We start from the raw sequence: 57671 nt of genomic DNA, 5'->3' as shown, positions 1-57671 counted from the left end.
GAACCGCAGCTCGTACGGCTTCGCGACGGCCGAGCCGCCGTCGCTGCGCCCCACGGTCGCGTGCCCGATGGTCACCGGCTCGGCGGTGAACCCGTTGGTCAGCCGAATCCGTACGCTCGACCCGCCCGCGCTCACCCGCACCGGTATCCGAACCGTCACCTCCGAGGTGCCCGGGTCGTACGAGGCGTGCTGCGCGGTGGCCCAAGTCCCTGTCCACTCCCCCGGCTTGGTCTCGGCCTCGGCCGGATTCGCCGGGAGCAGGGCCGCCAGGACGGCCGCGACGGCCGCGGTCAGGGCTGCGAATCTTCGGCGTTCACGCAGGTGTCCACGTAGATGTCCACGTAGATGTCCAAGCACGGGTTCTCCTCAGGAACAGCCGCGGCCGAGCCCGAGCGCGGCGAGGTCGATGGAGTCGGCGAAGGCCCTCATCCCGGCGTCATTGGGATGCAGATGGTCACCGGAGTCGTACGCCGCGCCCAGCCGCCGCGGATCCGCCGGGTCCCGTACCGCCCTGTCGAAATCGGCGTAGCCGTCGAAGACCCCGCCGGAGCCCCGGACGAACGCGTTGACCTGCTGCCGCCTGGCCTCCGTCGCCTCGCTCCAGCCGCCCCAGGTGAAGTCCTTGTACGGCGTGATCGTGGCGGCGACCACCCGCATCCCGCGCTGGTGCGCCCGGTCGGCGATCTCCGTCATCCCGGCGATGATCTGCTCGGCACTCGCCCCGTCGAGATCGTTGATGCCCTCGAAGAGGATCAGGGTCCTGGCCCCCGGCTGGGAGAGCACGTCCCGTTCGAGGCGGTCCAGGGCCGAGGGATTGGTCGCGGTCCCGGCGGTGATCCGGTTGCTGGTGATACCCGCGTTGAGCACCCCTGTGCCGGGCCGGCAGGCGTTGAGGCGGGCGGACAGCAGGTCGGGCCAGCGCTGGTTGGTGTCGGGCGTCGAGAAGGAACCGTCGGTGATCGAGTCGCCGAGCGCCACCACCGACCGGGCCCTCGGCGCGGTCACATCGACGCCACTGAGGAAGGGCCAGCTGGTGGTGGTCCAGGTGAAGGCGTCACCGGCGGTGTCGGCCGCGTGGTCGCCCGCCCCGTAGTCCGTCCAGTACACGGTCTGCTGCGCCCACCAGTGATCGGTGATGTGCGTGACCTCGCCGGGCAGATGGAGACTGACCACCAGGTCGGCAAGGGCCGGGACGGAGAGGCGGAGGGGATCGCTGACCGCCTCGCCGCCTGCCGGGACGGTCACCTCACGCTTCCCGCCGAACCGCAGGTCGTACGGGCGCGCCACGGCGGAACCGCCGTCGCGCAGGCCCACGGTCGCGTGCCCGATCGTCACGGGGACTGTGGCGTAGGCGTTGGTCAGCCGAATCCGTACGGATGAACCGCCGACGCTGGTGCGCACCGGCATCCGCACCGTCACCTCGGACATGCCCGAGACCTCGTAGTGCTCGCTCGGTGCCGTGGCCCACGTCCCCGCCCAGCCGCGCTGACCAACCTGCTGTCCTGCCCCGGCCGACGCCGCCGGCCCCACCAGGACAGCCACGACTACCAGCGCCAACGCCGCGAACCCGCGCCCTGCGGAACGCATCCCGCCCCCTACCGTTCCGCGCCGGTGCGCGCGAGCGCCTGGTACGCCTTGGCGGCGCCCTCGGCCTTGAGGTTCACGAACGCCGGGGTCACCCCGAGCGGGGCCGCGTACCCCTTGAGCGTCACGGGACCGCGGACGACCTTGCCGTTGGTGACGTCGCGCCACGTTCCGGACGGCAGGAAGACGTCCCGGGTGGTCCCTTCGTCGAGCTTGGGCGCGGCCAGCACGGCCGGGCCGAGCATCCACTCGTCGGTGACCGTGTAACTCGCCTCGTCCTTCGGGAAGTCGAAGAACAGCGGCCGCATGATCGGATCGCCGGTCTTCAGGGTGCTCTGCACCTGATCCCAGATGTACCGGGCCAGCCGCTCGTGCGTCGCGATGGCCGACCGGTAGAGCTCGACCGTCTCCTGGTCGTAGCCGACCCACTCGCCGGTCGTCGCGTCCTGTACACCGGTGGGCGAGGTCGAGGCGTACATCAGTGGCATCAGGGAAGCCGCCTGCGCCCAGCGGGCCAGGACCTCCTTGGTGGGCGGCGGATAGCTGAGCGAGCCGCCGATCATGTCGGTCTCGACGAAGGGGTAACCGATGGTGGAGACCGCCATGTTGGCCGAGACCGCGGCGCGCAGCCCGGCGAAGGTGGTCGGTTTGTCGGCCGTGCGGGTGGCGAAGCCCTTGTCCTGCGCGGCGTTCCACGCGACCCGCAGCCCCGCCCCCTGCTGGTCGAACTCGTCGGCCAGCTCGGTGCCGTACTTGACGTAGTCGGCGCGGCTGGCTCCCGGATAGGGGGCGCACCGGTCGTCGAAGAAGACGGTGTCGAACTTGAACCCGGAGACCCCCAACTCGCTTGTCTGTGCCTTGAGATCGTCGGTGTACCACTGCCGGGCGGCGGGGTTCGCCAGGTCGATCAGGCCGGTCTGCCGGCCGTTCCACCAGGTGAAGAGGCACGGCTTGGACGGGGCGGACGGGTCCTTCAGCAGATACCCGTTGTCGACGGCTTCGGAGAAGTTGGCAGCGGTCTCGGGCATGTACAGGCCCGTCCACATGCCGAGGTCGAAGCCGAGGCGGTCGAGTTGCCCGGACAGGGCGGGCAGTTCGGGGAAGCGTTCGCCGAAGTCGGCGGCGATCACGCTCTCCTCGATCTGCACCGTGTGCCCGCCGAGCCCGGCGCCGGCCAGCGAACGGGCCCAGGCGAGGACGTTCTCCTGGTTCTGCTCGCCGTAGAGCTGGGCCCAGGAGTTCCACAGCGGAGTCGCGTACTGCTCGTAGGAGGTGTCGGAGCGCTCGGGCTTGCCGACCAGCGCGATGTGGTCGCGGTACACCTCGGCGGGGGTGTCCTCGACGAACACCGTGGAAGCGGCGGGCCGGTCCCCGGTGACGGTGAACTCGCCGAGCCCGTTGCCACCGGAGTTGATCCGCACGTCCATCGGGTCGTTCGTGTCCGCCCGCAGCCCGGTGGCGCTGGAGGTGTACCAGAAGGGGGCGACCACCTGGTACGACGCCGGACTGAACCCGGGGTCCACCAGCTGTCCGGAGTCCAGGGGCCACGGCTGGACTGTCTGGTCGCTGTTCTCGCCGTGCCCGTACCAGTGCCCGGCGCTGCTCAGGTCGTACGCCGTGCTGAGCGCGTCGGCCCGGGCGCCCGACAGGGACCACTTCATGTCGTACCGGTCGGAGCGCAGGGTGATCCGCAGATCGACGGTGACGCCCTGCAGATCGGTGGCGGCGGCGACGCGCAGGGTGTTGCCGTCACGGGTACTGCCGGTGACCTCCCGGACGAGGTGCCAGTCGGCGCCGATCCGGAACCGGAACGCCGTCGGCGCGGTGGCCAGGACGGTCCTGCCCGCCCGTACCGTGGTGAGGGCCAACCGGTCGGTCGCGACGCGCAGTGCGTAGCGCGGTGTCGTCAAGGTGATCGGCCCGGTTTCGGCGGCGGTCGCCGGGGCCGCCGTGCCGAGCAGCGGGGCGGCCAGGAGCAGCGCCGCCGCGCCGTTTCGGAAGGTTCGTCTCAGCACGGGCATCAGACACCGCCGCCGCACGTCAGCTTGGCGTCCGCCCAGTCGGCGTGGTCCGTGGACACATCGCCGTCGCCGTCGACCAGCAGGTCCAGCCAGCGGGCGCCGGTCACGTCCACGTCGATCGCGGCGCCGCCGTCGGAGCCGTACAGCACCGGGGTGGTGGCAAGGGTGCGGCCGTCGGCGATCACCTCGAAGGAGACGCTGCCGTTGTCGCCTACCTCGTCGTCCACCCCGGCGGTGGCGGTGAACCGGGTGCAGCCGCCGCCGAGATAGACCCGGACCTGGCTGTTCGCGTGCACGCCGAGACCCTTGTCGTACGAGGTGCCGCCGACCGAGAGCGTCCGCCCGTCGCCGGCCGCGGACTCGCCGTTGGAGGCGTCCTTCTCCACCGGGCCCCAGCCGTTGACCGCCTTGACCAGGGTCAGGTCGCTGACATGAGCGTCGGCGGACAGCCCCGGCGGCGGCACCTGCACGGCCCGTACACCCGTGACGGTGCCCGGACGGCCGGGCTGTGTGAGCGTGGCGGTCGCGGACAGGACGGCGTAGTGGACCGGGTCGCCGGGCGGGGTCACGGTGTAGGTCGCGGTCACCGTGTCGCCGGGCCGCACCCGGTCGAAGCGTGTGGTGTCGTCGGTGGTCGAGGTCCAGCCGTCCGGGGCCTTCAGCGCCAGCTTGACGTTCCGGGCGGTCGGCGCGTCCTTCGGCACGCTCAGGGTGACGGGGACCTTGGCGGCGGTACCGGTGCCCAGGAACGGCTCGGCGTCGACGGTGACCTGGGCGCCCGAGTCCGGCATGGCGTACGTCTTGGCGTTGCACGAAGGCGCGGCGACGGTGCGTACGTCGACACCGCCGGCGGAGGCACCGAGGTCCACGAGCTTCGCCGAACCCGGGCCCGCGTCAGCCTTGGTGGACCAGACGGCCAGAGCGATGGAGTTGGTGCCCTGCTCGCGCAGGATGCCCTTGGGGATGACGAACCGCGTCTGGGGCCCGGTGTCCGGCAGGTAGCGGCCGATCAGCCAGCCGTTGACGAAGATCTGGGCGCGGTAGCCGGTACCGCCGTCGGCTTCGGCGAGATCGAGTGCGATCGCGTTGTCCTGGCCCTGCGGCAGGTCGAGCCGGGCGGACGTGCGGTACCAGCGCACGCCGGGCCCGGTCTTCCCGGACTGCCCGGACAGGGTGGTGCTCTTCCAGCCGCCGTCGGGGAAGCCCGGCAGCGACCAGCCGGCCCGCTCCCCGTACAGCCCGCCGTTGTTGTACGGGCCCCGGGCAGTGTCGACCGGGTCCTCGCCGCCCCGGCTGCCCTGGATCCTCCAGGTGAGCGTAGAGGCCCCGCCGATCACCTCGGCGCCGAGCAGGCCACGCGGCTCCTTGGAGTAGTCGTGGCCCCATTCCTCGTTGTGGCCCGCGTTCTCCACGAGGACGGAGAGCACGTTGTCCCCATTGTCTTTGCTGTCCTTACTGTCCTTCAGCGTGCCCGCCGGGATGTCGAAGGTGTGCGCGCCGTCGCGGGAGCTGCCGAGGTAGCGTCCGTTGAGCCAGACCGCGTACTGGCCGGTCGGCCCCGTGTTGGCGTCGAGTGCGAGCGCGGTCGCCGCCCCGGTGGTCCTGAACCGGCCGCGGTACCAGACGTTGCCGTGGTGGTAGCCGTACTCGTCCATCGCGAGGACGGGCAGCGACCCTTCCAGTGCGGGGTTGTTGGCGGTGAGGTGTTCGGCGGTGGTCCAGGTGGAATCGTCGAAGCCGGGAGCGGACTCCGGTGCCTCCTCCTTGTGCTTCCACCTGGTCAGCTCGGGCAGCTCGACGGGGCGGGGTGCCTGGGTGACGGCGACCGTGCGGCCGTTCCAGGTCATCCTCTTGGCCTTCTTGGTGTCCGCGATGACCTCGATCTTCGCGGCCTTGGTGGAGTCACCGGTCAACTTCAGGGTCGAGCCCGCCAGTTCGGCCGTACGGACGAGGGACGGGCCTCGTACGAGAACCGGGCCTGCGGCGGTGTCCTGTTGCCACCAGTGGGCGGTCTCGGCGGTGTCGGCGATCAGCAGTTCCATGCCGTTCACCAGCACGCGGGCCAAGCCCTTGTGGGTGTAGTTCAGGCGCAGGTCGCCGCGTTCGGCGTCCCAGGTGGTGGTGACATCGCCGTCGAGGACGGTGACCTCGGGCCGCTCGGCGTACCGCAGCACGGTTTCGCCGGCCTCCCCCTCACGCCCGTACAGCAGCGCAACGTCCCGGTCACCGATCCGGGCATGCGTCATGATCTCCGAGGTGGAGTAGACGAGCCGCTGACTCTCGCTCAAGTCGTAGCCCGCGACGAGCAGTTTGGCGTCCCGGCCGTCGACGGTGATCTCGCCCTGCTGCGGTACGCGCGGGTAGTCGCCGTCCGCGCCTTTCAGCGACAGAGTCGTCTCGTCCTTGTCCTTCACGCGGGTGTCGGCGTGCCGGACGGTGAAGAACTGGGTGCCGTCGTCCGGATTGACGCGCCGGTCGATGCGCAGGGCGTCGTCGGACGGGGCCGGGGCCTCGGCCTTGTCGGTGCGCGCCAGCGAGGTCACGGAGTTGACCATGTACCCCAGGCGCTTGAACTCCTGGTACTTGTCCGTCAGTTGGCGGGACTCGTTGATCGGGGCCCCGTAGTCGTACGACGTGTAGACCGCGTTGGGGTCGGCGAGCCAGCCCCAGTTGGTGCCGCCGTACGTCATGTAGAAGGACTGACCGCTGACGCCGGCGGCGATGTTCATCTTGCTGAACACCCGGGTGAAGTCGGTGCCGGTGAGTTTCGCGCAGTCCTGGTATCCGGTGCCGCCCCAGGGGTCGAAGGCGCCGCCCTGCGCCTCCGGAATGATCAACGGGGACTCGGGCTTCCACTCGTTGACGTAGGAATAGTCCGGCAGGTTCTTCCAGGCGTCGGGGTCCTTGCAGTCGAAGCCCTGCGGGTAGGCGTCGAACCCGTAGATGTCGGGGGCGCCCTTGCCGCTCACCCAGTTCTGGTTGGCGCCGCCGTCGTTGACGAAGGTCGGCACGTCGATGCCGTCCTGCTTCGCCCAGTCGATCAGCGTCTGCATGTAGTCGGCGTCCTGGCGGCCGCCCTGGTACTCGTTCTCGACTTGATAGAGGATCACATTGCCGGTGCCACGCGTGAGCTGGTGCCGCGCGATGATCGGGTTGATCCGGCTCATCCACTCCCTGGCCGCCTTCATGTACTCCGGCTCGGAAGTACGGTTCACGCCGGCCTGCGTCTTCCGCCATGCGGGCATGCCGCCACCGGATACCTCCGCGTTGATGTACGGGCCCGGCCGGGCGATCACATACAGGCCCGCGCGCTCGGCCTCGTCCAGCAGCCGCTCCACGTCACGGGTGCCGGTGAAGTCGTACGAGCCCGGCTTGGCCGAGTGGTAGCCCCAGTCGAAGTAGAGCGAGACGGCGTTGAATCCGCCCGCCTTGATCTTCTGCAGCACGTCGCGCCACGCGTCGGGGCTGGGCAGCCGGAAGTAGTGGAACTCGGCGCCCCAGATGTACAGGGGTTTGCCGTCGACCCGCACGGAGTACTGGTCGTAGGTGACGGTGTGCGGTGCCTGGGCCTCGGCCCGCGGCTGCGCCTGGGCCGGTGTCGCGATCCCCGTGCTGGTCAGGGGCATGACAGACAGAGCTCCGGCAAGCAGCAGAGCTCTCCACTTACCCCTCATGTCGTCAGCCCCTTCACAACGGCCGCCCGCGCGGTCTGCATGTCGCTGACGTCCTTCGTCCGGCCGTCGAGGTCCCGCGTCGCGGTGGTGAGTGCCTCGGTCAGGGCGTCGCTGTCGGCGCCGCCGTCCTTCTTCCGCAGCTGAGCGACGAGTTCGTAGTCCTCGATGCCCTCCTTCAGCTGCTCCCAGCGGATGCTGGACATCGGGCCGTCCTTGCCCGGGTAGACCAGATACTCGTCGCCCTGGGTGAAGATGTGCACCGGCTGTTTGAAGGGGTCGCTGGTCCAGCTGTTGTACGACCAGCGCAGGAAACCGTCCAGATTCCGCTGGGCGGAGATCCACGGCAGCATCCGCGACTCGACGGCGGGCGAGTACGACAGCGTGTTGGGGTGGGCCGGCGCTCCGTACACGTAGAAGGTCGTGGTCTTGCCGGCCTTGCGCCGCTCCGCCACCTTCTCCTTCGTCATCGCGTCGATGCCGCCCCAGTCGACGGACAGGTTGGACGCGACGCCTTCGGTACTGATCGAACCGGCCACGGAAATACGGTCGTCGAAGACCGGCGCGACCTCGTGGACGAAGTCCTTGACGACCGTCATGGTGTCGATGGGCCGCTCGTCGAAGGACAGCCACGTGTCCTCCAGCCAGCCCTTCTTCTTCAGATGGGCCTCGAAGGCGGGCAGGTACGCTCCCCACGCCTCCCGCCAGCGCTCCCCGCCCAGATCAACGTTCTCGTAGACGGTCTTGCCGGTGCGTGTGTCGGTGTAGGTGAGGTGCTCCTGATCCTGGAACGCCAGCATGGAGAAGGCGCCGATGTCGGGCCCGAGCCCGGACCGTCTCGCCGTCTGGACGTACTTGTCCCAGCGGGAGAAGTCGAAGGCGAACTCGTCACCGTCCCACGTCCAGCCCACCATGCTGGTGTACGGCGTGGCCGTCTGCGACTCCCGGGTTCCGAGCGACCACTGATGGTGCCACGGGTTGTCGACGATGGTGGTGTTGATGACCTTCTGGCCGCGCGACGCCAGATCGCGGTTGTACTTCTCGATCAGCTTCCAGTGCTGGGCGGACCAGAGTTTGACGCCGTGATTCTTGGCGATCGTCTCCGGCTGCGCCCATACGTCGAGGAAGAAGTCGTAGTCCCCCGGGTCGGGCACGCTCGCGTCCGCGACCTCGATCGTCAGCGGGTAGCCGGCCTGGGTACGGCCGTCGGCGTCGACCTTCACCGTGCCGGTGTAGGTGCCGGGCCTGGCCTTCTCGGGGATCTGGAAGGTGAACCACAGCGGCTGCGCCGCGTACGCGGGCACGTCCACGGAGGAACGCTCCTCGAGCGCGTCGCCGACCACATCGGGGTTGCGGTCGCCGGAGACCTCTTTGCCGGAGCTGACCTGGTCGATGGTGGCGGACCAGTCGACCTCACTCTTGGAGCGCTGCACAGGCACGTACTTGACGAACCGGACCTGCGTGTCGTCGCCGGAGAGCTTCGCACCGCCGGGCCCGGTGAGGTCGCCGACCACGGCCTTGACGTTGTCGAGATCCTTGCCGGACGCGATCGCCAACTGCGCCGAGACCTGCTCGTTGCGCACGGCGGAGAGCTTCAGCTCCTTGGTGTCCTTGCCCTTGATGGCGGTCATCGGGTAGCGCGGGACACGTTCCTCCGCGGAGCCGGCGAAGGAGCCGGTGGGAACCCAGGTGATGGTGTCCCTGGTGCCCATGGCGTCGGCGACCTTGACGGTCAGCCAGGTGGTGGTGGCCTTGGAATTGAGGTCGGAGCCGGTGGTCGCCGTGCCGGTGGTCGCCGTGCCGGTGACGGCGATCGCGGTGGTGCTCGCGGCCACGACGACGCCCGCGACGAAGCCGGCGACAACTGAGGACGTACGTGCCATGGGGGTGGGTTCCCTCTCTCATGGACGTGCAGGGAGTGGTCCCCGGCAGGCCCCACGGGGGGTGGAGGCCTGCCGGGAAGCGGGAGCGGGCGCCAGTGATGCCAGTGGTGCAACTGGCGCCCGGTGATCAGGAGGTGACGGAGAATCCGCTGAAGACGGCTTCGATGTTCTCGCCCGGATGGTTGGCGTTGGCCGCGCTGGCGACCATCCCGGCGTCACCGGTGCCGGTGGCCGACGGCACCTGGGCGGTGCCGACCTGCGACCAGGTCTCGCCGTCCTTGCTGGCGTACGCGGTGTAGGTGGCGCCGTCCCGGGTCAGCCTGAGATAGGCCGGGTGGTAGGTGGAGCCACCGCCCGCCCAGGTGTCGAGCTTCCCGTCGCCGTCGCTGTCGGTCATGAACTCCAGTCCGTACTGCTCGGTCATGACCAGCACCGCGTAACCGCCCTTTTCCGGCGCCGTGAGGTCGTTGGCGAGGGCGACGCCGGCCTTGCCGACCGGTGATGCGCTGTCCTGGGAGACCAACTGGGCCTGCACGGTGGCCTTCTCCCCGGCGGCGTCGTCGCGGTAGATGACGCCCTTCTCGTCCTTCCAGCCGGACAGGTCCTGGCCGCCGGCCCAGATGGCGAACTGGTCGCCGCCCTGGGCGTATTGGGCGCCCCCGGAGGTCGTGTCGGCCGTCAGGTACGGCTCCTGCACGCTGCCCGGGGCGGCCTTCACCTGCGCAGGCACGGTGTCGGACACCTTCTGCGAGCCGTTGTGACCGGTGTAGGTGACGGTGCCGGTGAGATCGTGGCTGCCCCATCGGGCGTCGTCGGCCGGGGTCACCGTCCAGGTGGTGGTGAGTGTGGCGCCGTTCTTGAGGTACCGCGCGGTGGTCGGGCCGGTCGCCTGGGCGGTCCATCCCTCGGGCAGGTCCAGGGCCGCCTTGGCGTTCCTGAGGGTCCCGGTGCCCCAGTTGGTCACCCCGGTGGTCACCTCGAACGGCTTACCTGCGTCGGTGGAGGGGGCGTCCGGGGTGATCAGGACGGAGGCCGCTGGTGCGTCGTCGCGCTTGAGCGCCTTGACGGCCTTGGCGGCACCCTGGGCCTTGAGGTTGACGAAGGCCGGGGTGACGCCGAGCGGCGCCGCATACCCCTTGAGGGTCTTGGGGCCGCGGATCACGGTGCCCTGGTTCACGTCGTACCAGGTGCCGGAGGGCAGGTAGACGCTCCGGGTGGAGCCGGTGCTCAGCTTGGGCGCGGCCAGCACGGCCGGGCCGAGCATCCACTGGTCGGTGACCGTGTAACTCGGCTTGTCCTTCGGGAAGTCGAAGAACAAGGGCCGCATGATCGGATCGCCGGTCTTCAGGGTGCTCTGCACCTGGTCCCAGATGTAGGGGGCGAGCTTCTCGTGGGTCTCGATCGCCTCCCGGTAGAGGTCGACCGTCTCCTGGTCGTAGTCCACCTTCTGCCCGGTGGTGGTGTCGTTCGTGTCCACCGGGGATGTCGAGGCGTACATCAGCGGCATCAGCGAAGCGGACTGCGCCCACCGCACCAGCACGTTCTTCGACGGTGCGGGCTGGCCGCCGGAGCCGCCGATCATGTCGGACTCGACGAACGGATAGCCGATGGTGGAGATGGCCAGGTTCTGGGTGGCGGAGGCACGCAGGGAGTCCCAGCCGGTGCCCTTGTCGACCTGGCGGGTGACGAAGCCCGCCTCATGGGCCGTCTTGTTCCAGTGCACCCGGATGCCCGCGCCCTGGAGGTCGAACTCGTCGGCGAGCTCCGTGCCGAGCTTCTGGTAGTCCGTGGCCTGGTGTCCCTCGCGCGGTGCGCACTTCTCGTCGAAGAAGCGGGTGTCGAACTTCAGCCCGTCGATGTCGTACTTGTCCATCAGGGTCTTGAGGTTGCCCTCGTACCAGGCCTTGGCGTCGGGGTTCGCCAGGTCGATGATCCCGGCCTGGCCGTTCCACCAGGTCACTTCACACGGCTTGCTCGTGTCCTCGGCGTCCATGAGCAGATAGCCCTTGTCGACCGCGTACTGGTAGTTGTCGGAGTCCAGGTTGATCCACAGGGTGACCCAGATACCGAAGTCGAACCCCATGTCGTGGATCTTGTCGGACAGGCCCTTGGGATCGGGGAAGGTCTTGGGATCCCAGGTCAGATTGCCGTAGTTCGACTCCCACTTGTCGTCGAGCTGGATGGTGTGCCCGTCCAGACCGTTGTCGGAGAGGTCGGTGGCGTAGTCGAGCAGTTTCTCCTGGTCGATCTTGGTGTAGAACTGCGCCCAGGAATTCCACAGCGGCTTGGCGTACTGCTCGTAGGGGGCGTCGCTCTTGGTCGGCTTGCCGACTATGCCGACGTAGTCGCGGTAGACCTCCAGCGGGGTCGACTCGACGAACACGGTGGCCTTGTAGGTGTCCGATGACTCGACCGTGAAGCGGCCGAGGCCGTCCTTGCCCTTGTTGATTGCCACGTCCATGACATCCCCGGTGTCGACGCGGAGGCCGGTCGCCGTGGAGGTGTACCAGAACGGGTCGATCATGTCGTACGACGCCGGGCCGAAGGCCTTGTGGTCGACCTCGCCGGTGTCGAGCGGCCAGGGCTGGTTGACACCGGGGCCGCCCTGCGGGGTCTCCGCCTCGCCGTGGCCGTACCAGTGGCCGGCCGACGACAGGTCGTAGGCGAGACCTAACTGGTCGGGGCTGCCGCCCTCGACGTCCCAGCTCAGGTCGTAGCGGTCGGCTTCGGGTGTGAGCCGGGCCTCGATGGTGGCGCCGTCGAGGGTGGTGTCGGTGGTGAGGGTGAGGACGCCGCTCCGCCAAGTCCAGTCGGTGACCGCGGTGGCGTGCTGCCACTTGCCGGCGGAGCGGAACCGGAGTCCTCCGGTGTCGCCGCCCGCGGTGCCGAGCACGGTTGTTCCGGCGCGTTCGGTGGTGAGGGCGAGTTCGTCGGTGGCGATGTCGACGGTGTAGCCGGGTGCCTTTCCGGTGCCCGGCACGGACAGGGTGAGGCCGTCCGCGCTCTCGGACACCTTCGGCTGGGCTGCGGCGTCTGCCCGGGCTGCGGTGTCCGCGCGGGCCGGTGCGGTGAGGGGTTCGGCGACGGGCGGGATGAGCGTCAGGGCCAGGGCGGCTGCCACAAGTGTGCCGAGGCTGCGCGGTCTGAGCGGTTGTGTGCGCACTCACGTCCTCCTGCGGGGCGGGGCATGGCGTGATGAAGCTGCACTGCAAGATCATGCGTATTTCTGTTCATGTTCTGGCGATAAACGTCAGCTGTCAACACTCACCTCCATGATTTATCAGCAGCATCACTGGCCACTGTCGGCCCTGGTGACGGTTGGTTTCCCGGGTCCGCCCCCTGCCTCGGGAGGCCGCGGACCCGGGGAAAACGGCTGTAAATTCCGTGTGAACCGCGCCCGATTCGAGCGGTTCCGATTCCTGTGCGCGGATCTGGTGGCCGGCGGTGCGGCCAAGGGCTGCCGAGGCCCGGCCGGGGTCAGGTCAGGATCACCGAGCGGGTCAGATGGCGAGGGTTGTCCGGGTCGAGCCCGCGCGCCCCGCCGAGGGCCGTGGCCAGCCGTTGCACCACGATGAGATCGGCCACCGGGTCGCGCCCGAGGGCGACCAACTGGCCGCCGGTGCGCGCGATTTGCTCCGGCAGACCGCCGGGAACGGCCGCCGGATCGCCGAACCACCAGGCCACCCGGCCCGGCCCGGTGATGCTGATCGGCCCGTGCCGGTACTCCATCACCGGGTACGCCTCCGTCCATGCGCCCGCCGCCTCGCGCATCTTCAGTGCCGCTTCCTGGGCGATCCCGTATGCCCAGCCCCGCCCGAGGAAGGTGAACTGCTCGGCGCCGAGGAGCTCTTCGGGCAGTGGCTCGACCAGCGCCGAGGCGGCCTGTGCCTCCAGATGGCCGAGGTCCTCACCGAGCAGGGCGCGCAACAGCACCAGTTCGGTGGTGGCGAACCGGGTCTGCACCACCGACGTCTCGTCGGCGAAGTCGAGCACGACGGCCGCGTCGGCGATGTCCATGACCGGGGTCGCCGGGTCCGCGGTGACCACGACGGTGGGCGTCCGGCCGCGGAGCCGGCCGAGTAGTTCCAGCACCTCAGAGGTGGTGCCGGACCGGGTCAGCGCGACCACCCGGTCGTAGGCCCGGCCGGCCGGCATCTCGGAGGCCGGAAAGGCGTCCGTCTCCCCGTGGCCCCCGGATTCCCGGAGCACCGCATAGGCGTGGGCCATGAACCAGGAGGTGCCGCAGCCCACGACGGCGACCCGCTCACCGGGCCTGGGCATGGCCGCGTACGCGGGGTCGTCCGGCCGCCGTGCCAGTTCGGTGGCGCGGCGCCAGCACTCGGGCTGGGTGGCGATCTCGATCTCGGTCCGACTCATGAAAGGGCTCCCGTCTCCGTGCTCATGGGGCCGCGGCACAACCGAGTCGTAACCGTCGGCCCTTGACATCATGCGCGATTTGTTGGGCATGATGGACATCGATGCTTGATCTTAGCCACTTTCAAGCAGAAACAATCACACAGTTGCAGTGAAGGTGGGTACCCCGTGAAACGGCACCTCGTAGGTATCGCAGCAGGTGTGGCCCTCGCCCTGGTCCTCACCGGATGCGGCAAGGGAGGTTCGTCCGGCGGCGGCGACGCCGACGGAAAGACGATCAGATTCGTGGCCGCGAAGTACGACGATGACACCCAGCCCTACTGGGAGAACCTCATCAAGGACTTCGAGGCCGAGAACCCCGGCTACCAGGTCGAGTTGGAGGTCGTCGACTGGGAGCAGATCGACTCCAAGGTCAAGACGTACACCCAGACCGGACAGCAGCCCGACGTCCTCAACTACAACAAGTTCTCCGACTTCGCGCGCGACGACCTGATCTACCAGGCCAAGGACGTCGTGTCGCCCAAGGTGCTCGACGACTTCCTGCCGCTGTTCGCCGACCAGGCGCAGTACGAAGGCGTCCAGTACGGCCTGCCGTTCATCTCCAGCGCGCGGCTCTTCTTCTACAACAAGGACATCTTCGACAAGGCCGGGATCTCCAAGCCGCCGTCGAGCTGGGCCGAGGTCGAGGACGCCGCCGAGAAGGTGAAGGAGGCCGGGGACATCCCGCTGGGCCTGCCGCTCGGCGCGGAGGAGGCCCAGGCCGAGTTCTACATCTGGGCGATGAACAACGGCGGCGGCTGGACCGACAAGTCGGGACAGTGGGCCGTCGACCAGCGGGCCAACGTGGAGACGCTGGACTTCCTGCGGAAGCTCACCAAGGCCGGTCTGACCCAGCCCAATCCCGAGGCCACCAACCGCAAGGACGTCTTCAACCAGTTCGCCCAGGGGAAGATCGGCATGATCAACGGCGCCGTCTTCATGCGCAAGGGCTTCATCGACACGGTCGACAAGAACCTGAACTACGGAGTCGCGCCACTGCCCAGCAAGGACGGCACAACGCACAACACGCTCGGTGTCCAGGACTACCTGGTGGCCTTCAAGAAGGACGAGGACAAGAGCCGCGAGGCCGTCAACAAGTTCCTCGACTTCTTCTACCAGAAGAAGAACGCCTCGAGGTTCCTGTCCACCGAGGGGTTCCTCTCGGTCACCAAGTCGGCCGGTGATGCGCTGAGTTCGGACTCCGCCTACTACAAACCGTTCGTCGACGCGCTGTCGGGCGCGCGGTTCGCACCCACCGACAACCCGAACTGGGCGACCGTCGAGGGAGCCGTGAAGCAGCGCATCGGTACCGGCGTGTCGAGTGCCGAGCCCGAAAAGGTCCTCAGCGAAATCCAGAAGACCGCTGAGAAGGACGGCTGACGGGGTGGCCGTACAGAACGTCACCGCACGCACCGTCGGGGCGAAGAAGGACCGGACCCCGGCGGCACCGGAACGCGGCTCCCGCCGCCCCCGGCCCGCGCGCCGTCTGCGGGCGCTGGAGCCGCTGCTGTGGCTCGGCCCCGCACTCGTACTGATCCTGGCCGTGGTCGTCTGGCCCGTCGTCGAGATGGTCCGCACCTCCCTGATGGACATCAGCTCCACCGGACTGACCCAGGGCTTCGCGGGCGGCGCCAACTACTCCGAGCTGTTCGCCGAGCCGGACCTGCCGGGCGTGGTACTGCGCACCCTGATCTGGGTGGTGGGCGTGGTGACGGTCACCATCACTGTCTCCCTGGGCCTGGCGCAGTTGCTCAACGCCCGTTTCCCGGGGCGTCGGCTGGTCCGTTGGGCGCTGATCGTGCCCTGGGCGGCGTCGGTGCTGATGACGGCGCTCACCTGGCGCTGGATGCTCAACAACGTCTACGGCGTCGTCAATCGCGTACTGATGGACGTCGGAATCCTGGACAAGCCGGTGAACTGGCTCGCCGACCCTGTTCAGGCATTCGCCTGGATGATGGCCGCGGCGGTCTTCGTCTCCCTGCCGTTCACCGCGTTCGTCATCCTCTCCGGGCTGGGAACCATCCCGGCCGAGGTCTACGAGGCGGCCCGCCTCGACGGCGCAGGACCGGTCCGCACCTATCTCGGCATCACACTGCCGCTGCTGCGCCCGTCCCTGCTGGTTGCCGCGATCATCAACGTCATCAATGTGTTCAACTCGTTCCCGGTCATCTGGGCGATGACCCGAGGCGGCCCCGGCTTCTCCACCGACACGACCACCACCTATATGTACAAACTCGCGTTCGACAATCAGGACGTCGGCGAGTCGGCCGCCATGGCCGTGGTGAACTTCGCGCTGATCCTCCTGGTGGTGCTGGTGTATCTGCGCGTCGTCCGCCGCCGAGAGGAGACCGGCTGATGTCCTCCGCCACGGCCGAAACAGCACCGAGAGCCGAACCCGCGCCCGGAACCGCAGCCAAAGGCGCGGCGACAACCGCCCGGAGGCGGCGCCCGCCCCGGCTGCGCACCGTACTGCTGACCGCGGTGGGCTGGCTGGTCGCCCTGACGTTCCTCGCGCCATACCTTCAGATGCTGCTCACGGCCCTGAAGCCGACGCCGGAACTGATGAAGTCACCGCCGTCCTATCTGCCGTCACAGTGGGAGTGGTCCAACTTCGCCGACGTCTGGTCGCTGCAGGATCCGCCCGTCAGCGACGCGCTCTGGTTCTCGCTGTACGTCGCCGGGATGTCCACGCTCCTCGCACTGGCCGTGGGCCTGCCCGCCGCGTACTACACCGCCCGCAACCGCTTCCGCGGGCGCGGCGCCTTCCTGCTGCTGGTGCTGATCACCCAGATGTTCGCGCCGACCGCACTGCTGGTGGGCATCTACCGGGAGATGGTCAGCCTCGATCTCACCGACACCGCGGAGGGGCTGATCCTGGTCAACGCGGCGTTCAATCTGCCGTTCTGCATCTGGATCCTCAACGCGTACTTCGCGAGCATCCCCAAGGAGCTGGAGGAGGCGGCGTACATGGACGGGGCGGGACGGCTGGGCGCGCTGGTCCGGGTCACCCTGCCGCTGGCGCTGCCGGGAGTGGTGACCGCGCTCGTCTACACGTTCATCGGGGCCTGGAACGAGTACGTCGTCGCGCTCACCATCACCTCGTCCGGCGACCGGACGACGCTGACCAAGGCCATTCCTGGATTCGTCACGGCGTACCAGGAGCAGTGGCAGTACCTCTTCGCCACCTCGCTGATCGCGATCGTGCCGGTCGTCGTCCTGTTCGTCTTCGTGGAGCGCTATCTGATCAGCGGTCTGACGGCCGGCGGCATCAAGTGATCCGCCGGGCAGGCCCATGGGGCAGGGGCGGGGTCGGGGTCAGGACTCCGACCCCGACCCGGGCCTCGGCCGGGGCTCTGGCCCCGGCCCCTGCCGCACGCCCGCCGGCCCCGGCCCCGGCCCCGAACATGCGAAGCCCCTCAGGCCCGGACGATCTCCACGCCCGCCGCGGCAAACGGCTCGGTCACCTCGGGGCGCGCCGCTTTGTCGGTCACCAGCACATGGACATCCTCCACCGGGCAGATCCGGGCGAAGGCCCGCCGGCCCAGCTTGGACGAGTCCGCGACCACGATCACCTGTTCGGCGCGGAGGGCCAACGCCCGGTTGATGCCGGCCTCGCCCTCGTCCTGGGCAGTGGCCCCGTGCCTGACATCGATCGCGTCGACGCCGATGAAGACATGATCGAGCGTGATCTGTGCGAGCACCTCGGTGGCCAGCGGCCCGGTGAGTTCGTACGAGGCCGGGCGTGCCACACCCCCGGTGACGACGAGCTTCACATGGCGGCGTACGACCAGCTCGTTGGCGATGTTCAGCGCGTTGGTGACGACCGTCAGCGAGGGGCCGGCGCCCTCCGTGCTCAGCTCGGGCCTGACGGCCAGCGCCCGGGCCACCGCGGTGGTCGTGGTGCCACCGTTCAGCCCCACCACGGCACCCGCCTTCACCAGGCCCGCCGCCGCATCGGCGATCCGCTCCTTCTCCGGAGCGTTGCGCGCGGCCTTGTAGCGGAGCGGCAGGTCGTACGCGATCGCGTTGATCACGGCGCCGCCGTGCGTGCGGGTGACCATCTGCTGGCGCGCCAGCTCGTCCAGATCACGCCGGATCGTGGCGGCGGAGACCCGCAGTTCGTCCGCGGCGGCGTCGACCTCGATCCGCCCGTCGCGCGTCAGCATCTCCAGCAACGCGCTCCATCTGGCCTGCGGTGCCGCCATGCGTTGTCCCCTGTTCGTGGTGTGCGGGCCCATGAACATCACAGGCCGAAGTCCGAATCTCCCAAGCCCGGATCTCTGAAGCCCGGATTCGTTGAGCCCAGGCGTGAAGGCCTATGCCTGTTTGAGCATTTTATCCCGCCAAAACAAGCGAATTCATGCACGGCTTCACAGCTGAGGAAAGGCCACTACTACCCCATGCCCCTGATCTCCACCGCCGAACTCGTCCGCTCCGCCCGCGCCGACGGCCGCGGCGTCGGCGCGTTCAATGTGATCACACTCGAGCACGCCGAGGCGATCGTCGCGGGCGCCGAGGCTGCCGGAGCACCGGTCATCTGCCAGATCAGCGAAAACGCGGTCCGCTTCCACGGAGGCTCCCTCGGCCCCCTCGCCTCCGCCACGGCCGCCGTGGCGGAGGCCGCCCGCGTCCCGGTCGGCCTGCATCTGGACCACGTCACCGACGAGGCGCTGCTGCGCCGCGCCGGCGACTTCGGCTTCGGCTCGGCGATGTACGACGCCTCGGCGCTGCCGCACGACGAGAACGTCGCCGCCACCCGCGCCGCAGCCGACTGGGCCCACACCCAAGGCCTGTGGCTGGAGGCCGAACTCGGCAAGATCGGCGGCAAGGACGGCGTACACGCCCCCGGAGTCCGTACCGATCCCGACGAAGCGCGCGCTTTCGTGGCCGCCACCGGCGTCGACGCGCTCGCCGTCGCGGTCGGCAGCTCCCACGCGATGACGACCAGAACCGCGAAACTCGACCACGAACTCATCGCCCGGCTCGCGCACGCCGTCCCGGCCCCGCTGGTCCTGCACGGTTCGACCGGCGTACCCGACGACGAACTCCGCCGAGCGGCCATGGGCGGCATGACGAAGATCAACATCGGCACAGCGCTGAACATCGCCTTCACCGAGGCGATTCGCGACTTCATCGCCGAGGACACACACACCGTCGACCCACGGACCTACCTGGCGACTGCCCGCACCCGCATGGCCGAGGCGGTGGAGCATCTGCTGCGGGTCCTCGGCTGATGGTGGCCCGCTGACAGCGGTGGCCGATGGTGCTGAAGGAGCCCTTCACGGAGAAGTGCCCGGCCAGATGCTCCTTCTCCACCGCGATGGGCGGCGGGTCTCAGCCTTGTGCCGCGGTGAGTCCCTCGCGCAGAAGTGCGGCCGGCTCGGCGGGCCGGGACAGGCAGGGGGAGGGTGTGGTGTCATCCAGCCACAGCCCCGCTGGGCGCGCTGCGACATGGCCTCCTGAACCTCCTGGGCGATGACGGGGATGGCGGCGTCCTGCTCGAATATGACGTAGGTACTGGGATGGAGTGCCAGGCCGCCTTCGCCATTGGCTGGGACACCCACGGGAGCGACTGGAGCCCGCGCCTCGACACCCACAGGAGCGACTGGAGCCCGCGCCTCCCGGGTGGTCTCCGGGGCGACGTCGGCGTAGAAGATCCCCTCGGGACGCAGCGCCTGGAGTCGGCGATGGAACGCCGCCGGCAAGCCCACAACGCGCGGTACCGGCCCTCCAAGTCGGCGCAGGCCGGTCCAGTGACCCAAGGCACAGGCTCTGGCCGCATGCGTTTGCCGACGCTTAAGGTGTGGCGCCGCAGTCGGCGGATCGCTCCCCTGAGGGAGGGTGGGAATGAGGCTCATGGATGCGGACCACGCGCGGCTGGTTGTCGCGGCGCAGGCCGGTGACGATCGAGCGCGCGAGGAGCTGATCGCCGCGTACCTGCCGTTGCTCTACAACATCGTCGGGCGAGCGCTGAGCGGACATGCCGACGTCGACGACGTCGTCCAGGAAACCCTGCTGCGCGTGGTGCGCGACCTGCCTGCCCTGCGTGCCCCGGAGAGCTTCCGGTCCTGGCTGGTGTCGATCACGCTCCGCCAGATCAGTAACCACTGGCACCAGCAACGCGCCTTCGCCGACCGGACAACGGTCATCGACGAGGCACGCCAGATACCGGACGCCGGCGCCGTACCTGAGGACATGACGATCCTGCGTCTGCATGTGTCGGACGAGCGCCGTCAGGTTGTCGAAGCCCGCCGGTGGCTCGACCCGGACCATCGGGTGCTGCTGTCGCTGTGGTGGCAGGAATGCGCCGGCTCGCTGAGCCGTGACGACATCGCCGCCGCGACGGGGCTCACGGTCGCCCACGTCGGAGTGAGCCTGCAACGCATGCGCGAGCAGCTGGAACTGAGCCGGACGATCGTCGCCGCGCTGGAGGCCGACCCGCGCTGTCCGCAGTTGGACGAGACCGTCGTCGGCTGGGACGGTCTCCGTACATCGGTGTGGCGCAAGCGGATCGCGCGGCACACCCGCGGCTGCCCGGTCTGTACGGCGACGACGACAGAACGGGTTCCGGCCGAACGACTGCTCCTCGGCCTCGCGCCACTGGCCGTCCCGGCCGGGCTCATCGCCGCGCTGGCCGCCAAGGGCCTGCTGTCGGGTACGGCCGCGAGCGCCGCCGGGCTGGCCACGGCACACGTCGCCGTCGGCACGGCGACGGCGACGGCGACGGCGACGGGGGGAGGCGGTCTGCACGTCTCGCTGATCGGCAAACTCTACGCGGCGACCGCTCATCCGCTGGTGGGCCTCACCACCGGCGCGGTGCTCATCACCGGGACCGCCACCTACGTGACCTGGCCCGAACCGGCGCATCGGGTGCCCGGCGCCACCGCCGCTCCCACGGTCGGCCATCCCACGCCGATCCCGTCGCGAAACGCCACGTCGGCCGTACCGTCCCCGGTGAGTCCGTCCGCCGTCGCGGGCATTGTTCCGCTGGGCGCACAGTCGCTGGAGTCCGTGGACAAGCCCGCCCTGTACCTCACGTATGCCGGCGACTTCGCGACGCTCGGCCGGGTCCCCGCGTCCGGCAGCGCGAAGACACGGCAGCGGGTCACCTTCACGGTCATCCGGGGGCTGGCCGACACACGGTGCGTCACCTTCCGCGCCGCCGACGGCCGCTATCTGCGCCATCGTGACCTGCGGCTCCAGATGACCACCAACGACGGCAGCGAACTGTTCCGTGAAGACGCCACCTTCTGCCCGCGCCCCGGGGCGGTCGCCGGATCGGTGACCCTGCACGCGCACAACTATCCCGGATCGGTCATCCGCCACCGCGACGGTGGCATCTGGCTGGATGGCTCCGACGGCACGAAAGCCTTCGCCGGCCAGGCTTCCTTCATCATGCGCAGGGCCTGGGCCTGAGAACCGCTCCTTGAGCATTCTTGGACCGAGTTGCGCAGTGACAGCTGGTTGATCCTGCACCACGCCGTTCTCAGCCCGGCAGTGAGCCGAGTGCTGCGCCGAAGCCGGCTTCGATCCGCATTCATCGACGGCCGCCTCGCCGAGACCGGCCTGAAGGCTGATCACCGCAACCGCAACCGATATCACTCCAAAGACCTTCACTGATGATCAGGGCGGCGCGCCCTTTCCACAGGGACGACCGGACTGCGGGGCTTGGCATAACGCCTTTTGCCTGCGAGATGCATCACTGAGCAATCGTCCGGACGGCGCGACTTTTCTGTTACGAGGGCGCGGGTTCGCAGGCCTCCACTTCGTGGGACGCCCTTCCCGCCGCTCACCATGACGTGCCGGCGTGGCAGGTTCCCCGACTTCCCACGTTGACGTATCCCCTGAAGAAAGCCGCTCCCATGACGCGACACACCCACGAACCCCGGGCGACCGGTACGCAGGAACGGCCCCACGTCCTGCACCGCACCCAACCCGCGGCGGATCAGGCCGTACCGGCCGATGCGCGCACGATCACGGCACCCGGGGTGACCCGCGACCCTCGAAGAGGGGAATCATGAAGGGCCTGCACCGGCTCGGCCGGCGTCGCCGAGCAGTGGTGACAGGACTGTCGGCCGCGGCGGCCGTGGCCGGTGTCGTGACGCTCCTCCCCAGCTCCGCCGGAGCCGCCACCCTGGGTACGCAGGCGGCCCCCTCGGGCAGGTACTTCGGCACCGCTGTGGCCGCCGGAAGGCTCGGTGACTCGACGTACTCCACGATCTTGGACCGGGAATTCAACATGATCACCCCGGAGAACGAGATGAAGTGGGACGCCACGGAACCCTCCCGGGGATCGTTCAACTTCGGTCCGGCCGACCAGATCGTCAGCCACGCGACCTCCCACGGGCAGCAGCTGCGCGGGCACACTCTGGTGTGGCACTCCCAGTTGCCCAACTGGGTCAGCGGCATCACCGACGCTGCCACGCTGCGCAGCGCGATGAACAACCACATCACCACCGCGATGTCCCATTTCAAGGGCAAGATCCACTCGTGGGACGTCGTCAACGAGGCGTTCGCCGACGGATCCACCCAGCTCCGCAGCTCGGTGTTCCAGAAGGTGCTGGGCAACGGGTTCATCGAGGAAGCGTTCCGCACCGCCCGGGCGGCCGACCCGGCGGCCAAGCTGTGCTACAACGACTACAACATCGAGAACTGGACCGACGCCAAGACTCAGGGCGTGTACGGGATGGTGCGCGACTTCAAGTCCCGTGGCGTACCCATCGACTGTGTCGGGCTCCAGAGCCACTTCGGCGCCGGCGGGCCGCCGGCAAGCTTCGGCACCACGCTGTCGAACTTCGCGGCGCTGGGCGTGGACGTGCAGATCACCGAGCTGGACATCACCACCGCCCCGCCGACCGCGTACGCCAACACCGTCAAGGCGTGCCTGAACGTGTCGCGGTGCACCGGCATCACCGTGTGGGGCATCCGCGACAGCGACTCGTGGCGGAGCTCGGACACCCCGCTGCTGTTCGACAGCGGCGGCAACCCGAAGCCGGCCTACGACGCCGTGATCAGCACCCTGGGCGCCGGCACCAGCTCGTCCGCCGGCCCGTCCGCCGGCCCATCCACCAGCCCGTCCACCAGCCCGTCGTCGACTGATCGACCGCGCACAAAGCCCCGACGAGTCCGCCCAACGGCCAGTGGGACCACCACGTCCCCCTCCCCGTCCGCCACCGGCTCCCTGCCGTCGACGTTCCAATGGAGTTCCAGCGGGGTGTTGATCGCGCCGAAGTCGGATGCGAGCCACAACATCGCCGGGATCAAGGACCCGTCGGTGGTGCACTACAACGGCAAGTACCACGTGTTCGCCAGCGTGGCCGACTCGTCCGGCTACAGCATGGTGTACCTGAGCTTCACCGACTGGTCGCAGGCGGGTTCAGCCACCCAGCACTACCTGGACCAATCGCCGATCGGCAAGGGGTATCGGGCTGCGCCGCAGGTGTTCTACTTCGCACCGCAGAACCTGTGGTATCTCGTGTACCAGACCGGTGACAACGCGTCGTACTCGACCAATGCGGATATCAGCAACCCGAACGGGTGGAGCGCCCCGAAGGGCTTCTACTCCTCAATGCCGACGATCATTTCGCAGAACATCGGCAATGGGTACTGGGTGGACATGTGGGTGATCTGCGATTCGGCGAACTGCTACCTGTTCTCCTCCGACGACAACGGACAGCTGTACCGGTCGCAGACCACGCTGTCGCAGTTCCCCAACGGGATGACCAACACCGTCATCGCCGCGCAGGACGCCAACCGCAACAACCTCTTCGAGGCCGCCAACGTCTACAAGGTCCAGGGCAAGAACCAGTACCTGCTGACCGTGGAGGCGATCGGGTCGGACGGCCGACGCTACTTCCGATCGTGGACGTCGGGCAGCATCGACGGCTCGTGGACCGCGCTGGCGGCCAGTGAGAGCAACCCGTTCGCGGGGGCCGGCAACGTCACTTTCCCCGCGGGCGCGTGGACCAAGGACATCAGCCACGGGGAGATGATCCGGGCCGGGTACGACCAGACCCTGACCATCAGCCCCTGCAAGATGCAGTACCTGTATCAAGGCAGAGACCCCAACTCCAGCACCGACTACAACAGCCTGCCCTGGCGACTCGGGCTGTTGACTCAATCCAACTCCACCTGCTGATACTCCGGTCCGACTTCGCGGTCTTGCGTCGGCCCGGGCAGGAACGGAACGGCCACCGCGTGATCGACGGGGGTTGTGTGGACTCCCGAAGATCGCGTGGTGGCCGCGGGCCGTAGCGCGGCCCTTGCCGTCGGCGGTCGATGTTCATGACGACGGCGTCCACCCTGGCCGTTCCGGCCGGCAGCGTGGTCATGGTCGCGGTGCAGCGCAGGCTCGGCCACTCCTCGATTCGGGTCACCTCCGGTATCCACACCAGCGTGCTGGAAGAGGTTGAGCGGGAAGCCGCCGCAGCGACCGTCGCCGTCGTCCCGCGGGAGCGGAAGAGGGTCTGCCCCGACCCGAGCAGACCTTCACGAGAACCGACCCTGTCATGCCACGCGTCTTGATCTACGGTGCCGTCAGTCACCTACGACGGGGAGGGTCCGTGGAGCAGACAAGGACAGCGCTCGCCGAGCGAATTGCCGAGCGGAGAAGGGGGATCGGTGACCCTCGTGCGCTGGTCGGTGAGATGCGGCGCTCGGTCTTTCTGGTGCCGACGGCCGACGGGGGCCTCTGGTCGGCGCGGTCCGGCGGGGTGCGGTGGATCTGCGGGTTCACCGACGAGGCCGCGCTGGCCCGGTTCGCCCTGCATCACTCATACGGTGATCAGCCCATGGACTACGCGGCGCTGCTGGGCGCCCGCATCGTCGACGAGGTCGTGCCGTCTCTGGACGAGCCCGCCGGCCTTGCCGTCGACATTGCCACCGAGGACGGGTCGATGTTCTTCCCGCCGGTCGTCGGCATCGTCCCGGACCGCGTCGCCGTCGACTCCGGCGAGGCACAGGAGGGGCGCGACCTTGGGCGGTGACGGGGCTGACCTGCAATTCGACAAGGCGTCTGTCGCGAAGTTCACGCAGGGCGTGGGCGCGACCATCGACCAGCTCGGTGAACTCGGCGGCGCCACCGGTTCGGTGATGGGCAAGGGCTTCTCGGAGCTGTCGATGACCGGGATGGAGGCCGGGCACCACGGCCTCTCGGTCGACTTCGAGGATTTCTGCGAGCGCTGGGAGTGGGGTGTGCGAGCCCTGGTGAGTGATGCCGGCGCGCTCGCGAACCGCCTCGGCCTGGCGGCGGGCACCCAGTGGGAGCACGACCAGTACGTCGAGGGCTCACTGAAGGTGGGCGTCAACTCCGTGATGGGCGGCAACCCGCACGCCACCGAGGAGGAGATCACCCAGCAGGACTGGGGCGAGGTGTTCACGCCGGACGCCCTCGACCCGGACTGGAGCGCCGAGTCGTGGGAGCAGGCCGGTCAGGAGATGGAGCAGACGTGGAAAGACACCGGCCGCACCGTCCTCACCGAGGGCCAGGGCGGCCGGCGGTCCGAGATGCTGGGCGACGCGCTCGGCATCTCCGACGACCAGTGGAATCAGGCGCTGGACGACACCTTCGGCCCGTCGCCGGAGGAACGCGCCCAGCAGGCGCAGCAGCAGGGTGAGTCCGGGGGGAACTGACTGTGGGTATCGGCGACTTCATCAGTGACATCACGCCCGACTCGGTCGAGAACGCGGTCGAGGACGGCGTCGAGTGGGCCGGCAACCGGGTCGAGGACGCCGGGAACTGGACCGCCGACCGGCTGGATGACGTCGGCTGGGAGTCGGGTGCGGACTGGGTGCGCGAGCAGTCCCGTTCGGTCGCCAACCGGATGGGCGCCGAGGTCGACGAGATGGACCTCGGGCAGACTGAGGACAAGACCAAGCTGATCTACGGCAGCCCCGCCGAACTCGACGCCACCGCCAAGAAACTCCGGGCCTTCCAGACGGCCTTCGACGACACCGGCGACGGTCTCAGGGGCCTCGACTCCTCCCGGCTCAAGGGCGAAGCGGCCGAAGCGCTGCGCATCGCGGTGAGCACCCAGCCGCCCAAGTGGTACGCCGCCGCCGACGCCTGCGCGAAGGCGCTCGGCGCGCTCGACGCGTTCGCCGACACCGTCACCTGGGCGCAGGGACAGGCGCAGGCAGCGATCGACAAGTGGAAGGAGGGTGTCAAGGCGTCCGAGGACGCCGCCGACGCCCACCGCACGAAGGTCGACGGCTACAACGCCGCCGTCGACCGCTACAACGCCTCGCCCGCCGACGAGCGCGACCCGTCCTCGCTCCCTCCCAGGCCCGCGGAGACGTTCCACGACCCCGGCAAGCAGCTGATGCAGGATGCCCAGGACATCCTCGCCGAGGCCCGCAAGCAGCGGAACTCGGCGGCGGAGACCGCGCGTACGGCGGTCCGCGCCGCCCGCGACATGGCCCCGGAGAAGCCGTCGTACGCCGACCAGTTGAGCGACGGCGTCCAGGAACTGCAGATCATGGGCGACCACGTCGGCGGCGGCATCATCAAGGGCACGGCGGGGATCCTCAACTTCGTCCGGGGCATCAACCCCATGGACCCGTACAACCTCACGCACCCGGCCGAGTACGCCACGTCCCTCAACAGCCTTGCCGCCGGTCTGGTGGTCGCCGCCAACGATCCCATCGGCACCGGTACCCAGATGGTCAAGGACTTCATGAAGGACCCGGCCGAGGGCTTCGGCCGTCTGTTGCCGGATGTCGCACTGACCGTGGCCACGGGCGGCGGCGGCGCCGCGGTGAAGGGTGTGCGCATCGCCGAGGAGGCCGCCGACGCCGCACGGGCGCGCAAGCTGATCGACGACGACCCGGACGGCGCCCACAACACCCCGGACGGCGACCGCAACCAGGGCGGCGACCCGGTGGACCTCGCCACGGGCCGGATGTACCTGCCCCAGACCGACGTCGAACTGCCCGGCATCCTGCCGCTGGTCTTCACCCGCCGCACCGAGTCCGGTTGCACGGTCGGCCGCTTCCTGGGTCCCGCCTGGACGTCCACCGTCGACGAGCGTCTGCAGATCGACGCCATCGGCGTCGTCCACGTCACCGCCGAGGGGCTCCTGATCCCGTACCCGCACCCGGTCCCCGGCGCGCCCACCACGCCGGAAACGAGCAGGGCCCGCACCCTGCTGGCCCGCGACGCCGACGGCGACTACACGGTCACCGACCCCGACAGCGGGCTCACCTTCCACTTCACCGCCCCGTCCGGTGGCGAGCCGGGAGGCGACGGTTCGGCCTGGCTGTCGGGCATCACCGAACGCAACGGCCACACGATCACCGTCGACCGCGGCGAGGACGGCCTGCCGCTGGCCCTGGTCCACTCGGCGGGCCACCAGGTGAAGCTGTCCGTCACCGACGGCCTGATCACCGCCCTGTCCCTGGCCGGGGCGGGCGAGGGCGGCGCGGACCTGCCCCTGATGAGCTACGGGTACGAGGAGGGCAACCTCACCGCCGTCACCAAGCCCTCCGGCGCCACCACCGCCTTCGCCTACGACGACCGCCGCCGCGTCATCGCCTGGATCGACTCCAACGGAAGCCGCTACGACTACGTCTACGACGACCGCGACCGCGTCGTGGCGGAGGGCGGTGAGGCCGGCCACGTCCAGATCACCCTGGCCTACACCGAACCCGACCCCGAGACGGGCCACCGCACCACCACGCTCACCACCGCCGAGGGGCACGCGACCCGCCATGTGTTCGGCGCCGGCTGCCGTCTCCTGGCCGTCACCGACCCGCTCGGCCACACCACCCGGTTCACCTACGACCCGCGCGGCAACCTCCTGACCCGCACCGATCCGCTGGGCCTCACCACCGCCTTCTCCTACGACGAGGACGGCCGGGCCGTCTCGGCCATCCGCCCCGACGGAAGCGAACTGCGTACCGTGCGGGGCCCGTTCGGTCTGCCGGTGGAGGTCGTCGGGCCGGACGGCGCCCGCATGGTCCATGAGTTCGACGAACGCGGCAACCGCACGGCAGTCTGCGACCAGGCCGGCTCCACCACCCGCTACACCTACGACCACGCAGGCCGACTCACCTCGGTCACCGACGCCCTCGGAGCCACGACACACGTGGTGTGCGACGCGGCAGGGCTGCCCGTGGAGGTGACCGACCCGGCCGGCGCCATCACCCGCACGGAGCGGGACGCCCTGGGAAGACCGGTCCGCATCATCGATCCTGTGGGCGGCGTCACCCGCCTGGAGTGGCACGCCGACGGGCAGCTCGCCCGGCGCACCGGCCCCGACGGCGCCACTCAGTCATGGACCTACGACGGCGAGGGCAACTGCCTCACCCACTCCGACGCGTCCGGTGGCGTCTCCCGCTTCGAGTACACCCACTTCGACCTGCCGGTCGCCCGCACGCGGCCCGACGGCGCCCGCTACGAGTTCGAGCACGACGCCGAGCTGCGCCTCACCCGCGTCACCAACCCGCAAGGGCTGACCTGGACCTACGAGTACGACGCCGCCGGTGACGTCGTCTCCGAGACCGACTTCGACGGCCGCACCCTCACCTACCGGGTGGACGCCGCGGGCCGGCTCGCCGCCCGCACCGACGCGCTCGGCGGGACCATCTCGTTCGAGCGCGACCAGCTCGGTCAGGTAGTCCACAAGGACGTCGACGGCCAGGTGACGACCTACGCCTACGACAGGGCAGGACGCCTGCTGGAGGCGGCCGGACCGGACAGCGAACTCCGCTACCAGTACGACCGACGCGGACACACCAAGGCGGAACTGGTCGACGGCCGCCCCATCCTGTACGCCCACGACGTCCTGGGCCGCCGTACACGCCGCACCACGCCCACCGGTCACGTCACCTCCTACTCCTACGGCTCCGAGGGACTGCCCCACCGCCTGACCAGCGGCGGTCACCGGATCGACTTCACGCACGACGCCGCCGGCCGGGAACTCGCCCGCGTCTTCGGCGACGCGATCACCATGGCCTCCGCCTGGGACGAAGCCGGACGGCTCTCCACGCAGCACATCACCGTCGGTGGGCGCGACGTCAACAGCCGTTCCTACTCCTACCGCGCCGACGGTCATCTGACCTCCGTCGCGGACCGGCTGTCGGGCTCCCGCACCTTCGACCTCGACCGGGTGGGCCGGGTCACCGCCGTCCACGCCCAGGGCTGGACGGAGCGGTACGCCTACGACGACGCCGGCAACCAGACCTCGGCGTCCTGGCCCTCCGGCCACCCCGGCCGCGAGGCCACCGGACCGCGCGCCTACACCGGCACCACCCTCACCCGCGCCGGAGACGTCCGCTTCGAGTACGACGCCCTCGGCCGGGTCACCCTGCGGCAGAAGACCCGCCTCTCCCGCAAGCCGGACACCTGGCGCTACACATGGGACACGGAGAACCGCCTCACCTCCGTGACCACCCCCGACGGGACCCGGTGGAGGTACCGCTACGACCCGCTCGGCCGCCGCACCGCGAAACAACGGCTGGCGGCCGACGGCGAGAGCGTGGTCGAGGAGGTCCGGTTCACCTGGGACGGGCTCACCCTGTGCGAACAGACCAGCCACCAGCCGGACGTTCCGAACACGGTCGCCCTCACCTGGGATCACCGGGATTTCGTCCCCCTGGCCCAGACCGAGCGCATCCTCACGGCCGACGACCGCCAGGAGGAGATCGACCGGCGGTTCTTCGCCATCGCCACCGACCTCGTCGGCACGCCGACCGAACTCATCGACGAGACGGGCGACATCGCCTGGCGCACCCGGAGCACGCTCTGGGGCACCACGGCCTGGTCCCGGGACAGCAGCGCGTACACCCCGCTGCGTTTCCCCGGCCAGTACTACGACCCCGAGACCGGCCTGCACTACAACTGCTTCCGCCACTACGACCCCGAGACCGGCCGCTACACCTCACCGGACCCACTGGGCCTGGCTCCCGCGCCGAATCCCGTCGGCTATGTGGACAACCCGTACAGCGGGTGCGACCCGCTGGGCCTCATGCCCAAGTACACGAAGGAGGAGAAGGCCCAGCAGGCCAGGGAAAAGGCCATCCAGACCGCGGACGAGGTCGTCGAGAGGGCCCAGGGCGACCGGATGAGAAAGGCCGGCAACTACCACGCGGATTCCATGCACAACTTCACCGACGAACGGGTCCTGGAGATCCTCAAGAGCCCGGACGCGGTGTACCACTCGACGGCGGGCAGCGGAAGGCTGGTCTTCCGGCAAGGGGAGGACATCGTGGTGGCGGAGGGTGGCGGCGCCGGGGCAGGCAATGCCATCACGGCATACGGCCCGTCCGGCACCAGAGGCGACTCCGGCGTGAGGGCGCTTGGCGGCTTGCCCAGCGATCCCGGTGGGCCGATCACCCACGCAGACGTCGTGGAGGGCAGGATTCCAGCCAAGAACGGCTACATGGCTCCCGCAGTGCAGATTCGATGAGGTGGCATTCACCATGAGACTCACCCTCGACGGCGACTGGAATGCGACGGTGACGGGCGATCCACTGCGCATCACCCCGCGCTTCGACTTTCCGGGCCAATATGTGCGCATTGCGGAGTACGCGGACGTGAAGGAATGGCAGCGGTTCCTCGCGGACACTTTCGGCAGCCAGGAGTGGCTGTGGGACGATCCCGACGAACTCCGGTTCGACCAGGCCGGCCGGGAACTGGTCGGCGCCGGGTTCCGAGTGCCCTATGAGTCCGCCTCTGCCGAGGACTGTGCCCGTGTTCCCACCACACCCCCCGTCCATCCAGGCGGCCTCCGCGCGGACAAGGCCCAGGGCTTCCGCCTGGAGGTGACGACCGAACTCTGCCGTGCTCCCGGGGACACCGTGCTGACCTGCCTACGCGACCTCGACGTCCTCGATGAGCCCCTGGAAGCCCGCATCGGCATCGCCCCCGACGTGGCGCTCCTTGTCCAGCACAACACCGTCGTCGGCTGGAGCCTGACCGACCCCGCGCGGTATCTCACCACCGGCTTCGCCGTCCCCGACCCGGCTCCCCCCGCCCCCGCCACCCGTCGCCTGCTCACCGAATGCCTGGACCTGATCACCACGCCGCTGCTCGACGAGGTGAGGGACCGCAACCCGGCCGCCCTTGCCCGCCTCCGTGCAGTCGACGAGGCCTTGCGCAACCAGCACGAGGACCGGCACCGCGCCGACGCCCTGCTCTCGCTCATCGCCAACCTGGTCGAGGACTACGGGAACGGGTGACGGTCGGCCCTTCGCCTGCTCACCGCTGGTGACGGCAAGCCGACGAAGCTGAGCGGCGCGCAATTGAGACCACGGGCACCAGGGCGGCCCACGCCCACTGCCGACGCGACATCCGCTCAACGCCAAAGCCCAGCTCAGACACTGTCTGGGCTGGGCTTCAAGGAGAGCCGCCTTCGGAATTCGAACCCGAGACCTACGCACTACGAGGGCTTGCGAGATCGTGACGGTCTCTGACCCGTGATCACGCTCGATCCGCTTTCCCTGGTCAGAGACTTGCAGAGCTCGAAGGCATGACGCTTGATCCAATGGGTGCCGAACCGTCCGCTCACGCATCGCTCACGCATTCGGCTTCCTGGCCGGGACTCCGGAGGCTAGTTCCGAGGCAGCGGCCAACTCGCCATGGGCGGCTGACCGCAAACTCGGTTGGGGACGAGAAGCAGATCGAGAACCAGGTCGAGCGCTGCCGCCTCGGGATCGACGGCCGCCTGATCATGAGGGCAGAGGCTCAGTCGTCGCAGCACTCGGTGACGACGAACCGTGTCCCCTCGAGCACCCCTCCGACAGGCGTCTCGGCCCACTTAGCAAGCAGGTCCGCCTGACCTTCGACCCGGTTCAACAGATCGGCGATCTCATCAGCGCCCGGCGACGTGGGGAGTACACAGCGAACTACCGCACTACCTGTTGCGCTATCGCAATCCTCGTAGTCCTCGTCGGGGTCATCGGGTACCCAGCGGCAGATCTCGACGTCCCAGGAATCGGCGCCGTCGTCACCGGGCTCCGGCGCATGGACAGACAGGTAGTACCCGTCCGAATCGTACGGCTCAGCGAAGATCGCAAGATTGGCCTCTTCCAGCCCCCCCAGCATGTCAGGGAACCGAGAGCAGGCGGTGACCAGCACCCGCAGGTTCGCGATGGCCTTCTCACGCTCCTCGGGAGTGATCCCTTCTTCGAGACGATCCAGCTGATCACGTGCCTCACGGCTCAGCATGTCCACTCCGCCGTCATACGTCACGAACGGCTGGCCGAAGTCCCAGGAACGCCGGCCCTCCGTCTCGGGCACGGAAGTTCCCTCTGAGTACTCGGCGAGCGCCTCGGACAACTGCCGTGCTTCCGTTTCCAGTTCCGCGTTGATCGCGATACGGATGGGCTCAGGCACCACCGTCAGAGCTTCGTCCAAATCGGCGAGCGCCTGGTGGAGTTGCAGACAGGTGTACTCGTACCACAGGCTGTGCGCACCGCTCAGAAGATCGGCGCGCGAAGCCAGGTCGGTCAGCGCTGCAATGTGCTTCGTCGGATAGTGCGCCACCCTGCGGCCACGACGATCATGAACGCTCACCGGGACGGTGGTGAGGGCGGAGATCCGATTGAGCGCGTCAACTATCGGTGCCGCAAGGGCGGATGTGGCCAGGCTCGTCACAGTCGACGACTCGACCCCACCCGGCCCCTGGTAGGTCGCCAGGATCTGCGTCTTCCCGCGGTTCGCGTGCTGAGAATAAACGGTCATGAGAACGCCTTTCGACCACCGAGCCGAGACAGCCTGGTGGTCACGGAAGAATGCGGAGAGAGGCGGTGGCGAGGGCGCGTTCCGACGCTCCGTACCTCGAAGAGACCGGCGGTGGCCCAGGTCCTGTCCCGAGCTCCCTACCTGCCTTCACCTTAGGCATACGCATCACACGCCACAACCAGGTTGCCCACCGAAGGTCGAAGGCCCGGCACTGCAAGTACAGAGCTCTGGTGTCGGATCGTGCAGATTCCGGCAAGCAAGGCACAAGTACTGGGCAACCGAGCGCTCACGCTCCAAGATGCTTCCGTATCTCAGCCTCCGTCCGATCTGCCGCATCCAGGAGTTCGAGAAGCTCCCGGGTCAGCTCCGCGACACGCTCCTCCACCGGGCTCTTCCGCTGCTCCTCACTGATATCCGCCGAACCCACGTAGCGTCCCGGAGTGAGGACGTGACCATGTTCGCGGGTCTCGCCGAGTCTTACGGAACGGCAAAAGCCGGTCACATCCCGGTACGCCTGCGAGGTATCCGTTCCCCGCCAAGCCCGGTACGTGCCGACGACCTCCCGGAGGTTCGCGTCTGTCAGCACGCGTTCTGCGCGGCCGATCATCTCCCCCATGGCGCGAGCATCGATGAACAGCACTTCACCACGACGATCGGCCAGATCCCGAACGCCCTGCGACGACTTGTCCTTCGTCAGAAACCAGACACATGCCGGAATCGAAGTACTCCGAAAGAGGCGGTCGGGCAGCGCGATCACGCAGGCGACCAGATCGTCCTCCATCACGGAGACACGAATCCGGTCCTCCCCCAGCTGCCGCGACGACAGAGAGCCGTTCGCCAGCACAACAGCGGCACTGCCGCGGTCGCCCAGCTTGGAAATGACATGCTGCAGCCAGGCAAAGTTCGCATTCCTCGCCGGTGGGACCCCGTACCGCCAGCGCGGATCGAACTCATCGCGGGCCCAGTCACTGATGTTGAAGGGCGGGACGGCCATCACGAAGTCCGCCTTGAGCTCCCGCAGCCGGTCCTCCGCCAAGGTGTCGGCCCATCGACGGCCTATACCGCTCGAGGCCATCCCGTGGAGATCCAGGTTCATCTTCGCCAGCTGCCAGGTGCGCTGATTGATCTCCTGTCCGTAGACCCGGAGCCCCTCGGCGTGTTCCCGCCCTCGATGTGTCTCCACGAACCAACGAGCCTGGACCAGCAGTCCGCCCGCACCACAGCACGGGTCGTACACCCGGCCTTCGTGCGGCTCCAGCATCTCGACCAGTAGTCGTGCCACGCTCCTCGGCGTGTGGAACTCCCCGCCTCGCCTCCCTTCGACGCGGGCGAACTCGTCCAAAAAGTGCAGGAAGTACTCATACAGCTCTCCCACGCCAGGTCGCGCCGTGCGTACCCCGCGTCCGATCACGCGTTCGTCGCCGAACAACGCGAACAATTCCAGGATGCGCTGGTCGTCCACACGGCCGGCGAGCCCGAGGCCGTCCGGAAAGACGTTGTCGAGGTCCCGGTTGCTCCGCGTCAGTGCGCGCAGCGCATCGTCGAGGGTCTCACCTGCAGGGCACCCGGGCTCCCCCAACCTCTCGGCCAGCACGTCCCAGCGAGCGGCAGGCGGTATCCAACGCATGCCCACGGTGGTGTACGCGTCCGGATCGTCCACGAAGCCCTCACCGAGCTGCCGACGGGACTCCTCGAACTCGATGAAGAGATAACGAAGATAGAGAAGTCCGAGTAGGACGTGCTTGTACTCAGCCGCGTCCATGCCGCCGCGCAGCTTGTCCGCGGCCTTCCAGATCAGCTCCGTGACCGCTGTGGGTGTTCTCCTTCGAGGCGGCACCGGCTTCACCTCCTTCCCTTCGACTGCTCGGCCATCCGCGTCAACTCTGTTGTGATCAGCGCCTCAAGCACCCGGTTCTCGTCAAGTGCCATGGCTGCCCGCTCATGGAGCGGCGCCGCGACACGGGCAAACGGTTCCCTCACATGAATGGAGTCCGGCCAGGACACGGTGAAGCGTGTGAACGCCTTTCGGCTCATCTCGCGCCCTTGCTGCCCCTGCGCCGTGGAGACGAGTTCCTTGCTCCTGGACCGCAGCTCGTGCAGCAGCCACATCCGGTCCGCCTCTCTCTCGATACGGACCGCAAGCGTTCCGCGTCCGGGAACCAGGGGAATCCGGGACACCACCGTTTCCACCCCGCCGGGCCTGGGCGCAACCAGAATCGTCCCCGCAGCACACACCGCGTGGCGAAGCGCCCAGGTGGTCTGATCGGTTCGGTCGAGATGGGCGAGCCTGTGCCGAAGGACCTCGGCCGGTGCCGCCCACGCCACGGGGTTACCTCCTTCGAACACATCGGACCTCCGCATCCCACCCACTACTTCACCCACGTCGCCAATCGCTGCGACCGGCCTTGTCGCGTCCTTGTGCTCCTCCAGGCATCTGGCGAAGTGCGCGTCCGCGAGTTCCATCGCGCACGCCGCGATCCGGGTGTTCAGCATCATCCGTCGTTCGATGAGGCGCATCGTGCGGAGGAGCCGTGTACGAAGGTCGAGGGGAGGCATCGGTACAGGGAGCTGCGTAAGTGTGGCGATGGTCAATGTGGAGTGCGCCGAGCCCGCTGAACTCTCCGAGCACCGAGCGCGAGCTTCCGGTGTCTTCAACCACCACTTGAGCCATGTACTGATGCCGTACTGTTGCCCCGTTTCGGTGAAGCGGACGACGCCCACCGACCGGGCGGCGTTCCATCCGTGCTGCTCCGCGCCGACGACTGCGGCGTCCCCGATCCGGCCCACCAGAACGACGACAAGGTCGCCTGCGACGAGGGAGGTCCGCTGGTGACGGCGGTGCACAGCTGCGTCGATCATCCTGGGATTGCTCTGGTCCACCACGCCACCCGCGATGTCCCCCGCCTGGAGCAGAGGCACTCCTGCGGGCTGGTGCGGGCCGGGTGTGACGATGCCGTACGTCACCGAATCGACACCGGGAAGCTCACCCAGGGGACGGAGCCCCCAGGCCTGTGAAGCGACCATGGCCTCTTCCTCGTCCAACTCACGTCTCCCTCAACACGGATCGGAGCCGCTTGTCGATCCGTGCGGCCTTTTCAAAGCGCCCGTACAGCTCCTCCTTCAGGCTCCGCTCGGCGACATCGTGATCGGACGAAGACCCGGTAGCCACGGGCGACGAACGGACGTAGTTCCCGGGAGTCAGGTCATACCCGTACGCCTCGATCTCTTCGCGACGGACCGAACGGCACCAACTCGCCTCCTCCTGCGGGCCGTCGATCACCGCGTCACCACTGTCGGCGCCGCGCCAGGCCGCAAAGATCCGGCAGATCCGCGTCACCTCCTCGTCCGCCAGCTGCCGTCGAGAGCGGTCCGCGCGTTTGGCGAGCCTTCGCGCGTCCACAAAAAGGACTTCGCCGGGGCGAGGATTCCTCCCCCAACCGATATGGGGAGTCTTGTCCTTGCTGAGAAACCACAGACTCGCGCCGATCCTGGTGTGCGGGAACAACCCGGCGGGCAGCGCCACGACACCTGCGAGGACATCGGTCTCCACCATGCGCTGCCGGATCTGTTTCTCTTCCCCCCGAGTGCTCCTCGCGGCGCCATCCGCCAGCAGGACGACTGCACGCCCTCTCGGGGAGAGTTCGCTCAGGATGTGCTGGACCCAGGCGAAGTTCGCACTGCCCTTGGGCGGCTGGCCGAAGCTCCAGCGCGGGTCTCCCACCAGCTCATCGTGTCCCCAACCGGACATCTTGAAAGGCGGATTGGCGAGTACGACATCAGCAGCCAACCCCGTGGATCCGCCCCGCAGGCTGTCAACGGCGCTGGTGCCGAGATCTCCGGGCAGCGAGTTGAGCGTGAGGTTCATCGCTGCCACGCGCCGCGCCTCGGTACTGATATCCCTACCGCACACAACCGCTACATCGTTCCCAGTCCCCTGACGTCCAGCCCATCGTGCGGCCTCGACGAGGAGCCTCCCGGATCCACAGACCGGATCCAGCACACGTTCACCGGCGCGAGGCCCGGCCAGCCCCGCCACCAGCCGGGCGATTCCCCGAGGCGTGTAGTAGTTCCCGCCCTGGCCGAACCTGTGCGAGTACCGGTCGAGGCACGCATCGAACAGGCGGACCGGCTGGCCCGCCGACTCAACCCGGTCGACCTCGGCGATCAGCGCGGCCAGCCGCCGGTCTGCCTCTCCGAACAGTCCGACGGCTCCGGCGGAGCGACGCACCCCCAACCTGAAGACACTGTCGAGCCGCGTGTTCGCCCAGGCCATGTTCAGCGCCGGTTCCGCAGGCCCGAAGTGTCTGACGAGGGGGGACCAGAGCGCTCTCCCCGAAGAACGCAGGAAGATCACCTGAAACGCGACCTGGTACGCGTCTTCCGGGGCAACCATCTCGCACAGCGCGTCGATCGCGCGCCACACGCGCCTGAATGCGGGAGACCCTGCAGCCTCAGCCTCTGCCGTCACGACGTCTTCAGCCAGGTGATGGTCGCCATGCCAAGGCCCATGGCGACACCGAACGCCACCCCGCCGCTCTTGACCGCCCCCACCACCTGTCCTCCGTCGGCGAACTGAAGGATGCCGGCCAGCAGTCCCACGATCACCGATGCCAGGACGACCAACGCAAACAGCAGCGCCTTGTGCTGCACGCCACAACTCCCCTCGGACTCAAAGCATCTAACGAAGCTTCTGACGCAACGAACCTAGCCGCCGAGGACAGCACGCGAGAACAGCATGCGATTTGGGTTTTTGGAGCAGCAGGAAGCCCATGCAAGGCCGCCGTCAATCGCCGGACTGACGACCAGGCACTTTCGGCCTCGCCCTCATCGTCAGGGTCCCCGCCGGCGTGCCGGCACGGACCCACATCACCCTGGCCTCGACCGTCAACCAGCGCCGTCTCGGCCTGACCCCGTACCGGGCCGCCCGTTCGGCCAGGCCGGTGCAGGCCGGGGTGCGGGCCCGGCGCGCACCCCGTGCGCGGTGTGTAGGTCAGCTGGCGCAGAAGGACGCGCAGGTGGACTCGCAGCCGCCGGTGTCACAGTCCTCGGTCACCGGCATCGGCAAGTCCGTGATCGAGATGGTTGAGCTGCCGGTCGTCGTCGGCGATCGGCGCCGTCTCGGTCGTCGCGGTTGCCCTCCAGTACGTCCGAAGGGGTGGGCGGGCCCGCCCACGGGAAGCCCGGACGAGGGAGTGCAAGCCCCCGCAGCCAGCTGCATGGGCTTGTGTGCAGCTGAGTGCATGGATACCGCGTTCGGGCGCAGAAGGTGTGGGCTGGCGGCCCGCTCTCACCTGACTGCGCAGGCCATCCACTCACCCGACTTCAGACACGGGATTACCACCGCTGGTAGGATCTGAACCATGAGTGGTAGCAAGAAGTATTCGATCAGCCTCCCCGAAGACCTCGCTGAGGCCGTACGTACCCACGTAGGCCCAGGCGGCTTCTCCGCCTACGTAGCCGAGGCCCTGGAGCAGCGTGTAGCCATGGACAAGCTTCGTGAGATCGTCGCCGACTTCGAGACCGACAACGACCCGCTGTCCCGCGAAGAGATCGAAGCGGCCCGCGCCGTACTGCGCCATGATCAGCGCGACTCGAGCGGTGCCGCAGCCTGATGCCCGGCACGCTCCTCCTCGACAGCGATGGCCTGTCCAAGCTCTACCTCAAGGACCGCACCGTCCTGACTCTCGTTCAAGCAGCCTCGGAAGAAGGCACCCGAGTGGCCACGACCGCCATGACCACGCTTGAGGCGGACTACGAGCGCATCCACCCCGCCCGCATCCGGTGGGTACTCTCCCGGATCGACGTCCATGACGTCACCAAGAGCGTCACCGACCAAGCGGCAGCGCTGTTGCGCAGCCACCACCTCAGCGGCCACAAGTACGCCATTGACGCCGTCCTTGCGGCCATTGCACGCTCGGCGCCAAGACCAGTCACCGTCCTCACCTCCGACCCTGAGGACATCAGTCTGCTCTGTGGACCCGCCGTCGAGGTCATCAAAGCCTGACGCCTACAGATCGCGGGCACCCCCGCTCAGCATGACACTGTGCAAGCCCTCGACCACGCACGGCAATCAGTCAACGGAACGCAAAAAGCCCAGGTCACAAACTATGAGACCTGGGCTTCTCAGAGCCGCCTTCGGGATTCGAACCCGAGACCTACGCATTACGAGTGCGTTGCTCTGGCCATCTGAGCTAAGGCGGCGGGCTGCCTGCACTATGGTGCGATCGGCAACGCCGGTAAGTCTACACAGTTTCCGGGGGTGCTCCGTACGCGCCCTCGGGGCACCCCCGGTGGGCCTCGTGATCAGGTGGCTGAGCAGCGCTTTCCCTGGGATGGAGGGGTGCCTGCGAGCAGGTAGCGGTTGAGTGTGGAGTCGATGCAGTTGCTGCCGCGGCCGTATGCCGTGTGGCCGTCTCCGTCGTAGGTGAGAAGGGTGGCGGAGGAGAGCTGGGCGGCGAGGGACTGGGACCAGGCGTAGGGGGTCGCGGGGTCGCGGGTGGTACCCACCACGACGATGGGGGCGGCGCCCTTCGCCTCGATGCGATGGGGTTCGCCGGTCGGGTGGACCGGCCAGTACGTGCAGTTCAGGGAGGCCCAGGCCAGGCTCTCGCCGAAGACCGGGGAAGCCTTCTCGAAGGAGGGAAGGGCTTCTTCGAGTGCCTCGGGGGAGGAGAAGGCGGCCGGGAGGTCCAGGCAGTTGACCGCCGCGTTCGCGGACATGAGGTTCGCGTACTGGCCGTCGGGGCCGCGCTCGTAGTAGGTGTCGGCGAGGGTGAGCAGGCCCGCGCCGTCCTCGTTCTTCATGGCCGTGGTCAGGGCCTCCCGCAGTCGAGGCCAGGCCGCCTCGTCGTACATCGCCGTGATGACGCCCATCGTCGCCAGCGACTCCCCGAGCTTGCGGCCGTCCGCGTCGCCGGCCTCGATGGGCGCGGCGTCGAGCTGCCGGAAGAAGGCCTTCAGGTTCTTGCCGACCTGGTCCGGTGTGGTGCGCGCGCCGCCCAGCGGGCAGTCGGACCTGCGTACGCAGTCCTTCGCGAAGGCCCGGAATGCCGTCTCGAAGCCGGCCGTCTGGTCCTCGTTCAACCGGCGCGCGGGCAGCGACGGGTCCATCGCCCCGTCCAGGACCAGCCGCCCCACCCGGTCCGGGAACAGGCCCGCGTACGTCGCACCCAGGAACGTCCCGTACGAGGCACCGACGTACGTCAGCTTCTCGTCGCCCAGCACCGCCCGCAGGATGTCCATGTCGCGGGCCGCCTCGACCGTGGACACATGCCGCAGCACTCTGGCCGAGCGTCGCCCGCAGCCCTCCGTGAACTCCCTGACGGCGTCGACCAGTTGCCCCTTCTCCCGTCGGTTGTCGGGGGTGAGGTCGGCCTGCGTGTACTCGTCCATCTGCCGGCCGGTGAGGCATTCGACCGGCTCGCTGCGGGCGACGCCGCGGGGGTCGACCGCGACCATGTCGTAGCGCGCGCGGACATCCTCCGGGTAGCCGACACCCGCGTACGACTGGACGTAACCGGTCGCCGAGCCGCCCGGGCCTCCCGGGTTGACCAGCAGCGAACCGATTCGCTTGCCCGGGCCCGTGGCCTTCTTGCGGGTGACGGCCAGCCTGATGTCGCCGGAGGCCGGCTTGGCGTAGTCGAGCGGGGCCTTGAGCGTGGCGCACTGGAAGCCGGGGGCGTCACAGCCGCGCCACTTCAGCTTCTGGCCGTAGTACGGAGCGAGCGCCGCCGGCGTGGCCTCGGGCAGCGCGTTCAGTGCCGAGGCCACCGCCCGGCTGGCCGAAGTCGTCGAACTCCCCACGGAACAGGCGGAGATGAGCAGTCCGGCGAGCGCGAGCAGAGTGCCGCACACACGAAGGAACCGACGAGAAGGGGATGAATGAGCGTGATGCCGGGAAGGGCGGGAACGAGTTGCTCTGGTCCGGGTTGGCATGGAATGGCGCCTGATGTGCATCAAGCGAGCGTAACCCTGTGCGATGAATCGACCACCTAAGGTCGCCCTCGCGCCTCATACGAGTGACCCGTCAACCTGCCGGACGCCAGCCCTCTGCCTCTGAACCCACTGCCTCCTGGCCCTCACCCCGCCCGCAACGCCATCGTCATCGCCTCCACCGCAAGCAGCGGGGCCACATTCCGGTCGAGGGCCTCGCGGCAGGCGGCGATCGCTTCTATGCGGCGCAGGGTGGTCTCTGGGGTCGTGCCTCGGGCCAGGCGCTCCAGCGTGTCCTGCATCTCCGTGTTGGCGAGGGCGCGGCTGGTACCGAACTGGAGGGCGAGGACGTCGCGGTAGAAGGCCGTGAGGTCGATCAGGGCGAGGTCCAGACTGTCGCGCTGCGTACGGGTCCTGCGGCGCTTCTGTTTGTCCTCCAGTTCCTTCATCACGCCCGCTGTGCCGCGCGGCATCCGGCCGCCCTGGGCCGCGCCGAGCGCCGCCTTCAGCTCCTCGGTCTCCTTGGCGTCGATCTCCTCGGCCATCTGCTTGGCGTCCTCGGAGGCCGCGTCGATCAGCTCCTGGGCCGCCTTCAGGCAGCCGCCGACGTCGTCGACACGAAGCGGGAGCTTGAGGACGGCGGCGCGGCGCTCGCGGGCGCTCGGGTCCGTGGCCAGGCGGCGGGCGCGGCCCACGTGCCCCTGGGTGGCGCGGGCGGCGACAGCCGCGACATCCGGTTCGATCCCGTCGCGGCGTACGAGGATGTCGGCGACCGCCGCCACAGGAGGCGTCCGGAGCGTGAGGTGGCGGCAGCGGGAGCGGATGGTCGGCAGGACGTCCTCCAGGGAGGGCGCGCACAGGAGCCAGACGGTGCGGGGGGCGGGCTCCTCCACGGCCTTCAGCAAGACGTTGCCCGCACCCTCCGTCAGGCGGTCGGCGTCCTCCATGACGATGACCTGCCAGCGGCCTGTGGCGGGCGACATCTGGGCACGGCGCACCAGGTCACGGGTCTCCTTGACGCCGATCGACAGGAGGTCGGTGCGGACGATCTCCACATCGGCGTGCGTACCGATCAGGCTCGTATGGCAGCCGTCGCAGAACCCGCAGCCGGGGGATCCGCCGAGGGCGCGGTCGGGGCTCACGCACTGGAGAGCCGCGGCGAAAGCCCTCGCCGCCGTGGAACGGCCCGAGCCCGGCGGCCCCGTGAACAGCCAGGCGTGCGTCATCTTCGATGTCTCGGGCAGTGGGGCGGCGGCGGCCACGGCCGTGACCAGGGCGTCGGCGTCCCGGGCGGCGGCGTCGAGCTGCTCGCTCACCTTCTCCTGACCCACCAGGTCGTCCCATACGGGCATGGGTTGCCGCCCCTCCGTCGCACATCTGCCTTGCCGCGTCCCATTGTGCGGGAGGGCACTGACAACAGGGCCTCACGCCTTCGCGTCAGCACCCGCGACACAAGGCGTGCAAGCCGTCAGCGCCCGCGACGCCCCCGTCGGCCACGCCCCTCATCGAGGTCATCGTCCTCACGCGGGCCCAGCAACTCGTCCGCCAGCGTCGGGAGATCGTCCAGCGGGGTCTCCTCTGCCCAGTCCGAGCGGTGCCGCCGAGGCGAACCCCCCTCGGCCTCGACCTGGGGCAGCTCACGGGTGCGGGCGTCGGAGCCGTCGGGCGCCGACCGCTCGTCGCGGAAGTACCCCGGAGGCACCCGGCGCGCCGGGTCGCTGCCCCGCTGCTCGCCGCCACGGTCGTCCCGTACGGCCTGGTCCTCCCTCACGGGAGGAAGAACGGCCGTCTCGTCCGCGTCCGGGCGCACCGGAGGAAGCACCGCCGTCTCGTCCGCGGCCCCCTCCGGCGCCGGAGGCTGCGGCAGCACGGCTGTCTCCTCCGCGTCGGGCCCGGTCTCGGGAGCGTCGCCGGGCGGCACGGGACGCAGCACCGTGGTCTCGTCGTCCACCGGCCCACCAGGCGCGTTCGTGGGCGGCACGACGGGCGTGAGCGTCGGCACCGTGACCTCGTTGTCGGGGGTGGTCGCCGGGGTACCGGTACCCGAATCCTCCATCGCGGCAGCAGCCTCAGCTGCCGCAGCCCTTCGGGCCTCCTCCGCCCGGAGCAACGCCTCCTCGGCCTTCCGCTGCTTCTCCAGGCGCCGCGCCTCGGCCTCCGCCCGGAGCCTCGCCTCCTCCTCGGCCTGCTTGCGCAGGCGCTCCTGCTCGGCCGCGCGGGCCTGCTCCTCCGCGAGCCGTCGCTTCCGCTCCTCCTCGGCCCGCCGACGCGCCTCCTCGGCCTGCTGCCGGGCCACCTCGGCCTGCCGCTCCAGCTCGCGCCGCTGGGCCTCCTCCAGCTCGCGCCGCTTGCGTTCCTCTTCCTCCGCGCGCAGCCGGGCGAGCTGCTCCTGCCGCTCGCGCTCCAGGCGCTCCTCCTCGGCCTTGCGGGCGGCCTCTTCCTCGGCGCGCCGCCGCGCCTCCTCCTCGGCCGCCTTACGGGCCTCCTCCTGGGCCTTCACCTCGGCCTCGGAGAGCGGCAGCATCATGTCGAGCCGGTGCCGGACGACGGTGGTGACGGCCTCGGGCTCCTGCCCGGCGTCGACCACCAGGTAGCGCGTGGGGTCGGCGGCGGCGAGCGTCAGGAAACCGGCCCGCACGCGCGCGTGGAACTCGGCGGGCTCCGACTCCAGCCGGTCCGGCGCCTCCGTGAACCGCTCCCTCGCGGTCTCCGGCGGCACATCGAGCAGCACGGTCAGATGAGGCACAAGCCCATTGGTCGCCCATCGCGAGATCCGCGCGATCTCGGTCGGGGACAGATCTCGACCGGCCCCCTGGTACGCCACGGACGAGTCGGTGTAGCGGTCCGAGATGACCACCGCGCCCCTCTCCAGCGCGGGCCGCACCACGGTGTCCACGTGCTCGGCGCGGTCGGCGGCGTACAGCAGCGCCTCCGCGCGGTTGGACAGCCCGGCCGACGACACGTCCAGCAGGATCGATCGCAGCCGCTTGCCCACGGGTGTGGCCCCCGGCTCGCGCGTCAGCACGACCTCATGTCCCTTGGACCGGATCCACTCCGCGAGCGCCTCGGCCTGCGTCGACTTCCCGGCCCCGTCACCGCCCTCCAGGGCGATGAAGAACCCGTTCGCAGCCGGTGCCGTCGCGGGCTCGTCCCCGCCTCGCAGCGCGTCCCGCAGGTCGTGCCGCAGCGGTACGCCGGAACGGTCGTCGACCTTGGCCAGCACCAGCGCGGCGACCGGCAGCAGGAGCGCGCCGACCAGCATCAGGGTGAACGCCGCGCCCCCGTGCGCGAACACGAACTTGCCGTTCTCCAACCGGTGGGGCCCGATTGCCGCCGCCAGCACGGGGGCCACGAGGGCGCCCAAGGCGACGTAGACCCGTACGACCGCGTGGAGATGTTCCGTCGTACGCGCCCGACGGTGGTCCTCGACCTCCTGGTCGAGCAGCGTGTGCCCGGTGTTCGCGGCGATGCCCGCGCCGATGCCCGCGAACGCCGTGATCAGGATCACCGTGGCGACGTCCGGGACGATCCCCGCGGCGAGCAGCGCGAGGCCCGTGAACGCGATGGCCAGCGAGAGCAGCCGGCGCCGCGACAGCGGCGGCAGCACCTTCGGAGCCGTACGGATGCCTACGACGACGCCGCCCGTCAGACCTGCCACCAGCAGCCCGTACGTCACCGGCCCGCCGCGCAGGTCCGTGGCGTGCAGCACGGAGACGGCGACCGCGGCGGCGACCGCCCCGGCGACGGCCGCACAGGCCAGGACCAGCAGCGGAAGCGAACCCGTACGCCCCTTGTCGACGCCGGTGCCCGACTTGGGGCGGCGCAGGCCCTCGAGCGGCGACCGCGCGCGGGGGGTGCGTGCGTCGGGCAGTTCGAGGACGGTCAGCACCGACAGGGAGGCGGCGAACAGGCCCGCCGCGACGTATGACGCGAGCGCCGCCTGATGCTGGTCGAACCAGGCGATTCCGGCGCCCAGCAGGTTGTTGAGGAGCCCGGCCACGACGAGAGCGGCGGCCGCGAGGGGAACCGCCACGAATCCTGTACGCAGCGACAGGCGCCGCAGCGTCTCCGTGTGGTCCGGCAGGGGACGGACCGCCGCGCCCTCCAGGGGCGCCGCGGGCAACAGGGCGGGCGCCGCGCTCTCCCGGCACACCGTCCAGAAACGCTCGGCGACTCCGGTGACGAACGCGGTCACCAGGATCGCGGCCAGCGCGTCGTCGGGCGTCCAGTCGATCCACAGGGGCGCGATGATCAGCAGCACGGCCCGTACACCGTCCGCGCCGACCATGGTCCAGCGGCGGTCGAGCGGCCCCTCCTGAGAGGTCAGGGAGGTGAGCGGTCCGAGGAGTACGGCTCCGAAGAGCAGCGTCGCGAGTATCCGCGCCCCGAAGACGGCCGAGACGGCGAAGGCCACCCCGCGGTAGTTCCCCCCGAAGGACCCCGCCGCGACCGCCGCCTGGAGCGCGAGCACGACCAGGACGAGCAGCGCGAGGGCGTCGCCGACGCTGCCCACGAGCTGAGCGCTCCACAGCCGCTTCAACTGCGGTACGCGGAGCAGTGCGCGGACGGCGCGCTCTCGTGAATCTGCGACCAGGGCGTCGTCTGGGGCCGGGGTGTGGGCCGTTGGCTGCTCCGCTCGCGTCATGCGTTCAGCCTATCGGGAGGCGCCGACAACCCCGAAGGGCGGCCACCACATGCGGACGAGGGGCCTCCGCGGGGCGCTCAGCCCTCCGAAGCCGTCGCCTTCTTGGTGGCTGCCTTCTTGGCCGGAGCCTTCTTGGCAGCCGTCTTCGAAGTCGTCGTCTTCTTGGCTGCCGTTTTCTTGGCAGGGGCCTTCTTGGTGGCCGTTTTCTTCGCGGGGGCCTTCTTGGCCGTCTTCTTGGCGGGTGCCTTCGCGCGCTTCTCCGCGAGCAGTTCGTAACCCCGCTCCGGCGTGATCTCCTCGACGCTGTCGCCGGACCGCAGGGTCGCGTTGGTCTCGCCGTCGGTGACGTACGGCCCGAAACGCCCGTCCTTGACGACGACCGGCTTCCCGCTGACCGGGTCCTCGCCGAGCTCCTTCAGCGGCGGCTTGGCCGCGGCGCGCCCGCGCTGCTTGGGCTGGGCGTAGATCGCGAGGGCCTCTTCCAGCGTGATCGTGAAGAGCTGGTCCTCGGACTGCAGCGAACGCGAGTCCGTGCCCTTCTTCAGGTATGGCCCGTAGCGCCCGTTCTGCGCGGTGATCTCCACACCCTCGGCATCCTTGCCGACGACGCGCGGCAGCGACATCAGCTTGAGCGCGTCCTCCAGCGTCACCGTGTCCAGGGACATCGACTTGAAGAGCGAGGCCGTACGCGGCTTGACGGCGTTCTTGCCGGTCTTCGGGGTGCCCTCGGGGAGCACTTCGGTGACATACGGCCCGTAGCGCCCGTCCTTGGCGACGATCTGGTGGCCGGTGACGGGGTCGGCGCCCAGCTCGAAGTCGCCGCTCGGCTTGGCGAGCAGTTCCTCCGCGTACTCCACCGACAGTTCGTCCGGAGCCAGATCGTCCGGGACGTCCGCGCGCTGGTGGTTCTCGGAGTCCTTCTCACCGCGCTCGACGTAAGGGCCGTAGCGCCCTACGCGCAGCACGATGTCGTTGCCCACGGGGAACGACGACACCTCGCGGGCGTCGATCGCGCCAAGGTCGGTGACGAGTTCCTTGAGGCCGCCCAGGTGGTCCCCGTCGCCGTTGCCGGCCTCGGCGGCGCTGCTGTCGCCGCCCGCGCCCTCACCGAAGTAGAAGCGCTTCAGCCACGGCACGGCGCGCGCCTCGCCCCGCGCGATGCGGTCGAGGTCGTCCTCCATCTTCGCGGTGAAGCTGTAGTCGACGAGCCGCCCGAAGTGCTTCTCCAGGAGGTTGACCACGGCGAAGGACAAGAAGGAGGGCACCAGGGCCGTGCCCTTCTTGAAGACATAGCCGCGGTCGAGGATGGTCCCGATGATCGACGCGTACGTCGACGGGCGGCCGATCTCGCGCTCCTCGAGCTCCTTGACCAGGCTGGCCTCGGTGTAGCGGGCCGGAGGCTTGGTCGCGTGGCCGTCGACCGAGATCTCCTGGGCGGACAGCGCGTCGCCCTCGTTGACCTGGGGCAGCCGGCGCTCGCGGTCGTCCAGCTCGGCGTTCGGGTCGTCCGCGCCCTCGACGTACGCCTTCAGGAAGCCGTGGAAGGTGATCGTCTTGCCGGACGCGCTGAACTCGGCGTCCCTGCCGTCCGCTGCGCGGCCACCGATCTTCACCGTGACGGAGTTCCCGGTCGCGTCCTTCATCTGGGAGGCGACAGTGCGCTTCCAGATCAGCTCGTAGAGCCTGAACTGGTCGCCGGTCAGTCCGGTCTCAGCAGGCGTACGGAAGCGGTCCCCGGAGGGGCGGATCGCCTCGTGCGCCTCCTGCGCGTTCTTGACCTTCCCGGCGTACGTCCGCGGCTGCGCCGGCAGATAGTCGGCACCGTACAGCTGTGTGACCTGCGCGCGGGCCGCGGCGACCGCGGTGTCCGAGAGGGTCGTGGAGTCTGTACGCATGTAGGTGATGAAGCCGTTCTCGTACAGCTTCTGTGCCACCTGCATCGTGGCCTTCGCGCCGAAGCCGAGCTTGCGCGAGGCCTCCTGCTGCATCGTCGTCGTACGGAACGGGGCGTACGGGGAGCGACGATACGGTTTCGACTCGACGGACCGTACGGAGAAGTCGGTGTTCTCCAGGGCGGCGGCGAGCGCGCGAGCGTTCGCCTCGTCCAAGTGGAGCGTGTTCGCGCTCTTGATCTGCCCGAGCGAGTCGAAGTCGCGCCCCTGGGCGACACGCCTGCCGTCGACCGTGGTGAGGCGCGCGACCAGGGAGGACGGGTCGCTCGAGTCGCCGGCGCGACCGGTACCGAAGGTGCCCGTCAGATCCCAGTACTCGGCGGAACGGAACGCGATGCGCTCGCGCTCCCGCTCGACGACCAGGCGGGTCGCCACGGACTGGACTCGGCCCGCCGACAGACGCGGCATGACTTTCTTCCAGAGCACCGGCGAGACCTCGTAGCCGTAGAGGCGGTCGAGGATGCGGCGCGTCTCCTGGGCGTCGACGAGCTTCTGGTTGAGCTCGCGCGGGTTGGCGACGGCGGCCTGGATCGCGGCCTTGGTGATCTCGTGGAAGACCATCCGCTTGACGGGGACCTTGGGCTTGAGCACCTCCTGGAGGTGCCAGGCGATGGCCTCGCCCTCGCGGTCCTCATCGGTGGCGAGGAAGAGCTCGTCGGAGTCGCGCAGCAGGTCCTTGAGCTTCTTGACCTGGGCCCTCTTGTCGGCATTGACGACATAGATGGGCTGGAAGTCGTGCTCGACGTCCACGCCGAGGCGGCGTACCTCGCCGGTGTACTTCTCGGGCACCTCCGCGGCGCCGTTGGGGAGGTCGCGGATGTGCCCGACGCTCGCTTCGACGACGTAGCCGGGGCCGAGATAGCCCTTGATCGTCTTCGCCTTGGCAGGCGACTCGACGATGACGAGTCGGCGGCCGCCGTGTGCGGTCTCGCTGGTCGGGGACAACTTCGCTCTTCTCTCCGGTCGACGCAGGGGGTTCACCCCGGGTGCTGGTCCCAGGGGTCGGGTCGTGCTGACGCTGCGGAGTGTGACGGTACATCCCGCCCCCGTGTCAAACGGGAAAAGCCCGCAACGGCCACTCGAACGGTAACCCGACTCCCGGCATTCCTGCCGCCCGGAGTGCGGACCTGCTGTTTCGGCGCTAAACGGAGGGTGATCTCTCAGTTACCGAAACGGCGGAATCATGACGGCTGGAGATCTTGCTCCTGACCCTTCGGAGGCAACAACTCCGGTTCACCGGAGGGCATCGCTCCGGAAACGGGAGTCACATCGGAACACTCGCCCGTTCAGACGCGTGTGAAGCACCACACCGCGAGAAGCAGTGCGGTCGTCCCGGCGAAGCTCGCGACCATCGCGGACGCGGCCGGGCTCATCCCGTCGGCGACGGGTTCGCGGTGCCGCAGCCGGGCCGCGGTCCACACCAGCAGCCCGGCTCCGAACAGGGCGAACACCGATCCCGCGAAGACCGCCGGTCCGTTCTCCATGGTTCGTTCCCTTCGCCCTTGGGTGCCCAAGGACGGGAGACTGACACCTCCGGGAAGCGGGCACGCGAACCCACGGTGAACGCACGGCGGACAGAGCCGTGCGGCTCGCCGCGCACACCACACGCACAGCGCCGTGCCAGCTCGGTTCGAATGTGCGGCCGGAGCGATTTCGCGCCATCCATGACGGCTCGGCGGTCGTGGGCTTCCGCCCACCCGGCTGCTCATCCGGCGGGCTCGAGAAATCCCTGCTCGATCAACAGCCGGATCTGCGCGGGCGTACGGTCCCGCAGCAACACCGGGTCCTCGCCGATCAGTTGGGCGATGGCGTCCAGAATCCGCCCCGCGCTGAGCTGGCCGTCGCACACACCCGCGAAGCCCGCGCCCACCGTGTCCACCCTGGTGGCCCGCCGCATCCCGCGGTTCTGGCGCAGTACGACATGCTCCGGATCCTCTGCGCCGGGCAGCCCCACCTGCTCCTGAACGATCTCGCCCGCGAGCTTGAAATGCCCGGCGAGCAGCGCCGCGTCGTCGTGCCCACGCAGATAGTCCACGCGGTCGAAGTGCGCGCGCACCGTCTCGCCGAGCGGCTGTTCGACGGGATGCGGCCACTCCTCCACGACGACCGAGGGCTGCGCGGCCCCCGACTTGCGCAGGGTGATCCACCCGAAGCCCACGGCTCTGACCTTCCGCGTCTCGAACTCGTCGAGCCACGCGTCGTACCGCGTCTGGTACTCCACCGGATCCGAACGATGATCACCGGCGTCCCGCAGCCACAGTTCGGCGTACTGCATGACGTCCTGCACCTCGCGCTGCACGACCCACGCGTCACAGTCGCGCGGCACCCACGAGCGCAGCCGGTCCTGCCAGTCCTCCCCCTCCACGTGCTGCCAGTTGGCAAGGAACTGCGCATAGCCCCCTTCGTTGAGATGAGCGCCCGCCCCTTGAACGAGTGCCCGGCACAGATCGTCCCCGCCCATCCCGCCGTCCCGGTAGGTGAGCCGGGCGCCGGGAGAGATGACGAAGGGGGGATTGGAGACGATCAGGTCGTACGTCTGCTCGCCCACCGGCTCGAACAGCGAGCCCTCGCGCAGATCGGCCCCCGGGGCGCTGGACAGGGCGAGCGTGAGCGCGGTGATGTGCAGCGCGCGCGGGTTGACGTCGGTCGCGGTCACACGCGTGGCGTGCTGTGCGGCGTGCAGCGCCTGGATTCCGGAGCCGGCGCCGAGATCGAGCGCCGACGCGACGGGCGTACGCACCGTGACGCCCGCCAGGGTCGTGGACGCGCCGCCCACGCCGAGTACGACCCGTTCGTCATGACTGCCGATGCCGCCGGCTCCGCCGACCGCGCATCCGAGGTCCGAGACGATGAACCAGTCCTCGCCGCCGGGTCCCCCGAACGGCCGGACATCGACCGTCGCCGCGACCTCGTCGCCGCCGGTCCGCATCAGCCAGCCGCCCTCCAGGCAGTCCTGAACCGGCAGTACGTCCGCCACGCGCGCGTGCCGCACGGGCTGCTGCAACAGGAACAGCCGCACGAGTGTCTCCAGCGGCGTGTCGCCCCGGGTCGCCCGGAGCGCGGGCACGGTCTCGCTCCGGGCCAGCGCCGCGTACGCAGAGGCGCCCAGCAGATCGAGCAGGCCGTCGGCGCTGAAGGAGGCGCCCAGGAGGGCGTCCCGCAGCCGCGCGGTGACGTCGGAACGGTCGGTCGAGGGCAGCGTTGCCAGGCTGGTGTTACTCACGCCTCCATTGTTGCCGCTCCCGCCGACGGGACGCGTGTCCCTGTGGACAACATGCCGCCTGTGGACAACATGCCGATGGCCCGGCACGCGCGCGTACCGGGCCATCTCTCGGCTGACGAACGATCGGTCTCCTGGGTCAGCCGTTGGTCGCCGACGGCGACCCGGAGGCGGACTTGCAGCTCTCCTGCTTGGCCATCGCCTGGCCCACCTCGCCCTCCTGCAGCTTGTTGAGGGAGACGTTGCCGCTCTGGCCCAGCTTGTCCAGCTCGGTGGCGATGTCCTTGAGCCCGTCCGCGAACTTCCCCTGGTCCTTCGTGTCGAGCGCGTCGACCTGCTTCTTGAGGTCGGCGTACGACGTGGAGATGCCGTTGAGCTCCTTGACGGCGTCCGCCTGCTTCTTCTCGCCGTCCTCGACATCCGGCGCCCCGGCCTTGTTCACGGCGGCGCCGATCGCCTTGTAGGCGTCGGACATGTCCTGGAAGGCCTGGGAGTCCGTCTTCTGGACGTCGGCCGGCGTGCTGTTGTCCGAGGTCTGCTTCTGGATGGAGGTGTTGGCGGCCTCGATCTTCTTCGCCTGCGGCTGCACCTCGTCACAGACCTCTTTGGCCCAGGAGTTCAGCTTTTCGCTGCTGTCGTCTCCGCCACATCCCGACAGCGCCAGTACCAGTACCGCACCGCCGGACAGTGCGGCCGCGAGCTTCTTGTTCACCGGATTGGTCCCTTCCATGGCTCTCGGCCCCGGAACATACACGCCAAGTGGGCGACACCCACGAGATGGAAGTCCGATTTGTAAAATATTGTAGCCATTTGTACCAAGCGAGAGAAGGCTCACGAACCCGGTGTCAAAACCCGAGAGCGGGCGGACAGCGCGTCAAGACGCGCCGCCCGCCCGCTCGTTGTGCGGAACCTGACCAGCCGTAAGGCCAAGCCGTGGAGCAATCCCCTAGGAAACCACCGCCGCATCCTCCGACTTGGAGACCGGTTCGGAGTTGCCTTCGTCACCTACGGCGATACCGCGCCGTTTGGACACGTACACCGCGCCCACGATCACGGCGATCGAGAGCACCGCGATGAGTACGCGCATACCCACGCTCTTGTCCTCGCCGTAGCTGAATTCGACCACCGCGGGCGCGATGAGCAGCGCCACCAGGTTCATCACCTTCAGCAGGGGGTTGATCGCGGGTCCCGCGGTGTCCTTGAAGGGGTCGCCGACCGTGTCGCCGATCACCGTCGCGGCATGGGCCTCACTGCCCTTGCCCCCGTGGTGGCCGTCCTCGACGAGCTTCTTCGCGTTGTCCCAGGCGCCGCCGGAGTTGGCGAGGAAGACCGCCATCAGCGTGCCCGTGCCGATCGCGCCCGCGAGGAACGAGCCGAGCGCACCGACCCCGAGCGTGAAACCGATCGCGATCGGCGTCAGCACCGCGAGCAGGCCTGGTGTGGCCAGTTCGCGCAGTGCGTCCTTGGTACAGATGTCGACGACACGCCCGTACTCGGGCTTCTCGGTGTAGTCCATGATCCCGGGGTGCTCGCGGAACTGCCGCCGCACCTCGTAGACCACGGCCCCGGCAGACCGCGACACCGCGTTGATCGCCAGCCCCGAGAAGAGGAAGACGACCGCGGCGCCCGCGATGAGCCCGACCAGGTTGTTGGGCTGCGAGATGTCCATCATCAGGTTCATCGGAGCGCCCTCGCCGCTGACCCGCTCGCCCACTTCGTTCGCGGCCGTGAGGATCGCGTCGCGGTACGAGCCGAAGAGCGCCGAAGCCGCGAGTACGGCCGTGGCGATGGCGATGCCCTTGGTGATGGCCTTCGTGGTGTTGCCCACCGCGTCCAGGTCGGTGAGCACCTGGGCGCCCGAACCCGTGACATCGCCGGACATCTCGGCGATGCCCTGCGCGTTGTCGGAGACCGGCCCGAAGGTGTCCATGGCGACGATGACGCCGACCGTGGTGAGCAGCCCGGTACCGGCCAGCGCGACGGCGAAGAGCGCCAGCATGATCGACGTACCACCGAGCAGGAACGCCCCGTACACGCCGAGCCCGATCAGCAGGGCGGTGTAGACGGCCGATTCCAGACCGACGGAGATGCCGGCGAGGACGACGGTGGCCGGGCCGGTCAGCGAGGTCTTGCCGATGTCCCGTACGGGACGGCGGGTCGTCTCGGTGAAGTAGCCCGTCAGCTGCTGGATCAGCGCGGCCAGCACAATGCCGATCGCGACAGCGACGAGCGCGAGGATCCGCGGATCGCCGCCGTTGTCCAGGATGGCCGTGTCCGTGACGCCGTCCAGATCGGCGTACGAGGACGGCAGGTAGATGAAGACGGCCGCGGCCACCAGCGCCAGCGAAATCACCGCGGAGATGAAGAAGCCGCGGTTGATGGCGCTCATTCCGCTGCGGTCGGCCCGTCGCGGCGCCACCGCGAAGATGCCGATCATCGCGGTGATCACGCCGATCGCGGGCACGATCAGCGGGAACGCGAGCCCTGAGTCGCCGAACGCCGCCTTGCCGAGGATCAGCGCGGCGACGAGCGTGACGGCGTACGACTCGAAGAGGTCGGCGGCCATACCGGCACAGTCGCCGACGTTGTCGCCCACGTTGTCGGCGATGGTCGCGGCATTGCGCGGATCGTCCTCCGGAATGCCCTGCTCGACCTTGCCGACCAGGTCGGCGCCGACGTCGGCGGCCTTGGTGAAGATGCCGCCGCCGACACGCATGAACATCGCGATCAGCGCGGCACCAAGACCAAAGCCCTCCAGGACCTTCGGCGCATCGGCCGCGTACACCAGCACCACACAGGAGGCGCCCAGCAGACCGAGCCCCACCGTGAACATGCCGACGACGCCGCCTGTGCGAAAAGCGATCTTCATGGCTTTGTGCGAGACGGCGGTGAGATCCTTTTCGGGTTCACCTTCCGCCGGGGTCGCTTCCCGTGCCGCGGCGGCCACGCGGACATTGCTGCGGACGGCGAGCCACATGCCGATATAGCCGGTGGTCGCCGAGAACGCCGCGCCGATCAAGAAGAAGACCGATCGTCCGGCGCGCTGATTCCAGTCGTCCGCGGGCAGCAGCATGAGCAGGAAGAACACCACGACGGCGAATACGCCGAGCGTACGCATCTGCCGTCCCAGGTAGGCATTCGCGCCCTCCTGAATCGCCACCGCGATCTTCTTCATGCTGTCGGTGCCCTCGCCTGCCGCGAGGACCTGGCGGACCAAGATCCCGGCGACGACAAGCGCCGCAAGGGCGACGGCCGCGATGACCATCACGATGAGGCGGTTGTCGTCGGTCAGTACTGCGGCTGCGAAGGTTGTGGGCTGGCCAAACTGATGAGGGGTAGAAAGCCCCGCCATTCGTCCTCCTTGACGCCTGTGCTGAGCTCAAGATGTGGACGGATTGTAGGTACCGGAACCTGATCAAAACAGTGCGCGGTAAGTGGAATCGGCCTTCACATGCTCTTCAGTAAATGATCCACGGACCATCATGGAACCCGAAAGTGGTAATGCCCCAAAAGCATTGACGCTTGATCCGTTGACGCGCGACAGGCAGTAAACCCGATCATAAGGCTGATCGTGAATTCATTCACGATAGCGCCTGCGCAATCCACGTGCACGAGCGCGCACGAGAAAGGGCCCCGCTGAGCAGGGCCCTTTCCGTACTGCGTTGGGTGAGGGGTCAGGGAACGAGCGTGGCCGGCGGCGTGGTGGGCCAGCTCATCCTGATCAGTCCGCCGTTCTCACCGGCGGTGACCTCCACGTCGTCGACGAGGCCGCTGATGACCGCGAGGCCCATCTCGTCCTCCTCGGTCTCCGCGTCCGACTCGTCGGCTCCGCCATGGGCCCCCGGCACCTCGCCGGGAGCCGTATGCGGCGCCTCGTCGCCGACCTCGATGGAGAACTGCTTCTCCTCCTCGATCAGCAGCACCCGCACCGGCGCCGTGATACCGCCGCTCTGGTGCAGTCCGACGGCCCGCGTACAGGCTTCGCCGACGGCGAGCCTGACCTCGTCGAGGACGGCCTCGTCCACTCCGGACCTGCGCGCCACCGCTGCCGCCACCAGTCGGGCGGTCCTGACGTGCTCGGGCAGCGCGCTGAAGCGGAGTTCAACGGTGGCCATGCATCCCCCTCGGAACTACGGGCGTGCTGTCAGGGGGCCGGGCCGCCGAAGCCCGAACCCCCCTCGTTGACTTTCTTCCGTCCCGGACCCACGGCCCGGAACCGGCCTTCGGCCAAGGGCCGCTCGGTCGCGACCGAGGACCGCTCAGTCGGTGGCCGCTACCGCTTCCTCGACCGAGGTGTGGATGGGGAACACCTTGGTGAGGCCGGTGATGCGGAAGATCTTCAGAATGCGCTCCTGGTTGCAGACCAGTCGCAGCGAGCCCTCGTGGGCGCGCACCCGCTTCAGGCCGCCTACCAGCACGCCGAGTCCGGTGGAGTCGAGGAAGTCCACGCCCTCCATGTCGACGACAAGATGAAAACTGCCGTCGTTCACCAGCTCGACCAGCTGCTCGCGCAGCTTGGGCGCGGTATATACATCGATTTCGCCACCGACTTCGACGACCGTACGATCGCCGACGGTACGTGTCGACAGGGACAGGTCCACGGATCCTCCAGCACCTTGCTATCGAGCGGTCGCCCCTCGGGACACCTCGGCGGCGCCCCCGGGACTGTTCGCCAGCCGCGATGGCATTCAATCACTTACCGGCAGGCGTGCACGACGCCTTAGGCCCATTGTCCGTCACGCCAGTGACACACTCGATGCCGATGGCCAAGAATCCCAGGTCCGACCGACCCTCGACGGACACCGCTTCCCGCCCCGCTCCGGGCACGGTTCTCGACCGGCTCGCCTCGGGGCCGAGCCGGGCTTTGCGCATCACTCATACGGAGCACTTGCCCGCACGTGAGGGTCGCCATGCCGTCTGGCCCGACCGGATCCGCTCCGAGGTGATCGCGGCGGTGCAGGCAGCGGGCATCGAGCACCCCTGGGCCCACCAGGCACAAGCCGCCGAGCACGCCCTGGACGGCGAATCAGTGATCGTCGCCACAGGCACCGCCTCGGGCAAGTCGCTGGCGTACCTCGCACCGGTGCTGTCGTGTCTGCTCGACGGCTCCGAAGCCGCCAACGGCCGCGGTGCGACCTCCCTCTACCTCGCTCCGACCAAGGCCCTCGCGGCGGATCAGTGCCGAGCCGTGAAGAAAATTTCACATCCTCTGGGCAACACGGTGCGTCCCGCCGTCTACGACGGGGACACTCCCGTCGAGGAACGCGAATGGGTGCGCCAGTACGCCAACTACGTCCTGACCAACCCCGACATGCTGCACCGCGGGATACTGCCCTCCCACCCCCGCTGGTCCTCCTTCCTGCGCGCCCTGCGCTATGTCGTCATCGACGAGTGCCACACCTACCGCGGCGTCTTCGGCTCACACGTCGCCCAGGTACTGCGCCGGCTGCGCCGCCTGTGCGCGCGGTACGGCTCCTCGCCCGTCTTCCTCCTCGCCTCCGCGACCGCCGCCGAACCGTCGGTGGCCGCTCGCCGTCTGACCGGCCTCCCGGTCGTCGAGGTCGCGGACGACGCCTCACCGCGTGGCGAACTGGTGTTCGCCCTGTGGGAGCCTCCGCTCACCGAACTCCACGGCGAGAAGGGCGCCCCCGTCCGCCGTACCGCCACCGCCGAGACCGCGGACCTCCTCACCGACCTGACCGTGCAGGGCGTCCGCTCAGTCGCCTTCGTACGCTCCCGCCGTGGCGCCGAGCTGATCTCGGTGATCGCCCAGGAACGGCTCGCCGAAGTCGACCGCTCCCTGGCCCGGCGCGTGGCCGCGTACCGCGGCGGCTACCTCCCCGAGGAACGCCGCGCCCTTGAGCAGGCCCTCCACTCCGGCGAACTCCTCGGCCTCGCCGCCACCACCGCCCTCGAACTCGGCGTCGACGTCTCGGGACTGGACGCCGTGATCATCGCGGGCTACCCCGGCACGAGGGCCTCGCTGTGGCAGCAGGCAGGCCGCGCGGGACGCTCCGGGCAGGGCTCTCTCGCGGTCCTGGTGGCCCGCGACGACCCACTGGACACCTTCCTCGTCCACCACCCGGAGGCCCTGTTCGACCAGCCCGTGGAGTCCACCGTCCTCGACCCCGACAATCCGTACGTCCTCGCACCCCACCTGTGCGCCGCCGCCGCCGAACTGCCTTTGACTGACGAGGACCTGCCGCTCTTCGGCCCGGCCGCCGCCGATCTGCTTCCACAGCTGGAGGCCGCGAAGCTGCTGCGCCGCCGTACGAGGGCATGGCACTGGACGCGCCGGGAACGAGCCGCCGACCTCACGGACATCCGCGGCGGGGGCGGCAGTCCCGTACAGGTCGTCGAGGCCGGTTCGGGGCGGCTACTGGGCACGGTCGACGCCGGCGCCGCGCACACCAGCGTCCATGACGGGGCGGTCCACCTCCACCAGGGCCGTACGTACCTGGTGAAGGAACTGGACCTCGAGGACTCGGTCGCCCTGGTGGAGGAGGCCAACCCGCCGTATTCGACGGTCGCCCGCGACACAACGGCCATCTCCGTCCTGGAAACGGACATCGAAGTCCCCTGGGGCGAGGGCCGGTTGTGCTACGGCTCCGTCGAGGTCACCAACCAAGTCGTCTCCTTTCTGCGTCGTCGTGTCATCACCGGCGAGGTGCTCGGCGAGACGAAACTCGACCTCCCTCCTCGTACGCTCCGCACCCGCGCCGTGTGGTGGACGGTCACCGAGGACCAGCTCGACGCCGCCCGTGTGACCCCGGAGATCCTCGGCGGCGCCCTGCACGCCGCCGAGCACGCGTCGATCGGCATGCTCCCGCTGTTCGCCACCTGCGACCGCTGGGACATCGGCGGCGTCTCCATCCCCCTGCACCCGGACACCCTCCTCCCGACGGTCTTCGTGTACGACGGCCACCCAGGCGGGGCGGGCTTCGCCGAGCGCGCCTTCCATACGGCTCGCGAGTGGCTCACGGCCACCCGCCAGGCCATCGCCTCCTGCGAGTGCGAGGCCGGCTGCCCGTCCTGCATCCAGTCCCCCAAGTGCGGCAACGGCAACGACCCACTGCACAAGCGGGGGGCCGTGCGATTGCTGACGGTTCTGCTGCAGGGGGCGCCCGGGGGACGAGAGGCCGGGGCCGCCTCGGGGGCAGGGGCCAGGGGTGAGGGGGCGGATGGGTAGCTCGGCGAGAGCGCCGGCTCCCTGCCATCGGCCCAAGCGGCGTGCCCAGGCCAACGGCCGGAAGCGGAGTTATGGCGTCACCTCAGTTGCGGAGCCGACCTCGCTCCCGGGTGCGCGGTGGGCTCTTCTCGAGCTCCGTGCGCGGCCGATCCGAGTCGGCGAGTCGGGCGTCACGCGCCGGGTCCCTCCACGGGTTCAGCCCCTCTCCGGCTCCGCTGCTTCGCCCGCGGGGTGAGGCGGCGCCATCACCCCCTCAGGCTCCGCCGGAGGCTTCGGCCCCGCCGGTCCCGCCCGAGACCTGACTTCCGCGGCGAATGGGCCCCGCCCCGCCGCGACCCTGACGTCCGAGACCTCGCCGTAGACGGCACATCGCACGATGCGGGTGCCCTGGGCCCGTGCCACCCGGTCAGCCTGGGCACAGGCCGCCGTACCGCCCTCCATCCAGTGGTCCGCCGCAGCGAGTGCCGCCAAGTCGGCGG

At 69.0% G+C, this 57671-nt stretch carries 39 protein-coding genes and 1 tRNA gene (2 of these 40 cut by a window edge); 15 read left to right on the top strand and 25 right to left on the bottom strand.

All coding sequences use genetic code 11. The features are described from left to right. From ACFYO0_RS33790 to ACFYO0_RS33760, 7 genes are all read right to left on the bottom strand, one after another. A protein-coding gene (locus tag ACFYO0_RS33790) for a GDSL-type esterase/lipase family protein (protein ID WP_388683785.1) crosses the window boundary here: on the bottom strand, positions 1–357 show its beginning. The gene continues 1809 nt to the left of window position 1, outside the view; the window shows 357 of its 2166 coding nt (coding positions 1–357); its start codon is at positions 355–357; its stop codon lies off the left edge, out of view. A 9-nt stretch (positions 358–366) separates the two neighbouring features. Continuing rightward, positions 367–1587: an SGNH/GDSL hydrolase family protein gene (locus ACFYO0_RS33785; protein WP_388683782.1), complete on the bottom strand. Its 1221-nt coding sequence runs from the start codon at positions 1585–1587 to the stop codon at positions 367–369. An 8-nt stretch (positions 1588–1595) separates the two neighbouring features. Beyond that, positions 1596–3605: a glycoside hydrolase family 31 protein gene (locus tag ACFYO0_RS33780; RefSeq protein WP_388683781.1), complete on the bottom strand. Its 2010-nt coding sequence runs from the start codon at positions 3603–3605 to the stop codon at positions 1596–1598. Then, entirely contained in the window at positions 3605–7231 is a 3627-nt protein-coding gene (locus ACFYO0_RS33775; RefSeq protein WP_388683780.1) for a beta-galactosidase, read from the bottom strand. Before ACFYO0_RS33775 ends, ACFYO0_RS33780 begins: the two co-directional genes overlap by 1 nt. A gap of 44 nt (positions 7232–7275) precedes the next feature. Then, a complete protein-coding gene (locus tag ACFYO0_RS33770; protein ID WP_388683779.1) occupies positions 7276–9159 on the bottom strand; it encodes a glycoside hydrolase domain-containing protein in 1884 nt (627 codons plus the stop codon). 127 nt (positions 9160–9286) lie between these two features. Continuing rightward, on the bottom strand, positions 9287–12322 hold the full coding sequence (locus ACFYO0_RS33765) for a TIM-barrel domain-containing protein (protein WP_388683777.1): 3036 nt from the start codon (positions 12320–12322) through the stop codon (positions 9287–9289). A 314-nt stretch (positions 12323–12636) separates the two neighbouring features. Continuing rightward, the gene (locus ACFYO0_RS33760) at positions 12637–13536 is read right to left on the bottom strand and encodes an SIS domain-containing protein (protein WP_388683774.1); all 900 of its coding nucleotides are present in this window, start codon (positions 13534–13536) and stop codon (positions 12637–12639) included. 165 nt (positions 13537–13701) lie between these two features. Between ACFYO0_RS33760 and ACFYO0_RS33755 the strand changes: the two genes are divergently transcribed. Genes ACFYO0_RS33755 through ACFYO0_RS33745 form a run of 3 tightly spaced genes read left to right on the top strand, consistent with a single transcriptional unit; the run spans position 13702 to position 16848 of the window. Further along, positions 13702–14952, top strand: coding sequence for an extracellular solute-binding protein (locus ACFYO0_RS33755; protein ID WP_388683773.1), 1251 nt, complete (start codon positions 13702–13704; stop codon positions 14950–14952). Between the two features lie 4 nt (positions 14953–14956). Continuing rightward, on the top strand, positions 14957–15928 hold the full coding sequence (locus ACFYO0_RS33750) for a carbohydrate ABC transporter permease (protein ID WP_388683770.1): 972 nt from the start codon (positions 14957–14959) through the stop codon (positions 15926–15928). Continuing rightward, entirely contained in the window at positions 15928–16848 is a 921-nt protein-coding gene (locus ACFYO0_RS33745) for a carbohydrate ABC transporter permease (RefSeq protein ID WP_388683769.1), read from the top strand. Before ACFYO0_RS33750 ends, ACFYO0_RS33745 begins: the two co-directional genes overlap by 1 nt. A gap of 140 nt (positions 16849–16988) precedes the next feature. Here the strand turns inward: ACFYO0_RS33745 and ACFYO0_RS33740 are convergent, their stop codons facing one another. Beyond that, entirely contained in the window at positions 16989–17777 is a 789-nt protein-coding gene (locus tag ACFYO0_RS33740) for a DeoR/GlpR family DNA-binding transcription regulator (RefSeq protein ID WP_388683766.1), read from the bottom strand. Between the two features lie 195 nt (positions 17778–17972). Here ACFYO0_RS33740 and ACFYO0_RS33735 point away from each other — a divergent pair, with 195 nt between their 5' ends. The 8 genes from ACFYO0_RS33735 to ACFYO0_RS33700 all read left to right on the top strand — a co-directional run bounded on the left by ACFYO0_RS33735 (position 17973) and on the right by ACFYO0_RS33700 (position 30750). Beyond that, positions 17973–18806, top strand: a complete 834-nt coding sequence (locus tag ACFYO0_RS33735; protein ID WP_388683765.1) for a ketose-bisphosphate aldolase — start codon at positions 17973–17975, stop codon at positions 18804–18806. A 613-nt stretch (positions 18807–19419) separates the two neighbouring features. Beyond that, on the top strand, positions 19420–20988 hold the full coding sequence (locus ACFYO0_RS33730) for a sigma-70 family RNA polymerase sigma factor (RefSeq protein WP_388683763.1): 1569 nt from the start codon (positions 19420–19422) through the stop codon (positions 20986–20988). Between the two features lie 601 nt (positions 20989–21589). After that, positions 21590–23710, top strand: coding sequence for a non-reducing end alpha-L-arabinofuranosidase family hydrolase (locus ACFYO0_RS33725; RefSeq protein ID WP_388683760.1), 2121 nt, complete (start codon positions 21590–21592; stop codon positions 23708–23710). A gap of 146 nt (positions 23711–23856) precedes the next feature. Then, positions 23857–24096 carry a hypothetical protein gene (locus ACFYO0_RS33720; RefSeq protein WP_388683758.1) on the top strand — a complete coding sequence of 80 codons (240 nt, stop codon included), beginning with the start codon at positions 23857–23859 and terminating at the stop codon, positions 24094–24096. Between the two features lie 38 nt (positions 24097–24134). Continuing rightward, positions 24135–24557 (top strand): hypothetical protein, encoded by a 423-nt coding sequence (locus ACFYO0_RS33715; RefSeq protein WP_388683756.1) that lies wholly within the window; start codon positions 24135–24137, stop codon positions 24555–24557. After that, on the top strand, positions 24547–25203 hold the full coding sequence (locus tag ACFYO0_RS33710) for a hypothetical protein (RefSeq protein ID WP_388683754.1): 657 nt from the start codon (positions 24547–24549) through the stop codon (positions 25201–25203). Before ACFYO0_RS33715 ends, ACFYO0_RS33710 begins: the two co-directional genes overlap by 11 nt. 2 nt (positions 25204–25205) lie before the next feature. After that, positions 25206–29978, top strand: coding sequence for a putative T7SS-secreted protein (locus ACFYO0_RS33705; RefSeq protein ID WP_388683752.1), 4773 nt, complete (start codon positions 25206–25208; stop codon positions 29976–29978). A 13-nt stretch (positions 29979–29991) separates the two neighbouring features. Next, the gene (locus tag ACFYO0_RS33700; RefSeq protein WP_388683749.1) at positions 29992–30750 is read left to right on the top strand and encodes a hypothetical protein; all 759 of its coding nucleotides are present in this window, start codon (positions 29992–29994) and stop codon (positions 30748–30750) included. A 505-nt stretch (positions 30751–31255) separates the two neighbouring features. Here the strand turns inward: ACFYO0_RS33700 and ACFYO0_RS33695 are convergent. From ACFYO0_RS33695 to ACFYO0_RS33685, 3 genes are all read right to left on the bottom strand, one after another. Beyond that, a complete protein-coding gene (locus ACFYO0_RS33695; RefSeq protein WP_388683747.1) occupies positions 31256–32254 on the bottom strand; it encodes a hypothetical protein in 999 nt (332 codons plus the stop codon). 286 nt (positions 32255–32540) lie between these two features. Beyond that, positions 32541–34091, bottom strand: a complete 1551-nt coding sequence (locus ACFYO0_RS33690; protein WP_388683744.1) for an N-6 DNA methylase — start codon at positions 34089–34091, stop codon at positions 32541–32543. 5 nt (positions 34092–34096) lie between these two features. Then, a complete protein-coding gene (locus tag ACFYO0_RS33685) occupies positions 34097–34975 on the bottom strand; it encodes a restriction endonuclease subunit S (RefSeq protein ID WP_388683742.1) in 879 nt (292 codons plus the stop codon). Positions 34976–34996: 21 nt separating this feature from the next. Between ACFYO0_RS33685 and ACFYO0_RS33680 the strand changes: the two genes are divergently transcribed. After that, positions 34997–35269 carry a hypothetical protein gene (locus ACFYO0_RS33680; protein WP_388683740.1) on the top strand — a complete coding sequence of 91 codons (273 nt, stop codon included), beginning with the start codon at positions 34997–34999 and terminating at the stop codon, positions 35267–35269. Between the two features lie 28 nt (positions 35270–35297). Here the strand turns inward: ACFYO0_RS33680 and ACFYO0_RS33675 are convergent, their stop codons facing one another. Beyond that, positions 35298–36677, bottom strand: coding sequence for an N-6 DNA methylase (locus tag ACFYO0_RS33675; RefSeq protein WP_388683738.1), 1380 nt, complete (start codon positions 36675–36677; stop codon positions 35298–35300). Positions 36678–36718: 41 nt separating this feature from the next. After that, entirely contained in the window at positions 36719–36904 is a 186-nt protein-coding gene (locus tag ACFYO0_RS33670) for a hypothetical protein (protein ID WP_388683734.1), read from the bottom strand. A gap of 710 nt (positions 36905–37614) precedes the next feature. Between ACFYO0_RS33670 and ACFYO0_RS33665 the strand changes: the two genes are divergently transcribed. Together ACFYO0_RS33665 and ACFYO0_RS33660 are read left to right on the top strand one after the other, a co-directional pair. After that, positions 37615–37866 carry a hypothetical protein gene (locus ACFYO0_RS33665; RefSeq protein WP_388683732.1) on the top strand — a complete coding sequence of 84 codons (252 nt, stop codon included), beginning with the start codon at positions 37615–37617 and terminating at the stop codon, positions 37864–37866. Then, the gene (locus ACFYO0_RS33660) at positions 37866–38258 is read left to right on the top strand and encodes a type II toxin-antitoxin system VapC family toxin (RefSeq protein WP_388683729.1); all 393 of its coding nucleotides are present in this window, start codon (positions 37866–37868) and stop codon (positions 38256–38258) included. The genes ACFYO0_RS33665 and ACFYO0_RS33660 overlap by 1 nt, the downstream gene beginning before the upstream one ends. A 123-nt stretch (positions 38259–38381) precedes the next feature. Here ACFYO0_RS33660 and ACFYO0_RS33655 read toward each other — a convergent pair. The 11 genes from ACFYO0_RS33655 to bldG all read right to left on the bottom strand — a co-directional run bounded on the left by ACFYO0_RS33655 (position 38382) and on the right by bldG (position 54604). Beyond that, positions 38382–38455: transfer RNA gene (locus ACFYO0_RS33655), tRNA-Thr, on the bottom strand. Between the two features lie 102 nt (positions 38456–38557). After that, complete coding sequence (locus ACFYO0_RS33650; RefSeq protein WP_388683727.1) at positions 38558–40210, bottom strand: alpha/beta hydrolase; 1653 nt, start codon at positions 40208–40210, stop codon at positions 38558–38560. A gap of 122 nt (positions 40211–40332) precedes the next feature. After that, the gene (locus ACFYO0_RS33645) at positions 40333–41538 is read right to left on the bottom strand and encodes a DNA polymerase III subunit delta' (RefSeq protein ID WP_388683725.1); all 1206 of its coding nucleotides are present in this window, start codon (positions 41536–41538) and stop codon (positions 40333–40335) included. 116 nt (positions 41539–41654) lie between these two features. After that, positions 41655–44831 (bottom strand): dTMP kinase, encoded by a 3177-nt coding sequence (gene tmk / locus ACFYO0_RS33640; protein WP_388683723.1) that lies wholly within the window; start codon positions 44829–44831, stop codon positions 41655–41657. Positions 44832–44908: 77 nt separating this feature from the next. After that, the gene (topA, locus tag ACFYO0_RS33635; RefSeq protein ID WP_388683721.1) at positions 44909–47728 is read right to left on the bottom strand and encodes a type I DNA topoisomerase; all 2820 of its coding nucleotides are present in this window, start codon (positions 47726–47728) and stop codon (positions 44909–44911) included. Between the two features lie 341 nt (positions 47729–48069). Further along, on the bottom strand, positions 48070–48267 hold the full coding sequence (locus ACFYO0_RS33630) for a hypothetical protein (protein WP_388683718.1): 198 nt from the start codon (positions 48265–48267) through the stop codon (positions 48070–48072). Between the two features lie 221 nt (positions 48268–48488). After that, complete coding sequence (locus ACFYO0_RS33625; protein ID WP_388683716.1) at positions 48489–50006, bottom strand: methyltransferase; 1518 nt, start codon at positions 50004–50006, stop codon at positions 48489–48491. A 136-nt stretch (positions 50007–50142) separates the two neighbouring features. Beyond that, positions 50143–50733, bottom strand: coding sequence for a small secreted protein (locus ACFYO0_RS33620; protein WP_388683713.1), 591 nt, complete (start codon positions 50731–50733; stop codon positions 50143–50145). Between the two features lie 216 nt (positions 50734–50949). Further along, on the bottom strand, positions 50950–53355 hold the full coding sequence (locus ACFYO0_RS33615; RefSeq protein WP_388683712.1) for a sodium-translocating pyrophosphatase: 2406 nt from the start codon (positions 53353–53355) through the stop codon (positions 50950–50952). Between the two features lie 322 nt (positions 53356–53677). Then, a complete protein-coding gene (locus ACFYO0_RS33610) occupies positions 53678–54118 on the bottom strand; it encodes an ATP-binding protein (protein ID WP_388683709.1) in 441 nt (146 codons plus the stop codon). A 144-nt stretch (positions 54119–54262) separates the two neighbouring features. Then, complete coding sequence (bldG, locus tag ACFYO0_RS33605; protein WP_003975386.1) at positions 54263–54604, bottom strand: anti-sigma factor antagonist BldG; 342 nt, start codon at positions 54602–54604, stop codon at positions 54263–54265. A gap of 80 nt (positions 54605–54684) precedes the next feature. Between bldG and ACFYO0_RS33600 the strand changes: the two genes are divergently transcribed. Beyond that, entirely contained in the window at positions 54685–57192 is a 2508-nt protein-coding gene (locus ACFYO0_RS33600) for a DEAD/DEAH box helicase (protein ID WP_388683707.1), read from the top strand. Positions 57193–57387: 195 nt separating this feature from the next. Here ACFYO0_RS33600 and ACFYO0_RS33595 read toward each other — a convergent pair whose 3' ends face one another. Beyond that, on the bottom strand, positions 57388–57671 hold the 3' portion of the coding sequence (locus ACFYO0_RS33595) for an Rv3654c family TadE-like protein (protein WP_388683705.1). Its footprint extends 169 nt past the window's final position; 284 of the gene's 453 nt are visible here — the last part of the coding sequence; its start codon lies beyond the right edge, outside the window; its stop codon occupies positions 57388–57390.

Origin of the sequence: Streptomyces sp. NPDC006365, from assembly GCF_042870755.1 — a bacterium.
Lineage (GTDB): Bacteria > Actinomycetota > Actinomycetes > Streptomycetales > Streptomycetaceae > Streptomyces > Streptomyces xiangluensis.
The sequence above is the reverse complement of the archived record's forward strand: the minus strand, read 5'-3'. Positions and strand labels throughout refer to the sequence as shown.

Coding starts and splice junctions, on each gene's coding strand:
- ACFYO0_RS33785 (WP_388683782.1), bottom strand. CDS start 1,587: ATGCGTTCCGCAGGGCGCGGGTTCGCGGCGTTGGCGCTGGTAGTCGTG.
- ACFYO0_RS33780 (WP_388683781.1), bottom strand. CDS start 3,605: ATGCCCGTGCTGAGACGAACCTTCCGAAACGGCGCGGCGGCGCTGCTC.
- ACFYO0_RS33775 (WP_388683780.1), bottom strand. CDS start 7,231: ATGCCCCTGACCAGCACGGGGATCGCGACACCGGCCCAGGCGCAGCCG.
- ACFYO0_RS33770 (WP_388683779.1), bottom strand. CDS start 9,159: ATGGCACGTACGTCCTCAGTTGTCGCCGGCTTCGTCGCGGGCGTCGTC.
- ACFYO0_RS33760 (WP_388683774.1), bottom strand. CDS start 13,536: ATGAGTCGGACCGAGATCGAGATCGCCACCCAGCCCGAGTGCTGGCGC.
- ACFYO0_RS33745 (WP_388683769.1), top strand. CDS start 15,928: ATGTCCTCCGCCACGGCCGAAACAGCACCGAGAGCCGAACCCGCGCCC.
- ACFYO0_RS33740 (WP_388683766.1), bottom strand. CDS start 17,777: ATGGCGGCACCGCAGGCCAGATGGAGCGCGTTGCTGGAGATGCTGACG.
- ACFYO0_RS33735 (WP_388683765.1), top strand. CDS start 17,973: ATGCCCCTGATCTCCACCGCCGAACTCGTCCGCTCCGCCCGCGCCGAC.
- ACFYO0_RS33730 (WP_388683763.1), top strand. CDS start 19,420: ATGAGGCTCATGGATGCGGACCACGCGCGGCTGGTTGTCGCGGCGCAG.
- ACFYO0_RS33725 (WP_388683760.1), top strand. CDS start 21,590: ATGAAGGGCCTGCACCGGCTCGGCCGGCGTCGCCGAGCAGTGGTGACA.
- ACFYO0_RS33720 (WP_388683758.1), top strand. CDS start 23,857: ATGACGACGGCGTCCACCCTGGCCGTTCCGGCCGGCAGCGTGGTCATG.
- ACFYO0_RS33700 (WP_388683749.1), top strand. CDS start 29,992: ATGAGACTCACCCTCGACGGCGACTGGAATGCGACGGTGACGGGCGAT.
- ACFYO0_RS33695 (WP_388683747.1), bottom strand. CDS start 32,254: ATGACCGTTTATTCTCAGCACGCGAACCGCGGGAAGACGCAGATCCTG.
- ACFYO0_RS33665 (WP_388683732.1), top strand. CDS start 37,615: ATGAGTGGTAGCAAGAAGTATTCGATCAGCCTCCCCGAAGACCTCGCT.
- ACFYO0_RS33660 (WP_388683729.1), top strand. CDS start 37,866: ATGCCCGGCACGCTCCTCCTCGACAGCGATGGCCTGTCCAAGCTCTAC.
- ACFYO0_RS33650 (WP_388683727.1), bottom strand. CDS start 40,210: ATGCACATCAGGCGCCATTCCATGCCAACCCGGACCAGAGCAACTCGT.
- ACFYO0_RS33645 (WP_388683725.1), bottom strand. CDS start 41,538: ATGCCCGTATGGGACGACCTGGTGGGTCAGGAGAAGGTGAGCGAGCAG.
- tmk (WP_388683723.1), bottom strand. CDS start 44,831: ATGACGCGAGCGGAGCAGCCAACGGCCCACACCCCGGCCCCAGACGAC.
- ACFYO0_RS33630 (WP_388683718.1), bottom strand. CDS start 48,267: ATGGAGAACGGACCGGCGGTCTTCGCGGGATCGGTGTTCGCCCTGTTC.
- ACFYO0_RS33620 (WP_388683713.1), bottom strand. CDS start 50,733: ATGGAAGGGACCAATCCGGTGAACAAGAAGCTCGCGGCCGCACTGTCC.
- ACFYO0_RS33615 (WP_388683712.1), bottom strand. CDS start 53,355: ATGGCGGGGCTTTCTACCCCTCATCAGTTTGGCCAGCCCACAACCTTC.
- ACFYO0_RS33610 (WP_388683709.1), bottom strand. CDS start 54,118: ATGGCCACCGTTGAACTCCGCTTCAGCGCGCTGCCCGAGCACGTCAGG.
- ACFYO0_RS33600 (WP_388683707.1), top strand. CDS start 54,685: ATGGCATTCAATCACTTACCGGCAGGCGTGCACGACGCCTTAGGCCCA.